This window comes from Mycobacterium sp. E2327 (assembly GCF_001672675.1).
In the GTDB taxonomy this organism is placed as follows: Bacteria; Actinomycetota; Actinomycetes; order Mycobacteriales; family Mycobacteriaceae; genus Mycobacterium.
Genome location: NZ_LZKE01000140.1, coordinates 1 through 43,767, shown reverse-complemented (window position 1 = coordinate 43,767; position 43,767 = coordinate 1). Strand labels below are relative to the sequence as shown.

Here is a 43,767-nt window from a genome sequence, read left to right as displayed (position 1 = left end):
GGCGGCGAGGTTCCGCTCGGCCCCCGGGTGTTGACCGTGCTGTCGGGGCGGGGCGAGATCGTGCGCGGGCCGAACGACGGCGCCTGGACCACGTCGCGGCCGCGTTGGGCCACCACCGCGCACTGGCTCGGCGAGCTGGGCGAGCCGCCACCGGACCGCGAGGCCCGGGCGGAGCTGACCCGGCGCTGGCTGGCAACCTTCGGGCCGGCGACCGTCGCCGACGTCAAGTGGTGGTTCGGCACCACGCTGACGGCGGCGCGCCAGGCCCTGGCCGACGTCGGCGCCGTGGAGGTCGAGCTGCACGGCAGCGGCGCCGGCTGGGCCCTGCCCGACGACCTCGACCCCGAACCCCCTGCGCCGCCGTGGTGCGCGCTGCTGCCGGGCCTGGACGTCACGACAATGGGCTGGTTTCAGCGCGATTGGTACCTCGGCGAGCACCGCGCCCAGGTTTTCGACGCCAACGGCAACGCCGGCCCGACGGCCTGGTGGAACGGGCGCGTGGTGGGCGGCTGGTATCAGGACGAGGGCGCCCGCGTCCGGCTGCAGCTCCTCGAGGACCCCGGCCGCGACGGGCGGCGTGCCCTGCAGCGCCGCGCCGACGAACTGACCTCGTGGCTGGACGGCGTGCGGATCAACCCGCGTTTCCCGTCGCCGCTGTCCAAGGCGGGTGCCCGGGCGCACTGATCGGGCCGCGAAATGGCATGCGGCGCAACGAAGCCCGGCTGGCTCAGGCGGTGACCTTGCGGCGCCCGTTCGACCGCCGCGCGGGCGCTGGGTTGCCGACGACGTCGGCCAGGAACTTGCCCGTGTAGCTTTCCGGCACCGCGGCGATGTCCTCCGGGGTCCCTTCGGCGACAACGGTTCCGCCCTCGGCGCCACCCTCGGGCCCCATGTCGACGATCCAGTCCGACGTCTTGATGACGTCCAGGTTGTGTTCGATGACGATGACCGTATTGCCCTTGTCCACAAGGCCGTTGATCACGCTCAACAGTTTGCGGATGTCGTCGAAATGCAGCCCGGTGGTGGGCTCGTCGAGGATGTAGATGGTCCGACCGGTCGAACGCTTCTGCAATTCCGCGGCCAGCTTTACGCGCTGCGCCTCACCGCCGGACAGCGTCGGCGCGGGCTGGCCCAGCCGGACGTAGCCGAGCCCGACGTCGACAAGCGTGCGCAGATACCGGTGGATGCCGCTGATCGGCTCGAAGAACTCCGCCGCCTCCTCGATCGACATGTCGAGCACCTCGGAGATGGTCTTGCCCTTGTAGTGCACTTCCAGGGTTTCCCGGTTGTACCGGGCGCCGTGGCAGACCTCGCACGGCACGTACACGTCGGGCAGGAAGTTCATCTCGATCTTGATGGTGCCGTCGCCGGTGCACGCCTCGCAGCGACCGCCCTTGACGTTGAACGAGAATCGGCCGGGCTGATAACCGCGGACCTTCGCCTCGGTGGTGGCCGCGAACAGGGTGCGGATCTTGTCGAACACCCCGGTGTAGGTCGCCGGGTTGGACCGCGGCGTGCGGCCGATCGGCGACTGGTCGACGCGCACCAGCTTGTCCAGGTGGTCTAGCCCGGTCACCCGGGTGTGACGGCCCGGGACTTGCCGGGCGCCGTTGAGCCGGTTGGCCAGCACCGCGGCCAGGATGTCGTTGACCAGCGTCGACTTGCCCGAGCCCGACACCCCCGTCACCGCGGTCAACACGCCAAGCGGGAAGGACACGTCGATGCCGCGCAGGTTGTGCTCCCGCGCCCCGACGACGGTGAGCTTGCGCTTGTGGTTGACGGGCCGCCGGATGGCGGGGATCTCGATCCTCTCCTTGCCGGACAGGTAGGCGCCGGTGATCGATTCCTTGTTCGCCAGCAGCTCGGCGTAGGTTCCGCTGTGCACGATCTGGCCGCCATGCTCGCCGGCCCTCGGGCCGATGTCGACGATCCAGTCGGCGTGCGCGATGGTGTCCTCGTCGTGTTCGACGACGATCAGCGTGTTGCCCAAATCCCTTAGGCGGGTGAGGGTTTCGATGAGCCGGCGGTTGTCGCGCTGGTGCAGCCCGATGGATGGCTCGTCGAGCACGTACAGCACGCCCACCAGACCGGACCCGATCTGGGTCGCCAGCCGGATGCGTTGCGCCTCACCGCCGGACAGCGTGGCCGCGGCGCGCGACAGCGACAGATAGTCCAGCCCGACGTCGAGCAAAAACCCCAGCCGCGACTGGATCTCCTTGAGCACCTGCCCGGCGATCGCCTGTTCGCGCGCCCCGAGGGTGAGCGCGTTCAGGAAGTCCGAGCAATCCGAGATCGACAGCTCGGACACTTCGGCGATGGACTTCTTAGCCGGCCGGCCCTTGAAATCCCCAGCGAGCGTGACGGCCAGGATCTCCGGCTTGAGCCGGGTGCCCTCGCACACCGGGCAGGGCACGTCGCGCATGAAGCCCTCGTAGCGCTCCTTCATCTGCTCGGATTCCGTCTGCGCCATCTTGCGCTGCAGGAACGCCAGCACGCCCTCGAAATCGGCGTAGTAGGACCGGGTGCGCCCGTACCGGTTGCGGTACCGCACGTGCACCTGGTGGTCGGACCCCTCGAGGATGGCCTTGCGGGCCTTGGCCGGAAGCCTGCGCCATGGCGTGTCGACGTCGAATCCCAGCTCCTCGCCGAGCCCGGCCATCATCCGGGTGAAGTACTCCGCGGTGTGGCCCGTCGACCAGGGCGCCACCGCGCCCTCGGCCAGGGTGCGTTCGGGGTCGGGCACCACCAGGTCGGGGTCGACCTCCTTGCGGATGCCCAGGCCGGTGCATTCGGGGCAGGCGCCGTAGGGCGAGTTGAACGAGAACGACCGCGGTTCCAGGTCGTCGACCGCCAGTGCGTGCCCGTTGGGGCAGGCCAGCTTCTCGGAGAACCGCTGCTCGCGGTTGTGCGCGTCGTGCTCGTGATCGACGAATTCGAGCACCACGATGCCGTCGGCCAGGTTCAGCGCGGTTTCCACCGAGTCGGTGAGCCGCTGCTTGGCGCTGGCCTTCACGGTCAGGCGGTCGACCACCACCTCGATGTCGTGCTTTTCCTGCTTCTTCAGCTTCGGCGGATCCGTCAGCGAATGCACCACGCCGTCGACCCGCACCCGGCTGTAGCCCTGCGCGTTGAGCTTCTCGAACAGGTCGGCGAACTCGCCCTTGCGGGTGCGCACCACGGGCGCGAGCACCTGGAACCGGGTGCCCTCCGGCATCACCAGCACCTGGTCGACGATTTGCTGGGGCGTCTGCCGGGCGATGCGCTCGCCGCAGACCGGGCAGTGCGGTGTGCCAGCTCGCGCGTAGAGCAGCCGCAGGTAGTCGTAGACCTCGGTGATGGTGCCGACCGTCGACCGCGGGTTGCGGTTGGTCGACTTCTGGTCGATCGACACCGCCGGGGACAGGCCCTCGATGAAGTCGACGTCCGGCTTGTCCATCTGGCCCAGGAACTGGCGGGCGTAGGCCGACAGCGACTCCACGTAGCGGCGTTGGCCCTCGGCGAAGATGGTGTCGAACGCCAGCGACGACTTGCCCGATCCGGACAGCCCGGTGAACACGATCAACGAGTCGCGCGGCAGGTCGAGGTCGACGCCGCGCAGGTTGTGCTCGCGGGCGCCTTTGACGATCAGGCGGTCAGCCACGCTGCCTTCTTTCAGGAACTGTCAACGAATCTTTGATGCTGTAGCCGTTGATGCGCACGGCGCATTCCATGCTATGTGCCCATACCGACAAGCGATCGATGACCAGTAACGTGGCCGCTATGACCGTCTCGGTTGAGCCAAGCGACAACTACACCGGACACGTCGACCCTGGTACCGCGGCCCGCCGGACCCTACCCGGCGCCACGATTCTAAAGGCGTCGGTGGGCCCGATGGACAACAACGCGTATCTGGTGACGTGTTCCGCGACCGGGGAAACCCTGCTGATCGACGCGGCCAACGACGCCGACGTGCTGATCGACCTGATCCGCCGGTACGCGCCGAAGTTGTCGCTGATCGTGACCAGCCACCAGCACTTCGATCACTGGCAGGCGCTCGAGGCCGTCGCGAAGGCCACCGGCGCCCCGACCGCCGCGAACGAGATCGACGCCGAGCCGCTGCCGGTCAAGCCCGACCGTTTGCTGGCCGGCGGCGACACCGTCCGGATCGGCGACCTCAGCTTCGACGTCATCCACCTGCGCGGGCACACCCCCGGCTCTGTCGCGCTGGCGCTCGACGGGCCCGCGACCGGCGGGGTCACGCAATTGTTCACCGGGGACTGCCTTTTCCCCGGCGGTGTCGGCAAGACCTGGCAGCCGGGGGATTTCGCCCAGCTGCTCGACGACGTCACGACGAGGGTGTTCGACGTCTACGACGACTCCACCGTCATCTACCCCGGCCACGGGGACGACACCGTGTTGGGCGCCGAGCGCCCGCACCTGGCCGAATGGAAAGAGCGCGGCTGGTAGGCGTTCCGGCGGCGAGTGTGTGCTGACGGCTTTCCGTGTGCGCTGACGGCGAAATTTCGGCCGCGTGGCCGCCCTAGGCGCCCACGCAAAGCCCTGGATGCACAGGCGCCGCCGGTGAACTACGTGGTGTGCACGATCAGCACGTCGACCTTGGCCCGGCGCGAGACGTTGGCCGGCACCGATCCCAGCAGGCGTCCCGCGATCGTGCTCAGGCCGACGTTGCCGACGACCAGCAGGTCGGCTTTTTCGTCCTCGGCGAGCTTGACCAACGCGTCGACCGGGGCGCCGACGATCGACCGGTCTTCCACGTTCTTGGCGCCCGCGTTGTGCGCCCGCTCCTTGGCGTCCTGCAGGATCGCGTAAATCGGCGCGGTCCCCGACACCTTGTAGCTCTCGTCCCGCAGTGCGTCGGCGGCTCGGGTGTCCTCGTGTTGGGGCAGGTACGCCGACGCGATGATCAGCTTCGCGTCGTCCCCCGCGATCTGCGCCGCTCGGTCCACCGCGCGAAACGACGAATCCGAGCCGTCGGTCCCGACCACCACGGTTCGATAGGCACTCATTTACCCTCCCAGTTTCGGTTGGTCAGCCAACCCAAGACAGTATCGCGTTTGCCGGACGGAAAGGAGAAAGAATCCCGACCGAGCGCGGCGTGGCGCTACGGGCGTTTACCGTGGCCGCGCGGCACCGGCGGCCTATTTGCCCCGCGGTTAGCGGGCCGGTTGAGCAGGGCTAACGCCGAAAGCCTTGCACGGCCCGGCTTTTGGTGAACCGCAGGCGCCCGTCGTAAATGTGAACAAGCACCCTACCCTCCCCCACCAGGCTCGCGGCGAGCCAGTTCACTTCCTGCCCCTTACAGTGACAAGCATCATGGCCATGTCCACCGCTGAGCAGTGCGCCTCCGACGCCCCGGACGTCGCTGACGAGGCGGTGCCGGCGCGCCCGCGCGGCAGGTTGCTCGATCCGTGGGCGATCGCCGTGTTCGCCGCGGTCGTCAGCGCCGCCTGGGCCTGCCGGCCGTCGTTGTGGTTCGACGAGGGAGCCACCATCTCGGCCTCGGCCAGCAGGACGTTGCCCGAGCTGTGGAAGCTGCTGGGCCACATCGACGCCGTTCACGGGCTGTATTACCTGCTCATGCACGGTTGGTTCGCGATATTTCCGCCGACGGAGTTCTGGTCGCGGGCGCCGAGCGCGCTTGCGGTCGGGGCCGCAGCCGCGGGCGTCACGGTGTTCACCAGGCGGTTCGTCCCCGGGCGTGCCACGGCGCTGTGCGCGGGTGCGGTCTTCGCCATTTTGCCGCGCACCACCTGGGCGGGAATGGAGGCGCGCTCGTATGCCTTCGCGGCCGCCGCGGCCATCTGGCTGACCGTGTTGCTCGTCGCCGCCGTAAGGCGCAACCGGCCGAGGTTGTGGGTGGGCTACGCGCTGGCGCTGATGCTGTCGATCCTGCTCAGCCTCAACCTGGTCCTGTTGGTGCTGGTGTACGCGGTTTTGGTGCCGCTGCTGGCGCCGAAGGAATCCCCCAGGTCGCGGGTCATCCGGTGGGGGGCCAGCTCGGCCGTCGCCGTCGGCGCCATGACGCCGTTCCTCGTCTTCGCCCATGGCCAGGTGTACCAGGTCAACTGGATCTTTCCCGTCAGCTGGCACTACGCCTTCGACATCAGCCTGCGGCAGTACTTCGATCACAGCGTCCCGTTCGCGATCCTCACGGCGGTGCTCCTGGTCGCGGCGATCGTGGCGTGGCGGAGGGGCGCGCGCGGTCCGGGCGGCGACCTGCGCGTGCTTCTCGTCATCTGCGCGGTGTGGATCGTGCTGCCCACCGCGCTCGTCGTCAGCTACTCGGCCGTCATCGAACCGATCTACTTTCCCCGCTACCTGATCCTCACCACGCCCGCGGTGGCCGTCGTCATGGCCGTCTGCATCGTCACGCTGGCCCGCAAACCGTTGCCCGTCGCGGCGGTGGTCCTGGCGTTTGCCGCCGCCGCGGTGCCGAATTACCTGTTCATCCAGCGCTGGCCGTACGCCAAGGAGGGCTGGGATTACAGCCAGGTGGCCGACCTGATCAGCTCCCACGCGGCGCCCGGGGATTGCCTGATGGTGGACAACACCGTCCCCTGGCGGCCCGGGCCGATCCGGGCGCTGCTGGCCACCCGGCCGGCGGCCTTCCACTCGCTGATCGACGTGGAACGCGGCGCGTACGGGCCCAAGGTCGGCTGGCTGTGGGACGGTCACGTCGCCGTGTGGCTGACGACGGCCAAGATCAACAAGTGCCCGGCCATCTGGACCATCACCAACCACGACGGCTCGCTGCCGGATCACCAAGCCGGACAGTCGCTGCCGCCCGGAACCGCCTTCGGCCGCTCCCCGGCGTTCCGCTTCCCGAGCTACCTCGGGTTCCGCATCGTCGAGCGTTGGCAGTTCCATTACTCGCAGGTCGTGAAGTCGACGCGGTGACGGGGGCGTAGAAGCGCAATCCGTGGGTAGTTGACGGACATGCAGATTCTGCTGGCCAACCCGCTGCTCGGCGGTGACGTGCAGGGCGCGCGCCACGTGATCGAGCTGTTGGCCGCCTTCGGCCTGACGGCGCTCATCGGCCTGGAGCGCACGGTTCAGGGCAAGAGCGCGGGCCTGCGGACCCAGACAATCGTCGGCACGTCGTCGGCGTTGATCATGCTGGTCAGCAAATTCGGCTTCTTCGACATCGTGCACGAAGGGACCGTCACGCTCGACCCGTCCCGCGTCGCGGCCCAAATCGTCTCGGGCGTGGGCTTTTTGGGCGCCGGAATCATCATCACGCGACGCGGCGCGGTGCACGGGCTCACGACGGCGGCGGCGGTGTGGGAGTCGGCCGCGATCGGCATGGCGGTGGGCGCCGGGCTGTTGCTGCTGGCCATCGCGGTCGTGGCGCTGCACTTCGTCAGCGCGCTCGCGTTCAGCGCCGTCGAGCGCCAGCTCACCGCCCGGCTGCGCGGGACCCGCCGGCTGACCATCATCTACGAAAACGGCCGGGGCGTGCTGCGGGAGCTGCTGCGGATCTGCGGGCAGCGCGAGTGGCAGCTCACCGAGCTCGACGCCGACGCCCACGACATCGATGACGGCGAGGTCAGGGTGACGATGACCCTGTCGGGCGCCAAGATGGGCAGCGCCTCCGAGGTTTTCGCCGGGGTCGACGGGGTGGTTGCCATCCTCCGCGGCGGCGAAGAACCCGACTGAGCTCAGCGACCGCCGCGGACCGCGCGGTACGACGCCACGACCCCGGCCCCCGTCAACGCGGTGAACACGGCGAACAGCCAGCGGGCCGCCATCGCGTCGCCGCCGGCCTGGGTCGCGTTGACGACGACGCCGGCCACCCCGGCCCCGAATGCCCCCGAAATGAGCTGCACGGTGTTGATCGCCGCGGCCGCCGCGACGCCTTCGGCCGGGTCGTCGACGGAATCCATTGCGCGCACGGACAAGTGGGGCCAGGCCATGCCGATCCCGATCCCCGCGACCAGCAACCCGAGCGTCCAGGCCGCGACGGTCCCGGCCGACGCGTTGTCGCGCTGGGTGAGCGCACCCAGCGCCAGGCCCGACGCCACCACCACCGGCGCCGCCACGATCACCCGCCCGATCGCCCGCGGGCTCTCCAGCGACGCGCTGACGATCTCGGAGACCGTCCAGCCGACCGCCAGCGCCGCGCCCAGGAATCCGGCCGCCAGCGGCGACAGGTGGGCCAACCGCTGACCGAACAGCGGCACGTAGGTGTCCACCATGGCCCCGACCATCAGCAGGCCCATCGCCAGGTAGATCCACTTCAGGGGCCCGGGCCCAAACACGCTGGGCGGCAACACCGCCGCGTGCATCCGCCAGTCGACGACCGCGAACAGCCCGACCAGCACGACGGCCGCGGCGAGCAGCCCGGCGGTCGCGGCGAGGTTGTGCGGGATCTGGGCGACGCTGACCGCCAGGGCCGCCGCACCGATCAGCACCAGCGACCACACCGGCACCCGCAGCCGCGGTGTCTCGGCGCTGTGCCCGGCGCGGCCGGCCGGCAGCGCGATCGGCACCAGCGTGGCCATCAGCGCGGTCAGACCGGCCATCGCGACGAATGCCCACCGCCACAACCCGAATTGGGCGAACAGGCCGCCCGTCGCGGGACCGACCACCGTCGCGACCCCCCACATCGCCGACACCAGCGCCGAGGCCCGGGTCCACAGCGAGCGGGGCAGCGCCGCGTTGATGACCGCGTAGCCCAGCCCGGCCAGCAGGCCGCCGGCCACGCCCTGCAGGGCGCGCGCCGCGATCAGGACCTCCATGTTGGGGGCCGCCCCGCACGCCAGGCTGGAGACGCCAAACACGGCCAGCCCCAACAGGAACGACGAGCGCGCACCGATGCGCACCAGCATCGGGTTGACCATGGTCGCGGCCACCACCGACCCGACCAGGTACAGGGTGGTCACCCACGCGTAGAGGCGGCTGCCGCCGATCTCGGCGACCGTGTTCGGCAGCAGGCTGATCGTCAGGAACTCGTTGGTGGCGTACAGGGCGACGCCACCGGCCAGCACGACCGAGGTGCCTAGGTACTTGGCGCCCAGCAGCTCGCGCCAGCTGCCGGTGACGGCGTCGGTGTGCGTCACTTCAGGCCGGCGGCGTCCATTCCGCGCAGTTCCTTTTTGAGGTCGGCGATTTCGTCGCGGAACCGGGCCGCCAGCTCGAACTGCAAATCGCGGGCGGCGGCCATCATCTGCGCGGTGAGGTCCTTAATCAGGTCGGCCAGTTCGGCGCGCGGCATGTTCGACGTGTCGCGGCCCTCGAAGACACCGGCGCTGACCGCGCGCCCCGGCTCCCCCTGGGCGCGCCGACCGCGTGACATGCTGCGACCGGAGCCGATTTCGACGGTTTCGCTGTCGTCGGCTTCGGCGTAGACCCGGTCGAGGATGTCGGCGATCTTCTTGCGCAGCGGCTGCGGGTCGATGCCGTGGGCCTCGTTGTAGGCGGTCTGCTTGGCGCGTCGCCGTTCGGTCTCGTCGATGGCCTCTTTCATCGAGTCGGTCATGGTGTCGGCGTACAGATGCACCTCGCCGGACACGTTGCGGGCAGCGCGGCCGATGGTCTGGATCAGGCTGCGCGTCGAGCGCAGGAAGCCTTCCTTGTCGGCGTCGAGGATCGCCACCAGCGACACCTCCGGCAGGTCGAGGCCCTCGCGCAGCAGGTTGATGCCGACCAGCACGTCGTAGTCGCCGAGGCGGAGCTGGCGCAGCAGCTCCACGCGGCGCAGCGTGTCGACCTCGGAGTGCAGGTAGCGCACCCGGATGCCCATTTCGAGCAGGTAGTCGGTGAGGTCCTCGGCCATCTTCTTGGTCAGCGTCGTGACCAGCACCCGCTCGTCGGCGGCGGCGCGCTTGCGGATCTCCCCGATCAGGTCGTCGATCTGCCCCTTGGTCGGCTTGACCAGCACCTTGGGGTCCACCAGGCCGGTGGGGCGGATCACCTGCTCGACGAACTCGCCCCCGGTCTGGCTGAGCTCGTAGGGCCCCGGCGTGGCCGACAGGTACACCGTCTGCCCGATGCGGTCGGCGAACTCCTCCCAGGTCAGCGGCCGGTTGTCGCACGCCGACGGCAGCCGGAACCCGTACTCCACCAGGTTGCGCTTGCGGGACATGTCGCCCTCGTACATCCCGCCGATCTGCGGCACGGTGACGTGCGACTCGTCGATGACCAGCAGGAAGTCCTCCGGGAAGTAGTCGAGCAGCGTGGCCGGCGGCGAGCCCGGTCCCCGGCCGTCGATGTGCCGCGAGTAGTTCTCGATGCCCGAGCAGAACCCGACCTGGCGCATCATCTCGATGTCGTAGTTGGTGCGCATCCGCAGCCGCTGGGCCTCCAGCAGCTTGCCCTGCCGCTCGAATTCGGCGAGCCGCTCGGCGAGCTCCTCCTCGATGGTGGAGATCGCGTGGGCCATCCGCTCCGGCCCGGCCACGTAGTGGGTGGCGGGGAAGATCCGCAGCGAGTCGACCTGGCGAACCACCTCGCCGGTCAGCGGGTGCAGGTAGTACAGCGCCTCGATCTCGTCGCCGAAGAACTCGATGCGGACCGCCAGCTCCTCGTAGGACGGGATGATCTCCACGGTGTCGCCGCGGACCCGGAATGAGCCGCGGGTGAAGGACAGGTCGTTGCGGGTGTACTGGACGTCGACGAGCAGCCGCAGCAGGCCGTCGCGGGGCACCTCGGTGCCGACCTGCAGTTCGACGGAGCGGTCCAGGTAGGACTGCGGCGTGCCCAGGCCGTAGATGCACGACACCGACGCGACCACCACCACGTCGCGCCGCGACAGCAGCGCCGACGTCGCGGAGTGCCGCAGCCGCTCCACGTCGTCGTTGATGGAGCTGTCCTTCTCGATGTAGGTGTCGGTCTGCGCGATGTACGCTTCCGGCTGGTAGTAGTCGTAGTACGACACGAAGTACTCGACGGCGTTGTGCGGCAACATCTCTCGCAGCTCGTTGGCCAGCTGGGCGGCCAGCGTCTTGTTGGGCGCCATCACCAGCGTGGGGCGCTGCAGCCGTTCGATGAGCCAGGCGGTGGTGGCCGATTTTCCGGTGCCGGTGGCGCCGAGCAGGACGACGTCGCGCTCCCCCGCCCGGATCCGGCGCTCCAGCTCGTCGATGGCCGCGGGCTGGTCGCCGGCCGGTGCGTGCGGGCTGACCACCTCGAAGCGGCCACCGGCGCGCACCAGCCCTTCGATGTCCTCCGCGGCCGGCCGGTATTCCGAGTGCGCGACGATTGGGTGTTCAGTGGCAAAGGCCATGGCACCAGGGTAGAGGCGGGTACCGACAAGTGTCCCGCCGCTGCAGGGAACCACCACTCGATCCAACACTTGATAGCGCATCCGCTAGCGCATTCGAAAGTCGCCTATCGTTGCGCTGACCAGATCACCGCGCGAGCGCGCGCAAAATGCCACGCAGCGCGGCGTGTCGGCGTACAGACACGGACGCTCGCGGCCGAGATCTCTAGGCCCCCGGGCGGGTCCAGGTGCGGGTGACCGGGTCGCACTCCAGCAGGTAACCGTCGCTGGACGTGGACATCGCGAACACCGAGGTGTTCGGGCGGTTGCAGGAGCTGCCGGTGGTGTGCACGCCCATCGTGATCGGCGCCTTGGCCCACGTGTTGCCCTCGCAGACGACCTGCTCGCTGTTGGTCGGGTCGTAGGCGAGCTTGTCGGCGTCGCCGCACGCCCCGCCCAGGACCGGCGCCCCCGGGTGCGGCGGCGTGGTCGAGGCGCTGATCACCTGGGCGGGATCGGCCACCGGCACGGACGGCGGGGCGTCGCCGACGCGGGTGGCCACCACCGGCACCCGCACCACCGCTCCCTGCGCGCCGCACTCGTCGGACAGGGCGGTTTGCGTGACCGTGCCCCGCAGCGTGCCGTCGGATTGCGGCGCCAACGACCCGGCGACGCTTTCCTGTTGGGTCGCGCTGACCTGTCCGTTCGGCTCGGTGCAGCCGGCCCGCTCCTGCTGGAACCCGCCCTGCCAATAGCCACCGATGAACCGCAGCGAGTAGGTGTGACCGCCGTCGACGGTGCTGGCCACCTGGTGGTTGGTGTCGTCGAGCTGGGTTCCGGTCGCCGCGCACCCGTTGGCGGTGCACACCGAGCGGAACGCCCACCAGCTGGCGGCCGGGCCGTCGTGGCGGATCGGGATGCCGTTGGTGGTCTGCTTGCTGCGGTCGTAGGTCAGCTTGTAGGTGCCGTTGAGCACCGGCCCCCCGGGCCGCGCGGGCGCCGCGCTCGGCGCCGGCACGGAGGGTCGGGACGCGAGCGCCGGCACGTTGGGCGTCGGGCTCTCCGGCTGGAAGGAGTACAGCGTCGACCAGGTCGCCGCGATGGCGATCAGCACCGCGCACAGCAACGCGGTCGCCCACCGGGCCCGGGACGAGAACCGGTGATGCAACCGCCGCCGCGGCGACGCGTCACCCGCCTGGTCGCCGGCCTGCTCGTCGGAAACCAGCTCGTCGACGGCGGCGGCGAACGCGCGGCAGCGGTCGAAGCGGTCCTCAGGGCGCTTGGCGAGGGCGGTGAGGAACACGTCGTCCAGGTAGGCCAAGTCCGGGCGGTAGTCGCTGAGCCGCGGCGGATCCTCGTGCAGGTGCTGGCTGATCACCGCGATCGGGTTGGAGTGCTGGAACGGCGGCGCACCGGTGAGCAGATGAAATGCCGTGGCCGCCAACGCGTACTGGTCCGCGCGGCCGTCGATGTTGGACCCGGTCAGCTGTTCCGGAGCGGCGTAAGCCACCGTGCCCACCGCGACGTTGGTCTCGGTGATGCCGCTGATGTTGGCCAGGTGGCGCGCTACACCGAAGTCCGCCAACAGGATTCGGCGTTCCCCGTCGTCGGGATGGGTGAGCAGGATGTTGGCGGGCTTGACGTCTCGGTGCAGCAGGCCGCGATCGTGCGCGTAGTCCAGCGCCCCGGCGACCGCCTGCAGGATCGCGCATACCTCGTCGATAGGCATCCCGTCGGGGTAGCGCTCCTTGACCAGCCGGGCCGCGTCGGTGCCTTCGACGTAGTCCATGGAAATCCAGAGCTGACCGTCGAATTCGCCGCGGTCGTGGACGCCGACGATGTGCGGGTGCCAGAGCGTCGCCGCCAGGTCGGCCTCGCGGTTGAACCGCTCACGGAACTCGGGATCGGCGGTGACCGCCTCGGCGAGCACCTTGATCACGTCGCGCCGCGGCAGCCGGGGATGCAGCGCCAGGTAGACCTCGGCCATGCCGCCGGCGCCGAGCTGCCGCAGGATCGTGTAGCCGGCGAACGCCGCACCGCTGCTCAGCGCGAGGCGCGATGCGCTGGGCTCGGGGCGGGACACAACGGCCACCTCCAAGGCCGGCGGCTCTGCGTTCGGGGTCGAGGTGACGGGCGGAATGCGGCGAAACAGGTGCGCGACGGTTGCCGAGGGACCCGAATTGAAGCCCGCGCGCAGGGCCTCACGCGCCAGGCGCGGGTTGCTCAGCAGCCGTCTCCCGGCGTCGATCCGCCGGGTCGTGCCCTTGTGATCGTCCGTCAATCGCTGCCCCCTCGTTGCTCGGCTGTCACTCCCCTCACGTCCGAATGATGCCGGATCTCGGTGGGCGATTGGTCTCAGGAAGCTATGAGCACGCTATGAGTGGCCGAATCGAAATAAAGCCAAATCACAGGCGAGTCCCATGGAGAGCACTCAAACCACGGACCGATACTTGAGTAGTGAATCGACCCGCCCCGCCTGTCCTGACAATCCGGCACGACGGGTCCCAACGCTCGTTCGCGGCCGGCCACGAGGTCGTCGTCGGGCGTGACGCGAACGCGGACTTGCGGATTCCGGACCCCCGGATCTCCCGCGCGCACCTGATCGTGCGGTTCGACCAGGGCCGCTGGCTGGCGATCGACAACGGCTCGCTGAACGGCACCTACGTCAACGGCTACCGGATGCCGGTCATCGACATCCACGACGGCCAGAGCATCAACGTCGGCAACCCGCAGGGTCCGCGGCTCACGTTCGCGGTCGGGCCGCAGCAGGGCCACGCCAGCGGACCGCCCCCACGCAGGCCGACGCGGGACTCCGGGCCGCCCACCGTGGCCTGGGCCGCGCTGCCGGAGCGGACGAACCCCACCGCGCCGCCCGTCCCCCGTCGGGGCCAGACCGGCAGCCAGCCCAGGCAGCCCGCGCCGCGTCCGATGCCGCCCCAGGGCCCGCCCCGGCAGCCACCCAGGCCGCCGGGGCCAGCGAGGCCACCGCAGCCGCGACAGGCGCCGCCGCCCAGGCCACCCGACCGGACGCCACCCGACCAGGTGACCACCGTCAACGCCGAGCCGGCGCTCCAGCCAGACGCGCCACCGCCCGCCGAGTCCACCGTGATCGACGCCAGGACGGCCGACGTCTCCAACCTGGCCACCAGGTTCGTGAAGTTGCTCTCGCCGCGCCTGTCGGCGGCCGCGGGCACGGCCGGCGCCAAGACGATCGGCCGCGCGGCCGAGAGCGACATCGTCGTCTACGACGTCCTCGCCTCGCGTCATCACGCCACGCTGCTGCACACCCCGCTCGGGACCGAGATCCGCGACAACAGCATCAACGGCACCTTCGTCAACGGCACCCGAGTCGGGTCGGCGATCCTGACCGACGGCGACGTCGTCACCATCGGCAACGTCGACCTGGTGTTCCGGGGCGGCACCCTGGTCGAGGGCGGCGCCGCCGCGGCGCGCACCGGCGGCCTCGAGGTGCGCAACGTCCGCTACGTCGTCGACAGCGGCAAGCAACTGCTCGACGACATCTCGCTGACCGCCCGCCCGGGGACGCTGACCGCCGTGATCGGGGGGTCGGGCGCCGGCAAGAGCACGCTGGCCCGGCTGATCGCCGGCTACACCAGCCCCACCTCGGGCTCGGTGAGCTTCGAGGGCCACGACATCCACGCCGAGTACGCGTCGTTGCGCAGCAGGATCGGCATGGTTCCCCAGGACGACGTGGTGCACCGCCAGCTGACGGTCAACCAGGCGCTGGGCTACGCCGCCGAACTGCGGCTGCCTCCCGACACCAGCAAGGCCGACCGCGCCAAGGTGGTCGCCCAGGTGCTCGAGGAGCTCGACCTCACCAAGCACGCCGACACCCGCGTCGACAAGCTGTCGGGCGGCCAGCGCAAACGCGCCTCGGTCGCGCTCGAGCTGCTGACCGGGCCGTCGCTGCTGATCCTCGACGAGCCGACGTCGGGCCTCGACCCGGCGCTGGACCACCAGGTCATGACGATGCTGCGCCAGCTGGCCGACGCCGGTCGCGTCGTGATCGTGGTGACGCACATGCTGTCCTACCTCGACATCTGCGACCAGCTGCTGCTGGTGGCCCCGGGCGGCAAGACGGCCTACTTCGGCCCGCCCGACCAGATCGGCGAGGCGATGGGCACCACCAACTGGGCCAAGATCTTCACCAAGGTCGGCGCCGACCCCGAGGAGGCCAACCGGCGCTTCCAGGAGCGGGCCGAGGCCCAGCGGCGGCCCCAAAAACTGCTGCCCGCCCGGACCGACGAGCCCGGCGACCTGGGCGAGCCGGTGCACACCAGCGTGCGGCGCCAGATTTCCACGGTCGCGCGCCGGCAGGTGCGGCTGGTCGTCGCCGACCGCGCCTATTTCGTCTTCCTGGCGCTGTTGCCGTTCATCCTGGGTTCGCTGTCGCTGACCGTGCCGGGCAACCACGGGTTCCAGGTGCCGGGCCCGAATGCCGGGACGCCCGACGAAGCCGCGCAGATCCTGGCCCTGCTGCTGCCGGCCGCGGCGTTCATGGGCACCGCGCTGACGATCCGCGACCTGGTCGGCGAGCGCGCCATCTTCCAGCGCGAGCAGGCGGTCGGGCTGTCGACCACGGCCTATCTGCTCGCGAAGACGGCGGTGTTCTGCGGGTTCGCCATCCTGCAGTCGGCGATCGTCACCGCGATCGTGGTGATCGGCAAGAGCGCCCCGACTCGCGGCGCCGTTCTGCTCGGCCACTCGACCGCCGGGGCGACCGTCGAGCTGTTCCTGACCGTGGCGGGCACGTGCGTCGCCTCGGCCATCCTCGGGCTGGCCATCTCGTCGCTGGTGCGCTCCAGCGAGCAGATCATGCCGCTGTTCGTGGTCACGGTGATGGCCCAGCTCGTGCTGTGCGGCGGCATGGTCCCGGTGACGGGCCGGCTCGGCCTCGACCAGCTCTCGTTCGCGATGCCCGCGCGCTGGGGCTACGCCGCGGCGGCGTCGACGGTCGATCTGCGGCACCTGGTGCCCGACACGCTGCTCTCCCAGGACCGGTTCTGGGAGCACACCTCGAGGGTCTGGCTGATCGACATGGGCATGCTGGCCGCGCTGTCGGTGTTCTACGGCGGCTTCGTGCGGTGGAAACTTCGGTTGCGCCGATAGAGTGGGTCAATCCATCCCCCGAAGCACGAGACGTTCGACCTGGTCGCCCGCACCAACACCGATCCGAAGGGCATCGTGCGGGCCGTCGACGAGTACGTCGTGCACCCGTGGGGGCTCTACGTCGCCCGCCCCACCCCGGGCCGCCCGCAGTTCCACTACCTCGAATCCTGGCTGCTGCCGTCGTTGGGCTTGCGCGCCACCGTCTTTCACTTCAACCCGGGGCACGAACGCGACCAGGACTACTACCTCGACGTGGGCGAATACACGCCGGGCGGTGATGTGTGGCATTCGGAAGACCACTACCTGGACATCGTCGTCCGCACCGGCGCCGACGCCGAGCTGGCCGACGTCGACGAGCTGCTGGACGCCGTGCGCCACGGCCTGCTGACGCCGGAGGTGGCCGAAAGGGCCGTGCGGCGCGCGGTGGTCGCCATCGACGGCCTGGCCCGCAACGGCTACGACCTTTCCCGGTGGCTGGCCACCCGTGGCATGGAGCTGACCTGGCGTGAGGCTTAACTCGTTTCCTCACGTGACCCACGGGTATCACTTGGGGATGCGTTTGATCGACCACCGACGCAAACGCCGGCCCAGCGGGGACCCGCGTTTCGTCGCCGAGCGGCACCGGCCGGCCAGCGACCACTACTACCTTCGCCTCGACATCGATGGCGTGCTGGTCTCCTGGGCGATCCCCGACCACAGCCGGATAGCCCGCCGCACCGAGGACCTCCCGCTCGAAGCCGCCGAGCGCGACGTCGACGGCGACGCCGGCACCTATGTCAACGCGACGCCCTACGACATGGGTGAATGCCTTGAGCGCGGCCATCTTTCGTTCTTTCTGTGCGGCGAGTGGCTGCGCGGCTGGTACACGCTGACCCGCATCCGGGACGGCGATCACGAGACGTGGTTGCTGATCAGGCGCAAAGACGACGAGGACGCCGACACGCTGCGCCAGCCGGCGCTGACCGGCCGCTCCCTGGACGACCTGTCATGACCGACTTCGCCGCCCTGCCCGCACCGGTGCGTGCGGCGCTGCACGACGAACCGGTGCCCGACTGGCGGCCTCCCACGCTGGCCACGCTGACCGACCGGCGGTTCTCCGATCCACAGTGGATATTCGAGCGCAAATTCGACGGGATGCGCTGCCTGGGCTTCCGCGACGGTGACCGGGTGCGGCTGCTGTCGCGAAATCGGCAGCCGCTCAACGGGACCTATCCCGAGCTTGTCGACGCGCTCGGCGCCCAGCGCACCACGCGGTTCGTCGTGGACGGAGAGGTGGTGGCGTTCGCGGGCCGGCGCACCAGCTTCGAACGGCTGCAGGGCCGACTGGGCATCACCGACCCCGAGGTGGCCCGGGCGTCCCCGGTCCGCATCTTCTACTACGTGTTCGACCTGCTGCATGTCGACGGCACGTCGACCACCGATGTTCCGCAGCTGTGGCGAAAGAAACTGTTGCGCAAGGCGATTGACTTCGGCGATCCGCTGAGGTTCGCGGTGCACCGGGTCGAGGACGGGATCGGCGCCTACGAGGCGGCATGCAAACGCGGCGACGAGGGCGTGATCGCCAAGCGGACCGACGCCACGTACGAAGGCGGCCGGTCGAAGAACTGGCTGAAGTTCAAATGCGTTCGCGACCAGGAATTCGTCGTCGGCGGCTACACCAGCCCGAAGGGCAGCCGCATCGAGTTGGGGGCGCTGCTGCTCGGCTACCACGACGGTCGCGACCTGGTCTACGCCGGCAAAGTGGGAACCGGGTTCGACGAACCGACGCTGCGGAGCCTGCACGAGCGGCTGTCCCCCCTCGAGCAGGACGAGCCACCCTTCACCCGGGGTCTGGTGCGCGAGAACGGCGCCCACTGGGTGCGCCCCGAGCTGGTGGCCCAGATCGGATTTGCCGAGTGGACCCGCGACGGCAAGCTGCGCCACCCGCGATACCAGGGGCTGCGCACCGACAAGGACGCGTCCGACGTGGTGCGGGAGACGCGGTGACGCCGCGCGTCGAGGTCACCCACCCGGACCGGGTGATGTTCCCCAACGACGGGATCACCAAAGGCGAGCTGGTCGACTACTACGGCGAGGTGGCCGACGCGATGCTGCCGCACCTGCGGGACCGAGCGCTCACCGTGCAGCGGTTCCCACGCGGCATCGGCGAACAAGGTTGGGTGCAACAGGATTTCGCGGATTCGCTGCCCGACTGGATGGGCCGGGTGGAGGTCGGCAAAGAGGGCGGCACGGTCGTGCACCCCGTGGCGGAACGCCCCGAGGCGCTGCGCTGGTTGGCCAACCAGAACTGCGTCACGCTGCACGTGTGGCAGTCGCGGCGGGAGCGGCTGCACAAGCCCGACCGGCTGGTGTTCGACCTCGACCCCTCCGACAGCGACTTCGCGGTGGTGCGGGCGACGGCCCACGCGGCGGCCGCGGTCCTGGACGACCTCGGGCTGGCGCGCTACGTGCAGACCACCGGGTCGCGCGGGTTGCACGTGGTGGTGCCGCTGCGTCCTGAAACCGATTTCGACACCGTGCGCCAATTCGCCCGCGAGGTCGCCGAGGTGGTGGTGGCCGATGACCCCGCGCATCGCACCCTGGAAGCCCGCAAGGACAACCGCGGCGACCGCGTGTACCTCGACATCATGCGAAACGCCTACGCGCAGACGGCGGTTGCACCGTATTCGGTGCGGGCCCGGGCGGGCGCGCCGGTTGCCACCCCGCTGGAGTGGGACGAGCTGGACATGCGGGGCCTGCGGGCGGACCGATTCACCATCCGCGATCTCCCCAAACGGCTTGCCGGGCAGGGCGATCCGTGGGCCGGCATGTACCGGCACGCCCGCTCCCTGAAGGGTCCCGCGCAGCGGGTGGCCAAGCTTCGTGCCTGAACTGCCCGACGTGGAGGGCTTTCGGCGCGAGTTGGCCGACGCGCTACCCGGCCGGCGGATACGGGGCGTGCAGGTCCACGATCCGGGCATCCTGCGAAACACCACCTCCGCGGCGCTCGGCCGGCGGCTCGTCGGCCGCCGCTTCGATCGCCCACGCCGGCACGGCAAGTGGCTGATGCTGCCGACGGACGGCCCGACGCTGCTGGTGCACAGCGGGATGACCGGGCACCCGTACTACGCCGCCAACGGCGCCGAGCACGAGCCGTACGAGCGGCTGGTGATCGCGCTGGATCGCGGCGAACTGCGCTATGCCGACCTGCGCAAGCTGCGCGGGGTGTGGCTGGCCGACGACGACGAGGACGTCGCGCACGTGACGGGCCCGCAGGGCCCCGACGCGCTGGGCCTCGGACTGCCGGCGTTCCGCGAGGCGCTGCGCGGCCGGTCCGGGCGGCTGAAGCCGGCGCTGATGGACCAGGCGGTGATCGCGGGGCTCGGCAACCTACTCACCGACGAGATCTGCTGGCGGGCCCGGATCGCGCCGGCCCGCCCGATCCCGCAACTCGACGCCGACGACGTCAAGCGCCTGCACGCCGCGATGACGCAGGTGCTGCGCACGGCGGTGCCGCACGGTCGGGTGCCCGGCCTGCCGCGGTGGCTCACCCGGGTGCGCGACGACCCCGACCCGTCCTGTCCGCGCTGCGGCACCCGCCTCGCGCGTGCCCGTGTCGCCGGGCGGACGTCGTTGTGGTGCCCGCGCTGTCAAGCCGGGTAATCTCGGCTGCTATGCGCCCCAGCAACCACCGATGGATGGCAATCACTGCCTTGACCGTCATCGCGGCCGGGTCCCAGCTAAGCCCGGCAACCGCGCGGGCGGACCTGCACAACATCACCTACCGCGCCCGGATCGACGCGCTGACCACCGGCAGCCAGGCCATTTTCGTGATCAACGGCAACCGGGCGAACAGCACCAACCTCCCGTCGATGCCGGGCAACGTGTTCGAGGCCAACACGGTGTTGCCCGATCCGCAGCAGGCCGGGATGCAGATCGTGCTGCATTTCCCCTACTCGGCGAATGTGCACTGCGAGATCGACGTGGACGACAACGTTTTCACGCAGCTCGATCAGTTCGTCAGACCAACGCCCGGCAATCCCGATCCCAAGAACGGCATGCTGCAGTGCGGTGCGCCCATACCCGCCTAACCGCGGGAATCACATCCGCCACACAAGCCTCTCCGCCGAACCATTGCCCGTTGTGTCCACCTCGTAGCGACAAGCGGATTAGTCGCTATGAGGTGGACGTGACGCGTACCACCTCCCCCGGAGGCGCGTGGGGCTGTTGTGAAAGTTGGCGCTAGGGCTGCCATCCGGTTGAGTCGGCCCACTTCCAAGCGCGCCGGTAGGCGTCGGCAAACCATGGTTCCTTGGCGTCGACATAGCGCGAGATGTCACCGCCGGCGGCCTGTTCGGCCTTGAGCTTGACGGCCAGGTAGTCGGCGCGCGCGCCGACGTCGGCCCGCAGCCAGGCGACGAACAGCAGGGCGAACTGCTGGTTGGGCCAGCCTTCAACCCTGACGTGCACATTGGTTGGCCGGCCCGGGTCGGCGGAGGCGTGAATCCGCTTGTGCCACAGGCCGGGATCGTCGCTGTGGTCGTAGCGCTCTACGGTGCTGCGGGCGTCGGTCCGGGCAGTGTCCTCGGTGATGTGCTCCAAGCGCGGGTAGCCGGCCGCCAACAAGGGTTCGGCGAGCTCGTCGGCGACCGCGAGCGATTCGACGGTGATCTGCATGTCGATGACATCCTTGGCGTCCAAGGCGGGCAGTGCGGTGGAGCCGATGTGGTCGACGCGAATTGCCCGGTGGCCGCACGCGGTCTGCAGCCGGCCCGCGATCCGCCGCGCCTGGTCCGGCCAGCTCGGGTCGGCCGGCACCAGACGCACGGGCGCCCTGGCGATCTGGCGCGCGCTCAGGTTGTGGGCGAACGGCAGGATGCGGTCGTTCCAGACGTCGCGGGCCCGCTGCGCCAGCTCCTCCGGGGTGCCCGAGTTGTCCAGCCAGACGTCGGCGACTGCGCGGCGCTGCTCGTCGTCGGCCTGCGCGGCGATCCGGGCGCGGGCGTCGTCCTCGGGCATGCCGCGTAGGTCGACCAGCCGTCGCACCCGCACCTCGACGTCGGCGTGCACGACCACGACGAGCGGGAACAGCGGCGCCATCCCCGACTCCACCAGCAGCGGAATGTCCTCGACGACAACCGAATCCGCGGGCACCGACGCGATGATCTCGGAGCGCCGCTTGCCCACCAGCGGATGCACGATCCCGTTGAGCTTCTGGCGCGCCTCGTCGTCACGAAAAGCCTTGGCGGCCAACGCGGGACGATCGAGCGACCCGTCGGGCGACAGGATGTCGTCGCCGAACGCCTCGACGAGCGCCTTCAGGCCCTCGGTGCCCGGCTCGACCACCTCGCGCGCGATGACGTCCCCGTCGACGATGACGGCACCGCACTTCGCGAAGGTCGACGAGACCGCCGACTTGCCGGCGCCGATGCCACCGGTCAACCCGATGCGCAGCATCCCTGAACGCCGCTAGGCGTTGCCGGCGAGCTTTTCCCGCAGGGCCGCCAACTGGGCGTCGCTGGCGAGCGATCCACCCGCCGCCTTCTCCGACGACGCGCCGTTGCCCGGCGCCGAGTCGCCGGCGGTGTGGGCGGCCGACTCGGCCGCGGCGAACTTCTCCATCTGCGCGGTGTGCATCTTGTGCCGGCGCTCCGCCTCGGCGTAGCGCGCCTCCCATTCGTTGCGCTGGGCGTCGAATCCCTCGAGCCATTCGTTGGTCTCGGAGTCGAAGCCCTCGGGGAAGATGTAGTTGCCCTGCTCGTCGTAGCTATCGGCCATGCCGTACTTCGCCGGGTCGAATTCCTCGGTGTAGTCCTCGTTGGCCTGCTTGAGCGACAACGAGATTCGGCGGCGCTCCAGGTCGATGTCGATGACCTTGACCATCGCGTCGTCGCCGACGGCGACCACCTGGTCGGGCACCTCGACGTGCCGCTCGGCCAGCTCGGAGATGTGCACCAAGCCCTCGATGCCCTCCTCGACGCGGACGAACGCGCCGAACGGAACCAGCTTGGTGACCTTGCCGGGCACGATCTGACCGATGGCGTGCGTGCGGGCGAAGTGGCGCCACGGGTCTTCCTGGGTCGCCTTGAGCGACAACGAAACCCGCTCGCGGTCCATGTCGACGTCGAGCACCTCGACGGTGACCTCGTCGCCGACCTGCACCACCTCGGACGGGTGGTCGATGTGCTTCCAGGACAGCTCGGAGACGTGCACCAGCCCGTCCACCCCGCCGAGGTCGACGAACGCGCCGAAGTTGACGATGGACGAGACCACACCCTTGCGGATGCTGCCCTTCTGCAGCTGGTTGAGGAACTCGCTGCGCACCTCGGACTGGGTCTGCTCGAGCCAGGCCCGGCGGGACAGCACCACGTTGTTGCGGTTCTTGTCCAGCTCGATGATCTTGGCCTCGATCTCCTTGCCGATGTACGGCTGCAGGTCGCGGACGCGGCGCATCTCGACGAGCGAGGCGGGCAGGAAGCCGCGCAACCCGATGTCGAGGATCAGGCCGCCCTTGACGACCTCGATGACGGTGCCCTTGACGGCCTCGTCCTTCTCCTTGAGCGCCTCGATGGTGCCCCAGGCGCGCTCGTACTGTGCGCGCTTCTTGGACAGGATCAGCCGGCCCTCTTTGTCCTCCTTGGTGAGAACCAGGGCCTCGACCTCATCGCCGACGGAAACGACCTCGTTGGGGTCGACGTCGTGCTTGATGGAGAGCTCGCGGGCGGGGATGACCCCTTCGGTCTTGTAGCCGATGTCGAGGAGCACCTCGTCCCGGTCCACTTTGACGATCGTGCCCTCCACGATGTCGCCATCGTTGAAGTACTTGATCGTTTTGTCTATTGCGGCGAGAAAATCCTCGCTCGAGCCAATGTCGTTGACGGCTACTTGCGGCGAGGTGACGGCGGGACTCGGCATGTTGTTGGGTTGCTCCGGACAGGTTGGGTCGTAGGGACAAAATGGATTTACCTGTTGAGGCTACTCGACAGGGCACTAGCTGGACAAACTCGGCCGCTACGGACCCGACGCGAATGTAACGCGGCGGCGAATTTCCGGCCTATTTTCGCCTTCATATTACAGCCGGGGCGTTTCAGTGCGCGGCCGCATCCCAGCTGCGGCCGTAACCGACCGAGACCTCGAGGGGGACGTCGAGCGGGTAGGCGCCGCCCATCTTCTCGCGCGCCAGCGCCTCAAGGACCTCCCGCTCGCCCGGCGCGACTTCGAACAACAGTTCGTCGTGCACCTGCAGCAGCATCCGCGACGCCAGCCCGGCCTCCTTGATGGCCTTGTCGACCTCGATCATCGCCACCTTGATGATGTCGGCCGCGCTGCCCTGGATGGGCGCGTTGAGCGCGGCCCGCTCGGCGGCCTCCCGAACCTGGCGGTTGCTGCTGTCCAGCTCGGGCAGGTAGCGGCGGCGGCCCAGCACCGTGGAGGTGTAGCCGTCCTTGCGGGCCTGCTCCACGACGTCCATCAGGTAGTCGCGGACGCCGCCGAACCGGGCGAAGTACGCGTCCATCTGGTCCTTGGCTTCCTCGGTGGAGATCTTCAATTGCTGCGACAGCCCGTAGGCGCTCAACCCGTAGGCCAGCCCGTACGACATCGCCTTGACGCGGCGGCGTAGCTCGGCGGTGACCTCCTCGATCGGCACGCCGAACGCCCGGGAAGCGACGAACGAGTGCAGGTCCTCCCCGGTGTTGAAGGCTTCAATGAGCCCTTCGTCCCGCGACAGGTGCGCCATGATCCGCATCTCGATCTGGCTGTAGTCCGCCGTCATCAGCTCTTCGTAGGACTTGCCGACGACGAACCCGTCCCGGATCTGCCGGCCTTCCTCGGTGCGGATCGGGATGTTCTGCAGGTTGGGCTCCGTCGACGACAGCCGGCCGGTCGCCGCGATGGTCTGGTTGAACGTGGTGTGGATGCGGCCGTCGGCGGCGACCGAGTTCAGCAGCCCGTCGACGGTGACCTTCAGCCGGGTGACGTCGCGGTGGGCCAGCAGGTGCTGCAGGAACGGATGGCCGGTCTTGTCGAACAGCGACTGCAGGGCGTCGGCGTCGGTGGTGTATCCGGTCTTGGTGCGCTTGGTCTTCGGCATCCCGAGCTCGTCGAACAGCACCACCTGCAGCTGCTTGGGCGAGCCCAGGTTGATCTGCTTGCCGATCACGGCGTAGGCGGCCTCGGCCGCGTCGCGGATCTGGTCGGCGAACTGGCTTTGCAGCTCGCCAAGCAGCCGCAGGTCGACGGCGATGCCGGCACTTTCCATCTCGGCCAGCACGTGCTGCACCGGCAGCTCCATCTCACCCAGCAGCGCGGTCGAGTCGATGCGATCCAGCTCGGCGTCCAGCGCGTCGGCCAGGTCGACGACGGCCCGGGCCCGCAGGATCAGGGTCGCGACGGCCTGCTCGTCCACGCCCTCCATGTCGTCGAGCAGCGAAAGCTGTTGCTGCTCAGGACTTTCCGCGCGCAGCTCGCGACGCAGGTAACGCAGCGACAGGTCGTCGAGGGTGAAGCTGCGCTGCCCCGGGCGCACCAGGTAGGCGGCCAGCGCGGTGTCGGAGGTGACGCCGCCCAGCGTCCAGCCGCGGCCGGCCAGGTCGTGGATGGCGAGCTTGGCCTCGTGCAGCGCTTTGGGTTTCGCCGGGTCGGCCAGCCAGGCCGCCAGCGCGGCGTCGTCGTCGGGGGTCAGCGTCGCGGTGTCGATGTAGGCGCCGTCGCCGTCGGCCGCGGCGATGCCCAGCCCGGTGGCGTCCCCGCCGTGCGGCAGGTGGGTGCCCGCCACGGCGAGGCCCGCCCTACGCCCGTCGCCGGCGTGCGCGGCCAGCCATTGCCCGACGGTGCCGGGCTCGAGCGCGTCGCCGCGCACGTCGAAGCCCTCGTCGACCTCGGGCTCGACGGCGACCAGGGTCTCGAACAGCCGGTCGCGCAACACCCGGAACTCCAGATCGTCGAACAGGCGGTGGATCTGGTCGCGGTCCCAGGGCTGCAGCCGCAACGTGTCCGGGGTTTGAGCCAGCGGCACGTCTTTGACGAGATCGGTGAGCTCGCGGTTGCGGATGACGCTGGCCAAGTTGGCGCGCAGCGCGTCGCCCACCTTGCCGCGGACCGAGTCGACGTTGTCGACCAGCGCCTGCAGGGAGCCGTATTCGGCGATCCACTTCGACGCGGTCTTCTCCCCCACCCCGGGAATGCCGGGCAGGTTGTCGCTGGGATCGCCGCGCAGCGCCGCGAAGTCGGGGTACTGCTGCGGGGTCAGCCCGTACTTTTCCACGACGGCCTCGGGGGTGAAGCGGGTCAATTCGCTGACGCCCTTGCGCGGGTACAGCACCGTGACGTCGTCGCTGACCAGTTGCAGGGAGTCGCGATCACCGCTGACCACCAGCACGCGGTAGCCCTCGTTCTCGGCCTGGGTGGCCAGCGTCGCGATGAGGTCGTCGGCCTCGAACCCCTGCTCCGAGAGCACCGTGATGCCCAGCGCGTTGAGCACCTCCTTGGTGATGTCGATCTGGCCGTGGAATTCGTCCGGCGTCGACGACCGGTTGGCCTTGTACTCGGGGTATCGCTCGGAGCGGAAGGTCTGCCGCGACACGTCGAACGCCGCGGCGATGTGCGTCGGCGCCTCGTCGCGCAGCAGGTTGATCAGCATGGCGGTGAAGCCGTAGACCGCGTTGGTGGTCAGCCCGCCGCGGGTCTTGAAGTTCTCGGCGGGCAGCGCGTAGAACGCCCGGAACGCCAGCGAATTGCCGTCCAAGAGCATGAGTGTCGGTTTGGTTTGTTCCTCGGTTTTCTGAGGGGTGGCGGCGGGCACGGCATTCACTCTAGGCACCCGGTGTGACGAAGCCTGGCATCCCCAAACAAGCGCTTGGTAGTGTTGGCGGGTGCCCGAGGTCACCAGCCAACAACCCGCGATCGACGGTTGGTTCGCCACCGATGACGCCGGTAACGCCCATCTGATCGGCAGCAAGTGCCCCGAGTGCGGCACCTACGTCTTCCCGCCGCGCGAGAACAACTGCCCCAACCCGGCCTGCGCCAGCGACACGCTGGAGCCGGTCGCGTTGTCGACCCGGGGGACGCTGTGGAGCTACACCGAGAACCGGTATCCGCCGCCGGCGCCCTACCCTGCCCCGGACCCCTTCGAGCCGTTCGCCATCGCGGCGGTGGAGCTGGCCGAAGAGGGGCTGATCGTGCTGGGCAAGGTCGTCGAGGGCACGCTGGCCGAGGATTTGAAGGTCGGCATGGAGATGGAGCTGACCACCATGCCGCTATACATCGACGACGACGGCGTGCAACGCCTCGTGCACGCGTGGAGGATCCCGTCATGAGCCCTGAACCGCTGTACATCCTCGGCGCCGGCATGCACCCGTGGGGAAAGTGGGGCCGCGACTTCACCGAATACGGCGTCGTCGCAGCGCGGGCCGCGCTGGCCGAGGCCGGGTTGGACTGGCGGCAGATCCAGCTGGTCGCCGGGGCCGACACGATCCGCAACGGCTATCCGGGTTTCATCGCCGGGTCGACGTTCGCGCAGAAGCTGGGCTGGAACGGGGTCCCGGTCAGCTCCAGCTACGCCGCGTGCGCCAGCGGTTCGCAGGCGCTGCAGAGCGCCCGGGCGCAGATCCTGGCCGGCTTCTGCGACGTCGCGCTGGTGATCGGCGCCGACACCACCCCGAAGGGCGCGTTCGCCCCCGTCGGCGGGGAGCGCAAGAACGACCCGGACTGGCAGCGGTTCCACCTGATCGGGGCGATGAACCCGGTGTACTTCGCGTTGCTGGCGCGGCGCCGGATGGACCTCTACGGTGCCACGCCCGAGGACTTCGCACAGGTCAAGGTGAAGAACTCGCGGCACGGCCTGCAGAACCCAAATGCCCGCTACCGCAAGGAATCATCGGTTGACGACGTGTTCGCCAGCCCCGTGGTGGCCGACCCGCTGCGCCAGCTCGACATCTGCGCCACGTCCGACGGCGCCGCCGCGCTGATCGTCGCCAGCGCCGACTTTGCCCGCAAGCACCTCGGATCGCTCGACGGCGTCCCGTCGGTGCGCGCGGTCAGCACCGTGACACCGCGCTACCCGCAGCACCTGCCCGAATTGCCCGATATCGCAACGGATTCCACCGCCATCGTGGCCGCGCCGGAGCGGGTGTTCAAGGACCAGATCCTCGACGCCGCGTACGCCGAGGCGGGCATCGGGCCCGAGGACGTCAGCCTGGCCGAGGTTTATGACCTGTCCACTGCGCTCGAGCTCGACTGGTACGAACACCTGGGCCTGTGCGCCAAGGGCGAGGCCGAGGCGCTGCTGCGCAGCGGCGCCACCACCATCGGCGGCCGCGTCCCGGTCAACCCGTCAGGCGGCCTGGCGTGCTTCGGCGAGGCCATTCCCGCCCAGGCGATCGCGCAGGTCTGCGAGTTGACGTGGCAGCTGCGCGGCCAGGCCACCGGCCGGCAGGTGGAGGGCGCGACCGTCGGCGTCACCGCCAATCAGGGCCTGTTCGGCCACGGCTCGTCGGTGATCGTCGCGCGCTAGTTCGCGTTTCGCCGAGACTGCAACCAGAGCGTCGAATCGCCCAAATTCGCGATCTGAGCGCAGTCTCGGCGCGGTTGGCCGTCGCGTGCCAACGCGGTCTTCCCGCCCTGGATACACACGCAAAGCCGTCACCGCACACTTAAAGTCGCGGCACTATTCGGAAGCCTCTTTGGGCGTGTCCCCCAGGGTTTCCAAGACCACCTCGGCCACCCGCTTCATGGTGGTCCGCCGGTCCATGGCCGCGCGCTGGATCCACTTGAACGCCTCGGGCTCGGTCATGCCCTGCTTGGTCTGCAGCAGGCCCTTGGCGCGCTCGACGAGCTTGCGGGTCTCCAGCCGCTCGGACAGCGTCGCCACTTCGCGTTCCAGCTCACTGATCTCGGCGAACCGGCTGACCGCCAATTCGATCGCCGGGATCAGGTCGCTGATCGTGAACGGCTTCACCAGGTAGGCCATCGCGCCGGCGTCGCGGGCGCGCTCGACCAGGTCGCGCTGGCTAAACGCGGTCAGCACCACGATCGGCGCGATGCGCTTGCTGGCTATTTCCGAGGCCGCGTCGATGCCGTCGCGGCGTGGCATCTTCACGTCCATGATCACCAGGTCCGGCTTGTGGCGCTCGGCGAGTTCGACGGCCTCCTGGCCGTCGCCCGCCTCGCCGACGATCTCGTAGCCCTCCTCTCGGAGCATCTCGGCCAGGTCCAGCCGGATGAGCGCTTCGTCTTCCGCGATCAGGACCCGGCGCGGCACAGCGGCGTCGGTGTCGGTCTTGGGGCCTGTCATGACGGACATTGTGTCGTGCATGCCCGCCACCAGCGAACTCGGGGGCGGTGAGAACCGATCGGCGCACCAATCCTCTATGGTGGGAGGCTGCCCAGCCCTCGTATCCCAACTGGCAGAGGAAACGGACTCAAAACCCGTCCAGTGTGGGTTCGAATCCCACCGAGGGCACTCAATGTGATGAGGCTCAGCAAGCCGCCTTCTTGGCCGGCATTTGGTATGGGCCGCGGACGCCCGGCTTCCAGCCGGATTCCGCACGCCAAATATTCCGCCGAACATGTTTACCCGGCGTTGCACCCCGACCCGCTTGTTCACAACGGCGCTTGTGACAATTCCGGCATGGTCACCGGCCGGCACCGCGAAATACGGGCCGCTGACGGCGATTTCGCAATCGACCCCCCTCCTTGGTTCGTCTTGTTGCCTCCCGCGCCGACTACAAAAGGAATTCGACCAAAACCGCCGACATTCATGCCGAAGGCCCCTAACATCCATATGTCGCTGAATGCGGTGGCGACACCTTGATTGCCTTTGAGTAGCGGAGGTATCAGATGTCGTTTGTGATCGCGGCACCGGAGATCATGGCATCGGCGGCAACGAATCTGGCCGGCATCGGCTCGATGGTTACGTCCGCCAGCGCGGCGGCAGCCGCGCCCACGACGGGGGTGCTGGCCGCCGCCGCCGACGAGGTTTCGGCGGCCATCGCGTCGCTGTTCTCGCAGCAGGGCGCCGAATTTCAGGCGCTGAGCGAGACGGCCGCAGCGTTTCACAACCAATTTGTGCAAACCCTCAACGCGGCTGCGTTCGCCTATGTCAGTACCGAGGTCGCGAGCATCCAGCAGGGCCTGAACGGTGCGCTCAGCCCGGGCTCCGCGGCGGCCGAGGGTCCGATCCGGATGCTCACCGGGCGCCCGTTGATCGGCAACGGCGCCAACGCGGCGCCTGGCAGTGGGGCAAACGGCGGCGACGGCGGATGGCTGTTCGGCAACGGTGGTGCCGGCGGGTCCGGCGCGAACTCGACGACCGGCGCCGGCCAAAACGGCGGTAACGGCGGGGCGGCCGGGCTCATCGGCACGGGTGGCGCCGGCGGGGCCGGCGGCCGAGGGATCACCAGCGGCGGCAACGGCGGTGCCGGCGGGGCCGGCGGGCTGTTCGGAGCGGGCGGCGTCGGCGGCGCCGGCGGGTTGGGCACCACCAGCGGCGGAAACGGCGGCATCGGCGGCGCCGGTGGGCTGTTCGGTGCCGGGGGTGTCGGCGGCATCGGGGGTCACAGCGCCGCTACCGGTGGTGCCGGCGGTGGCGGCGGTGCGGGGTTATTCAGCGCCGGCGGGGCCGGCGGTGCCGGGGGATCTGGCGCCACGGGCGGCGTGGGCGGGGCCGGCGGGGCCGCCCTGTTCCACGGTGCGGGCGGGGCCGGCGGCAACGGCGGTGCCGGCAACGTCACCGGCGGGGACGGCGGGGCCGGCGGCAACGGTGGGCTGTTTGGCGGTGTCGGCGGGGCCGGCGGCTCCGGCGCTTACGGCACAACCAACGGTGGGAACGGCGGCACCGGCGGGGCCGCGATGCTCTTCGGCGCCGGCGGGGCGGGCGGCACCGGCGGCCAGGGCAACAGCGGCATCGGCGGGGCCGGCGGGGCGGGCGGCAACGCCGGAATCATCTCCGGGAGCGGCGGGGCCGGCGGCGCCGGCTTGAACGGCTTCACCAATGGCGGACACGGCGGGCCGGGCGGCAAGAGTGGCCTGATCGGCAACGGCGGTGAGGGCGGCGCCGGCGGGTTCTCCGGCGGCGGCATTGGTGGTGATGGTGGGGCCGGCGGCGCCGCGACAATCGGCGTCGGTGGCAACGGCGGCAACCCCGGACTGGGGGTGACGCAGTTTTCGGCGGGCACCGGCGGCGCGGCCGGCACCGGGCTGATCCCCGGCTCGTATGCGGGCGGGCTGCACCCAGGGCCGGCACTGCCGCCCGGCCCGATCGAGATGCTGACGGGCCGCCCGCTGGTAGGCAACGGAGTCCCCGGGGCACCGGGCACTGGAGCCGACGGCGGGAACGCCGGGTGGCTGTTCGGCAGCGGCGGAGCCGGCGGATCGGGGCTGTCCTCGACCACCGTCGCCGGCCAGCCCGGCGGCAACGGCGGGGCCGCCGGGCTGATCGGCAGCGGCGGCGGAGGCGGCGCCGGCGGAAAGGGGCTCCTCGTCGGTGGAGTCGGCGGCGGCAACGGCGGGAACGGCGGCCCAGGCGGGCTGTTCGGTTCCGGCGGTGGCGGCGGACCCGGCGGAGTCGGCATCGTCGGCAGCACCGGCGGGAACGGGGGCAACGGCGGCGCCGCGCTGGTTAACGCCGGCGGAGCCGGCGGCGTCGGTGGCTTCAGCGGCACCACCGGCGGGAACGGTGGGAATGGCGGCGCTGTGCTGTTCGGTGCCGGCGGTGGCGGCGGCGCCGGCGGGTTGGGCAACGTCCTCGCCGGCGGTGCCGGCGGCGCCGGCGGGTCCGCAACGTACCTGGGCGCCGGGGGCGTCGGCGGCACCGGCGGCTTCGGCGCCGTCACCGGCGGGAACGGTGGCGGCGGAGGCGCCGGCGGCCTGTTCGGCGGTCCCGGCGGGGACGGCGGCGCGGGCGGATGGGGCGGCACCACCGGCGGGGACGGCGGTGCCGGCGCGGCCGCGATGCTTTTCGGCGCCGGTGGAACCGGCGGAGCCGGCGGCAGCGGCGGCGCCGGCGGTGCCGGCGGGGCGGGCGGCAATGCCGGAGCGATCGCCGGTTCCGGCGGGGCCGGCGGCGCCGGCGGCCAAGGCAGCCTCACCCTCGGCGGCAACGGAGCCGGCGGCGGCAAGGGTGGGCTGATCGGCGATGGCGGTGACGGCGGCGCGGGCGCCGACGGCGCGACCACCGGCGGGAACGGCGGTAACGGTGGCACCGGGCTGCTCGGCGACGGAGGTAATGGCGGCAACGCGGGACTTGGTACGGCGATCGGGCCGGGTACGCCGGGGACCGGTGGCACCGGACTGGTCCGCGGGAATGATGGGTTGACTTAGCAAACAGCGAGCCGCGGGTTAACGCGGCTGGTGGCCGGGGCATCCCCCACGCGATGCTGTACACCATCGGACACGGCGCGAAAACCGCCGACGAACTGACCGCCGCGCTTCTCAGGCACGGCATCACGCTGCTGGTCGACGTCCGCAGTTTCCCCGGCTCGCGCCGCAACCCCGACGTGTCCAAGGAGGCGATGCCGGGCTGGCTGACCGCCGCCGGGATCGCGTATCGCCACGAGCCGGATCTCGGTGGGCGACGCAAGCCGCCGGCCACCCGGCTACCGCGCGACCAGTGGTGGGAGAACCCCGCATTCGCCAATTACGCGGCGCACACCCGCACGCCGGAGTTCCGGGCGGCATACGAGCGGCTGCTGCACGACGCCGAGGCCTGCGACGTGGCCATCATGTGCGGCGAGCCGACCTGGTGGCGCTGCCACCGGCGCATGATCGCCGACCTGGCCACCCGCGACGGGCACCCGGTGCGGCACATCATGCCCAACGGCACGCTGGCCGAGCACCCGCCGTCGGAGTGGCTTACCCGCGATGTTGACCGGGCCCCCGACAATTGACGAGGTCAACGGTTACGCTTTGAACGTGGGCGCGAAGAAATGCGGAGCCCCACCCCCGTCAGAAGGCTCGTCAAACAGCCCGGACTGCGTCGCCGCAGTGCGGGCGCAGACGCGCGACCGCAATCAGCACTACGCCGCCAGCGCAGCGCGCCGCGGCCGGATCCTCACCATCACCGCGTGGCTAGCCGTGATGGTCAGCGTGACCTTCGTGCTCGTGCAGATCCTCACCGATTCATGGACCTGGCAGGTCAGCTCGATCAACGTCGTCGGCGCCATGATCTTCGCGATGGTGCCGTGGCTGCAGCGGTTCGGGGATTTGGTTGCGCCGCTTACCTTTTTGGGTGCGGCCTACGTCTCCGTCTTTGCCAGCTGCCTGGACGTGGGCACCGGTTCCGGGTCGCAGTTCTTCTTTTTGGTCGGCGCCTGCATCGTGGTGCTGCTGCTGGGGATCGAGCACATCGTGTTGGCGTCGGCGCTGGCGGCCATCGCCGCCGGCCTGATCATCGCGGTGGAGTTTCTGGTCCCGCGCAACACCGGGCTGCAGCCGGCCTGGGCGACGTCAACGGGCTTCGTCGTCACCGCCGTCTCCAGCGTCGTGATGGTGGTCGTGACGGTGTGGTTCGCGCTGCGCGAGACCGCCCGCGCCGAGGCGGTCATGGAGGCCCAGTACGAGCGCTCGGAGACGCTGCTGGAGAACATGTTGCCCGCCAGCATCGCCGAGCGCCTCAAGGAGCCCGACCGCAGCGTCATCGCCGACAAGTACGACGACGCCTCGGTGCTGTTCGCCGACATCGTCGGCTTCACCGAGCGCGCCAGCAGCACACCGCCCGCCGACCTGGTGCGTTTCCTCGACCGCCTGTACGGCGCGTTCGACGCCCTCGTCGACAAGCACGGCTTGGAGAAGATCAAAGTCAGCGGCGACTCGTACATGGTGGTCAGCGGCGTGCCGCGCCCGCGGCCGGACCATTCCCGCGCGCTGGCGGATTTCGCGCTCGACATGGCCAATGTCGCAGCGGCACTGAGGGATCCGCACGGTGAGCCGATTCCGCTGCGGGTGGGCATGGCCTGCGGGCCGGTGGTCGCCGGTGTCGTCGGCTCGCGCCGGTTCTTCTACGACGTGTGGGGCGACGCGGTCAACGTCGCCTCCCGGATGGAATCCACCGACTCGGTGGGCCGGATCCAGGTGCCCGAGGCGATGTACGAGCGCCTCAAAGACGAGTTCGTCCTGCAGGAGCGGGGCAGCATCGAGGTCAAGGGCAAGGGCCCGATGCGAACCTGGTATCTGATCGGCCGCAAGGCAACCGAGGAGCCCACCGACCTGCCCGCCGAGGAACCGCGCACCGCGCGCGTCTGAGCCGAAAGTCCCTATCCCCCGGTCCGCGGTATGTGCCAGACTTCGGCCATGCAAACCACGCCTGGAACCGTCCCTGTCCCAAGCTTGTTGCCGCACTTGTGGAAATCCACGCTGGCCTCCGGAATCCTGTCGCTCATCGTCGGCGCCGTGATCCTGGCCTGGCCCGGAATCTCCATTCTCGCTGCCGCCGTCGCGTTCGGCATCTATCTGTTGATCACCGGCGCCGCGCAGGTCGTTTTCGCGTTCAGCCTGCACGTCTCGGCGGGAAGCCGGATCTTGTTGTTCATCAGCGGCGCGGCGTCACTCATCCTGGCGGTCTTGGCATTTCGGCATTTCGGCCAGGGCTACGCAGTCCTGTTGCTGGCCATCTGGATTGGCGTCGGGTTCATCTTCCGCGGGGTGGCCACGACGGTCTCGGCGATCAGCGATCCCGTGCTACCGGGGCGGGCCTGGTCGATCTTCATCGGCGTGATCAGCCTGCTCGCCGGAATCGTCGTCCTGGCGTCGCCATTCGACTCCATCGTCACCCTGGCGATCGTGGTCGGCGTCTGGTTCGTGGTAATCGGCGTTTTCGAGATCGTGTCGTCGTTCGGCATCCGCAAGGCTTCCAAAGAACTGGGGCGTGGCGCCAGCGCTACCTAACTACTACACTGCGTCGTAGATACCCGCAGTAGGGAGATGACAGATGAATGTCGTCGATATTTCGCGGTGGCAGTTCGGTATCACCACCGTCTACCACTTCATCTTCGTGCCGCTCACCATCGGCCTGGCTCCACTGCTGGCCGTCATGCAGACGGTCTGGGTGGCAACCGGCAACACCGCCTGGTACCGGCTGACCAAGTTCTTCGGCAAGCTGTTCCTGATCAACTTCGCCATCGGCGTAGCCACCGGCATCGTCCAGGAATTTCAGTTCGGGATGAACTGGAGCGAGTACTCGCGGTTCGTCGGCGACATCTTCGGCGCCCCGCTTGCGATGGAGGGCCTGTTCGCCTTCTTCTTCGAGTCCACCTTCATCGGGTTGTGGATCTTCGGCTGGAGCCGGCTGCCGCGGCTGCTACACCTGGCCTGCATCTGGATCGTCGCGATCAGTGTCAACGTGTCCGCGTTCTTCATCATCGTGGCGAACTCGTTCATGCAGCACCCGGTCGGCGCGCACTACAACCCGGCGACGCACCGCGCCGAGCTGAACAGCATCTTCGCGCTGCTGTCCAATAACACCGCGCTGGCGGCGTTTTCGCACACGGTGACGGGGGCGCTACTAACCGCCGGAACTTTCGTCGCCGCCGTCAGCGCGTGGTGGCTGATCCGTTCGCGCAATCCGGCATCCGCCCTGTCCGAAGCCGACGCCCGCAATGTGTTTCGTCCCGCGGCCATCCTGGGCTGCTGGGTAGTGCTGCTCGCCGCGATCGGGCTGTTCTTCACCGGGGACCGCCAGGGCAAGCTGATGTTCGTCCAGCAGCCGATGAAGATGGCTTCTGCGGAATCGTTGTGTAGCACCGAATCCGATCCGAACTTCTCGATCCTGACCGTCGGCACGCACAACAACTGCGACAGCATCACCCGCGTGATCGAGGTGCCGTACGTGCTGCCGTTCCTGGCCGAGGGCAAGACCAGCGGTGTCACGTTGCAAGGTGTGCGCAACATCCAGCAGGACTTCGAGCACCGATTCGGGCCGAACGACTACCGGCCGAATCTTTTCGTGACCTACTGGTCATTCCGCGCGATGATCGGATTCCTCGCCATTCCGGTGCTGTTCGCGCTCGCGACGTTGTGGTTCACCCGCGGCGACCGGGCGCCCAACCAGCGCTGGTTCTCATGGTTTGCGCTGCTGACCATTCCAACGCCGTTCCTGGCCAACATCTCCGGGTGGGTGTTCACCGAAATGGGCCGCCAGCCCTGGATCGTCGTCCCGAACCCGACCGGCGATCAACAGGTGCGGTTTACCGTTCACGAAGCCGTCTCCAGCCACGCTCCGGGAATGGTGGTCACATCCCTGGTGACCTTCACCCTCGTCTACGCGGTGCTCGCGGTCATCTGGTTCTACCTGCTCAGGCGTTACGTCGCTGCGGGCCCACAGGAACACGACGCCGAACCGGCACCGCCCCAAGCGCCCAGCGAGGACGACGTGGCGCCACTTTCGTTCGCGTATTAAGGAGCTGACCGGTGGCATTGCAACAGTTGTGGTTCGGCATCATTGCGATGCTGTTCCTCGGTTTCTTCATCCTCGAAGGCTTCGACTTCGGCGTGGGCATGCTGATGGAACCGTTCGCCCGCTTCGGCGTGGGCGACCCGGAGCTGCATCGCCGCACGGCGCTCAACACCATCGGGCCGGTGTGGGACGGCAACGAGGTCTGGCTGATCACGGCTGGCGCGGCGATGTTCGCCGCCTTTCCCGGCTGGTATGCCACCGTGTTCTCCACGCTGTACCTGCCGCTGCTGGCGATCCTGTTCGGCATGATCGTGCGCTCCGTGTCGATCGAATGGCGCGGCAAGATCGACGACACGAAATGGCGCCGCTGGGCCGATTTCGGGATCGCCGCCGGGTCGTGGCTGCCCGCCATCCTGTGGGGCGTCGCCTTCGCCATCCTGGTCCGCGGGCTGCCGGTGGACGCGGCCGGCCACGTCAACCTGTCGATCACCGATGTGCTCAACCCCTACACGCTGCTGGGCGGCCTGGCCACCGCCGGGCTGTTCCTGCAGTACGGCGCGGTGTTCGTCGGTTTGAAGACCTCGGGCAGCATCCGGGACGAAGCGCACCGCTTCGCGGTGTGGTTGTCGTTGCCGGCCACGGGACTGGTTGCGGCCTTTGGGCTTTGGACGCAGCTGGCGCACGGCAAGGGCTGGACCTGGATCGTGCTGGGGGTCGCGGTCGTCGCCCAGCTGGCGGCCGTGCTGCTGGTGTGGCGGCGCGCGTCGGAGGGCTGGGCCTTCGCCAGTACCGCCCTGGCGGTGGCGGCCGTGGTGATTCTGTTGTTCGGCTCGTTGTACCCGAACCTGGTGCCCTCGACGCTGAACAGCCAGTGGAGCGTGACGATCTACAACGCCTCGTCGACCCCCTATACCCTGAAGATCATGACCTGGGTGACGGCGATCATGGCTCCGCTGACGGTCATATACCAGGCATGGACGTATTGGGTGTTCCGGCAACGGATCTCGTCCGAGCGGATACCGGCTCCCATCGGGCTGGCGAGGCGCGCGTCCTGACCGCAACCGCATCACGAGCGCCGCTTGACCCGCGGCTGTGGCGGGCGTCGACCGCGTTGCGGCGCTACCTGGTCGCCGCGGTGGGTTGCGGGGTGGTGATCTCCGGCTGCGCGATCGCCTCGGCGATCGTCCTGGCCGGCGTCGTGGCCCGCGTCATCGGCGATCACCCGGCGCGTGGCTTGCGCGCCTGGCTGGGTCCCCTGTCAATCCTGTTGGCGCTGTGGTTCGTTCGCACGGTGACGCACTGGTTGCAGGCCCGCCTGGGGCAGCGCGGGGCCGGCGCCGTCATCGCCGACCTCAACGGGCAGGTGCTGGCCGCAGTGACCGCCCGGCAACCGGCAGAACTCGCCGCGCAGCGCGATGCCGCCGCCGTCGTGGTGACGCGTGGCCTGGACGGGTTGCGGCCCTACTTCGCCGGATACCTGCCCACCTTGCTCCTCGCCGCGATCTTGACCCCGGCCACCGTCGCCGTGATCGCGCTCTACGACCCGAAATCGATGGTGATCGTGGTGATCACCCTGCCGCTGATACCGGTCTTCATGGTGCTGATCGGGCTCGCGACCGCCGACCGATCGGCCGCGGCGCTGGAGGCCATGACGACCCTGCAGGCCCGGCTGCTGGACCTGATCGCCGGCATCCCGACGCTGCGCGCGCTGGGCCGGGGCCGCGGCCCGGAACACCGGATCGCCGAACTGGCTGCCGCCCACCGACGTTCGGCCATGGCGACACTGCGGATCGCCTTCCTGTCGGCGCTGGTGCTCGAATTGCTGGCCACGCTCGGTGTGGCCCTGATCGCGGTCGGCATCGGCCTTCGCCTGCTGTTCGGTGAGATGACGCTGACCACCGGCCTGACCGTGCTGCTGCTGGCGCCCGACGTCTACTGGCCACTGCGGCGCATCGGCGTGGAATTCCATGCCGCACAGGAGGGTAGGACCGCCGCGGACAAGGCGTTCGCCCTCATCGGCGAGCCCGCGGACACGACTGCGCGAAGCCAGACCGTGGACGCCCGCGGAAAGCAGATCCACATCGAAAACCTCAGCGTGCTGGGCCGCGACGGCCACGCGCCCCGCGACCTGACCGCGGTGCTCGAGCCCGGTCGGGTCACGGTGCTGACCGGGCACAACGGCGCCGGCAAGAGCACCACGCTGCAGGTGATCGCCGGCCTCACCGCACCGTCCTCCGGCCGGATCACCGTGGCCGGGGTCGACGTCGCCGACCTGGACCGCGCCGCGTGGTGGCGACAGCTGTCCTGGCTGCCGCAGCGGCCGGTCCTCGTCCCGGGCACCGTGCGCGACAACCTGAACCTGCTGGGAACGCTCGACGACCTCGACGACGCCTGCGCCGCATCGGGTTTCGATGCGGTGCTGGCCGACCTGCCCGACGGGATGGAAACCGCGCTCGGCCGCGGCGGCGTCGGGCTGTCGCTGGGCCAGCGCCAACGGCTGGGCCTGGCCCGGGCGCTCGGCTCGGGGGCCCCGGTGCTGCTGCTCGACGAGCCGACCGCGCACCTGGACGCGCGCACCGAACAGCTTGTGCTGCGCGCCATCGTCGAGCGCGCGCGCTCCGGTGCGACGGTGGTGGTCGTCGGGCACCGCGACCCCGTCGTCGCAATCGGTGACCGGGTCGTCGAGGTGGCCGCCGATGCGGAGGTGCGCCATGCCGCGGTCTGATCTCCTCCTGGCCAGCGCGAGCCTGCTGCGCCCGCGGGTGCCGCGAATGCTCGCGGCCGTCGGGCTGGGCGTGCTGTCGCTGGGCAGCGCCCTGGCGCTGGCCGGGGTTTCGGCCTGGCTGATCACGCGGGCCTGGCAGATGCCGCCCGTGGTGGACCTGTCCGTCGCCGTCGTGGCCGTGCGCACGTTCGCGATTTCGCGGGGCGTGCTGCACTACTGCGAGCGGCTGGCCACCCACGACACCGCGCTGCGGGCGGCCGGGACGGCGCGGGCGCAGATCTATCACCGGCTCGCCCGTGGCCCCGCGGCAGCCGCCGTCCGCCTGCACAGCGGTGAGCTGGTGGCCAGGGTGGGCACCGACGTCGACGAGCTGGCCAACGTGCTGGTGCGCGCGGTGGTGCCGATCGCCGTCGCCGCGGTGCTCGCGCTGGCGGCGACGGCGGTCGTCGCGGCCATCTCGCTGCCGGCCGCGGCGGTGCTGGCGGCGTGCCTGGTGATCGCCGGCTATGTTGCCCCACGGCTTGCGGGCAAGGCCGCGGCGACGCAGGAAGAGGTTGCCCGCCAACACCATTCCGATCGCGATACGTCGGCGATGGTCGCCCTCGAACACGCCCCGGAGCTGCGCGTCGCGGGCGCCCTGCCCGGCGTGATCGCCGATGCGCAACGCCGCCACCGCGCCTGGGCCGACGCCCTCGACGCCGCGGCGCGACCGGCGGCCATCGCCGAGGCGATGCCCACGGCGGCGATCGGGGCCAGCGTGCTGGGCGCGGTGGTGGCCGGGATCGGGTTGGCGCACACGGTCGCGCCCACCACGTTGGCCGTCCTGATGTTGTTGCCGCTGTCCGCGTTCGAGGCGACGACGGCGCTGCCGGCCGCCGCCGTCCAGCTGACGCGGTCACGGATCGCGGCGCGTCGCCTCCTCGACCTGGCTCCCCCGGACCAACCCAAGGACGGCGGCGCGCCGGTGCCCGCCCGCACCGGCGCCCTGGAGGTCGATGTCTGTTATGGCCACCCGAACGCGGTCCGGCTCACCCGGGTGGAGCTCGTGCTGCCGCCGGGGGCCCGGCTGGCGGTCACGGGCGCCAGCGGTTCGGGGAAGACGACGCTGCTGATGACGCTCGCCGGGCTGCTGCCCCCGCTGGACGGGCGGGTGCTGCTGGACGGCACCGATGTCGCGCGCTTCGACGAAGACGAATTGCACAGGGCGGTGGGCTTTTTCGCCGAGGACGCGCACGTCTTCGCCACCACCGTGCGCGACAACCTGCTGGTCGCCCGCGGGGACTGCGGCGATGCGGAACTGACCGCGGCGCTGGAGGCGGTCGGCCTCGGCGGCTGGCTTGCCGGCCTGCCCGACGGCCTGTCCACGGTGTTGACCGGTGGGGCGCAGGCGGTTTCGGCGGGTCAGCGCCGACGGCTGTTGTTGGCCCGCGCCGTGATCTCACCCGCCCGGATCGTGTTGCTCGACGAGCCCACCGAGCACCTCGACGCGAACGACGCCGAACCGATCCTTCGCGATCTGTTGGGCCCGAATGGCCTCATGTCCGCCGACCGGACTGTCGTGGTGGCTACTCACCACTTGCCCAACGGGATTGGCTGTCGCGAGCTGTCACTTACAGCGATGCGGTGAGCCTCCAGAGGGCCTCCCGGTCGACGGATTCGGAGTCGTCCAACGAACTAAGGACCAAGTCCGTCGCCCCGGCATCCAGGTAGCGGCGCAACTGCTTGACCACCGCATCCTCAGACCCGATCGCGGCGAGCTCGGTCACGCTGTCGACGCCCTCTCGGGCGATGACTTTCTGATACGACGGGATGGTCTGGTAGAAACCCAGCTGCTCGGCGGCGTAGGTGCGCGCGGCGTCGGCGTCGTCCGACAACACCACGGGCACCGCGGCGATGACGCGCGGCGCAGGCCGGCCCGCCTCGGCGGCGGCCCTGGTGATCGCCGGTGCGATGAATTCGCCGATGGTGCGGGGGCCGGCCAGGTACGGCAGCGTGCCGTCGGCGAGCTCGCCGGTGACGCGTAACGCCTTGGGCCCCATCGCGGCCACGTACAGCGGCACGGGCGTGCCGCCGGCGACCTGCACCGGCCAGGCGGGGCTTGCGCCCAGCTCCTCGCCCCGGAAGTCGACGCTGCCGTTGTCGAAAACGGAGCGCAGGATCGTCAGATGGTCGCGTAATCGTTCGATGCTGTTCGACCAGTCGACGCCGAAAGTCTGCCGTTCGATCTGACGGGCGCCCAATCCGAGGCCGAGGCTGAAGTTGCCGTGCGCGGCGGCCTGAGCGGTCTGCGCCAACGACGCGACGATCAACGGGTGCCGTGGGTTGATCGGCACCACGGAGGTGCCGACGCCGAGCCCGGGCACGGCGGCTCCGATCAAACCCGCCAACGAAATCGCGTCGTAGTTGACGCGCTGGGCTAGCCAGACCTGACCAACGCCGAGTTCATGTGCGCGCCTGGCCTGTTCGATCACGTCGTCGACGAGGTTGGCGGCATTCGAGTTTGGACTGATGATGATTCCTGTGGCCATGCCGCCATCAACGCAGCCAGCCCGGTGACCATTCCGCGCCGATCAGGCGACGGCCTGACCGCAGAGACGGCCCAACACGTCCTCCAGCCTCTCGGCGTTGGCGTTCGGATCACGCAGCCGTGCCGGACAGCGTCCCCAAAGGAGAAGGGGCAGCTCGTGGGGCCGCAGCTCAATCACGACGCCGTTGCCGTTGCCGTTGCCCAGAGCCGACGGCGCCTCCCCCGGCGTCACGAAAATGTCTGGACCGGCACCGGTGCGCAGAATCACCTGGCGCGACGAGACATCCGCGTCGCGCCATCGCCGGGCTTCGGCCAGGGCGGGCAGCGCGCGAAACGGCGGCTCGCGCACCTCCCACGAGCGCGTCGCACGGCTGGGCTTGCCCGCGAGGTGGTCCTCGATGAGGTTGGCGCGCTCCTCGGCGGCGGCCGCGACATGGGCGGTAAGCTCGTGCGCGCTCCAGCCCGCACACCACGTCGGCGCGGTCGCCTGCAGCGTGGACAAGCTCGAAATCAGCTCGCACATGGCTTCATCGCGCAGATTCGCCGCTTGTGCCATGAGCCCAGTCAACAGGCCGCCGCCGCCGAGGGCTAGCGGTTTTCCGACATCACGGCGCCGAAACTCAGAGGTGTCGCCGGCGCGGGGTGAACTCCAGCGTCAACAACACGAACACCAACTGGACCAGCTGGGTCATCGAGATCACCGCGTACCGCCGCGCGTCCATCGCGTGGAACTTGCGCACGTAGCGGTACAGCGATTCGAGCGCGATCAGCGGGTCGAGCACGTGGATCAACCGGTAGAAGACGCGCTGCACCTTGCCGCGGTCCTTATCCTCGAAGATCTCCGGGAATGCCGCGAACGACAGCGATACTCGTTGCGCGCCAGCTTCTTTCGCGGCCATGATCATGTCGACGCTGAGCCGTTCGTCGATGCCGTTGGGGGCCCCGCGGCGACGCCACGGCACATCGAGGCTGATGTCGCTGCCGCCGCCGGCCGTCGCGTACCGATGGAAGCCCTGCACCCGCCCCGATGCGTCGCGGGCGATGATCACCTGTATCCCGGGGAACCGGCCCTCGAGCACGCCGTCGAGGTTCATGTAGAAGCCGCGGTCGGCGTGGGCCCCACTGGGCGACGCCCGCACCACGTCGGTCAGCTCGGCGAGCAGCTTGTCGTCGAGCTCCTGCTCGGCGACGATCTCGGTGGTGATGCCGCAGTTGTGGGTGCGCTTCACGGCCTGCCGCAGGTTGCGGGACTTGCGTCCGACCATCTCGAAACTCGCCACGTCGACGACGACGTCGCGGCCGATCGGGATGGCGCGCAGCTTTCGCCCAATGACCACGGGGTCGCGCCACAGGTTGAGTCGCCGCTCGCTGCAACCCACCACCGCGATCCGCCAGCCGTGGGCGTGGCACATGGCGGCGAAGTCGGCGACCAACTCGGGGAACTTCTCTTCGTTCCCGACGGGGTCCCCGCCGACCGCGGCGTATCCCAGCCGGGTCCGGTACGCCAGCGCGGCGGTGCCGTCCGCGGTGAAGTGGTAGCACTTGCCCGTTTGCATGGCGAACGGGGCCAGGGGGTCGTCGGCGCTGGCATTGATCAGCCGCCAAATGCGGGGCAGGTCCTCGGGTCGCGGGTGCGCCGTCGTCGGCCACATCAGCGCCACCCCGGAGCCGACGATCAGCAGGTCTCCGAGTAGGTCGAAGGACAGCACGTGTGCGCCCAACCCCGCCACCACGAAAAGCGCTGCCGCGACGGCATGCACGGCCGTCACCGGACGACCCAAGAAGATGCCGCGTGCGATGAACGCCACCGCGCCCAGGACCGTCAGCGACCAACCCAGCCGGTCGGCGTAGTGCCAGTACGGCTGTTCGTGGTGGCGGGCCAATATGACGATCAGCCAGCCCGCGGCGCAGACCAGGGCCAACGCCCCGATCCAGCGGGCCGCCAGTGAATCGACATGGACGACAACGCGTTCCCGCGCGCGCGGCTTGGCCGCGACGTCGACCGGTCCGTCCACTGTCACCTCCCGATGCGAAAGTCCAGCTCGGGCGGCTTGTTTCCACCCCTCGCACCGAATACCCGGCTGATTGGAACTTACGCCCGATCGCGGCCCTGGTGGGCGTAAATCAGGCCGTTTTCCTGCGGGTATGCCGTACTGTGACCTGTCTATCGGCCGGAGGCCGGGAAATATAACAGCACGCCTTCTTGGACCACCGTGGCGACGACCTGCCCGGAGCGGTCGAAGAAATGGCCGGTGCCGAGCCCGCGGGAATCCGCGGCCACCGGCGAGGACGTCGAGTACAACACCCAGTTGTTGAAGTCGACCTGTCGGTGGAACCACACCGAATGGTTGGCCGACGCGGCGAAGATGCGGTCAAAGCCCCAGGACAGCCCGTGCGTGGTGATGGCCGAGTCCAGCACGGTGGTGTCCGAGGAGAACAACATGGTCGCGGTGTGCAGCACCGGGTCGTCGGGCAACGCACCCAGCGCCTTCATCCAGACCCTGTTGTGCGGCAGCCGCTCGCCCTTGTCGCGCATGATCCACGAGGGATCGTTGGTGAAGCGCCATTCGATCGGCTGCAGGGCATTGACGAAGTGCGGCACGATCTTTTCGTAGCCGCGCAGCAGCTCGGCGAGGGACGGCTGCGCGTGCGGCGAGGCGACCTCCGGCGGGTCGACGCCGTGCAGGACGGGATCCTGCTGTCCACGGCGCTGATCTCGTACATGTCGGGCGGCCCCGGCCTCGAGCACGGCGTCGACCCGCCGGAGGTCGCCTCGCCGCACGCGCAGCCGCTCGGCGAGCGGCTGCGCGGCTACGAAA

General features: G+C 69.6%; 32 protein-coding genes, 1 tRNA gene and 4 pseudogenes. 24 read left to right on the top strand and 13 right to left on the bottom strand.

Annotated features, from left to right (window positions below; genetic code table 11):
- Positions 1-684, top strand: a 684-nt coding sequence (locus tag A5712_RS16615; RefSeq protein ID WP_197519414.1) for a DNA glycosylase AlkZ-like family protein, incomplete at its 5' end; no start/stop codon positions are given.
- A gap of 43 nt (positions 685-727) precedes the next feature.
- Here the strand turns inward: A5712_RS16615 and uvrA are convergent.
- Complete coding sequence (gene uvrA, locus A5712_RS16610; protein WP_068107195.1) at positions 728-3,640, bottom strand: excinuclease ABC subunit UvrA; 2,913 nt, start codon at positions 3,638-3,640, stop codon at positions 728-730.
- A gap of 119 nt (positions 3,641-3,759) precedes the next feature.
- Between uvrA and A5712_RS16605 the strand changes: the two genes are divergently transcribed.
- The gene (locus A5712_RS16605) at positions 3,760-4,446 is read left to right on the top strand and encodes an MBL fold metallo-hydrolase (protein ID WP_068107193.1); all 687 of its coding nucleotides are present in this window, start codon (positions 3,760-3,762) and stop codon (positions 4,444-4,446) included.
- Positions 4,447-4,565: 119 nt separating this feature from the next.
- Here A5712_RS16605 and A5712_RS16600 read toward each other — a convergent pair whose 3' ends face one another.
- Positions 4,566-5,006, bottom strand: coding sequence for a universal stress protein (locus A5712_RS16600; protein WP_068107190.1), 441 nt, complete (start codon positions 5,004-5,006; stop codon positions 4,566-4,568).
- 307 nt (positions 5,007-5,313) lie between these two features.
- On the opposite strand from A5712_RS16600, the gene A5712_RS16595 reads away from it, so the two are divergent.
- Both A5712_RS16595 and A5712_RS16590 read left to right on the top strand, forming a co-directional pair.
- Positions 5,314-6,897 carry a hypothetical protein gene (locus A5712_RS16595; protein WP_082973486.1) on the top strand — a complete coding sequence of 528 codons (1,584 nt, stop codon included), beginning with the start codon at positions 5,314-5,316 and terminating at the stop codon, positions 6,895-6,897.
- A 39-nt stretch (positions 6,898-6,936) separates the two neighbouring features.
- Positions 6,937-7,656 (top strand): MgtC/SapB family protein, encoded by a 720-nt coding sequence (locus tag A5712_RS16590; protein WP_068107182.1) that lies wholly within the window; start codon positions 6,937-6,939, stop codon positions 7,654-7,656.
- A gap of 2 nt (positions 7,657-7,658) precedes the next feature.
- Here the strand turns inward: A5712_RS16590 and A5712_RS16585 are convergent, their stop codons facing one another.
- The 3 genes from A5712_RS16585 to A5712_RS16575 form a co-directional block, all read right to left on the bottom strand.
- Positions 7,659-9,059 (bottom strand): MFS transporter, encoded by a 1,401-nt coding sequence (locus A5712_RS16585; RefSeq protein ID WP_068107181.1) that lies wholly within the window; start codon positions 9,057-9,059, stop codon positions 7,659-7,661.
- On the bottom strand, positions 9,056-11,224 hold the full coding sequence (uvrB, locus tag A5712_RS16580) for an excinuclease ABC subunit UvrB (protein WP_068107179.1): 2,169 nt from the start codon (positions 11,222-11,224) through the stop codon (positions 9,056-9,058). The genes A5712_RS16585 and uvrB overlap by 4 nt, the downstream gene beginning before the upstream one ends.
- 202 nt (positions 11,225-11,426) lie before the next feature.
- Entirely contained in the window at positions 11,427-13,481 is a 2,055-nt protein-coding gene (locus tag A5712_RS16575; RefSeq protein WP_068107177.1) for a serine/threonine-protein kinase, read from the bottom strand.
- A gap of 176 nt (positions 13,482-13,657) precedes the next feature.
- Here A5712_RS16575 and A5712_RS32705 point away from each other — a divergent pair.
- From A5712_RS32705 to A5712_RS16540, 9 genes and pseudogenes are all read left to right on the top strand, one after another.
- Positions 13,658-14,602 (top strand): annotated as a pseudogene (locus A5712_RS32705) (FHA domain-containing protein); the annotation flags it as partial.
- Positions 14,603-14,731: 129 nt separating this feature from the next.
- A pseudogene (locus tag A5712_RS32700) lies at positions 14,732-15,229 on the top strand (ABC transporter ATP-binding protein); the annotation flags it as partial.
- A gap of 12 nt (positions 15,230-15,241) precedes the next feature.
- Positions 15,242-16,330, top strand: coding sequence for an ABC transporter permease (locus A5712_RS32695; protein WP_369830400.1), 1,089 nt, complete (start codon positions 15,242-15,244; stop codon positions 16,328-16,330).
- 75 nt (positions 16,331-16,405) lie between these two features.
- The gene (locus tag A5712_RS16565; RefSeq protein ID WP_068107174.1) at positions 16,406-16,846 is read left to right on the top strand and encodes a DUF402 domain-containing protein; all 441 of its coding nucleotides are present in this window, start codon (positions 16,406-16,408) and stop codon (positions 16,844-16,846) included.
- Between the two features lie 37 nt (positions 16,847-16,883).
- Complete coding sequence (locus tag A5712_RS16560) at positions 16,884-17,321, top strand: DNA polymerase ligase N-terminal domain-containing protein (RefSeq protein ID WP_068107172.1); 438 nt, start codon at positions 16,884-16,886, stop codon at positions 17,319-17,321.
- On the top strand, positions 17,318-18,316 hold the full coding sequence (gene ligD / locus A5712_RS16555) for a non-homologous end-joining DNA ligase (protein WP_068107170.1): 999 nt from the start codon (positions 17,318-17,320) through the stop codon (positions 18,314-18,316). Before A5712_RS16560 ends, ligD (A5712_RS16555) begins: the two co-directional genes overlap by 4 nt.
- Positions 18,313-19,200 carry a non-homologous end-joining DNA ligase gene (ligD, locus tag A5712_RS16550; RefSeq protein WP_082973484.1) on the top strand — a complete coding sequence of 296 codons (888 nt, stop codon included), beginning with the start codon at positions 18,313-18,315 and terminating at the stop codon, positions 19,198-19,200. Before ligD (A5712_RS16555) ends, ligD (A5712_RS16550) begins: the two co-directional genes overlap by 4 nt.
- A complete protein-coding gene (locus A5712_RS16545) occupies positions 19,193-19,972 on the top strand; it encodes an Fpg/Nei family DNA glycosylase (protein ID WP_068107168.1) in 780 nt (259 codons plus the stop codon). The genes ligD (A5712_RS16550) and A5712_RS16545 overlap by 8 nt, the downstream gene beginning before the upstream one ends.
- 11 nt (positions 19,973-19,983) lie before the next feature.
- Positions 19,984-20,400 carry a hypothetical protein gene (locus tag A5712_RS16540; protein ID WP_068107165.1) on the top strand — a complete coding sequence of 139 codons (417 nt, stop codon included), beginning with the start codon at positions 19,984-19,986 and terminating at the stop codon, positions 20,398-20,400.
- 151 nt (positions 20,401-20,551) lie between these two features.
- Here A5712_RS16540 and coaE read toward each other — a convergent pair whose 3' ends face one another.
- The 3 genes from coaE to polA all read right to left on the bottom strand — a co-directional run bounded on the left by coaE (position 20,552) and on the right by polA (position 26,060).
- The gene (gene coaE, locus A5712_RS16535; protein WP_068107163.1) at positions 20,552-21,766 is read right to left on the bottom strand and encodes a dephospho-CoA kinase; all 1,215 of its coding nucleotides are present in this window, start codon (positions 21,764-21,766) and stop codon (positions 20,552-20,554) included.
- Positions 21,767-21,778: 12 nt separating this feature from the next.
- The gene (rpsA, locus tag A5712_RS16530; protein ID WP_068107161.1) at positions 21,779-23,224 is read right to left on the bottom strand and encodes a 30S ribosomal protein S1; all 1,446 of its coding nucleotides are present in this window, start codon (positions 23,222-23,224) and stop codon (positions 21,779-21,781) included.
- 172 nt (positions 23,225-23,396) lie between these two features.
- Positions 23,397-26,060 carry a DNA polymerase I gene (gene polA, locus A5712_RS16525; protein ID WP_068107200.1) on the bottom strand — a complete coding sequence of 888 codons (2,664 nt, stop codon included), beginning with the start codon at positions 26,058-26,060 and terminating at the stop codon, positions 23,397-23,399.
- Positions 26,061-26,181: 121 nt separating this feature from the next.
- Here polA and A5712_RS16520 point away from each other — a divergent pair, with 121 nt between their 5' ends.
- The gene (locus tag A5712_RS16520) at positions 26,182-26,625 is read left to right on the top strand and encodes a Zn-ribbon domain-containing OB-fold protein (RefSeq protein ID WP_068107159.1); all 444 of its coding nucleotides are present in this window, start codon (positions 26,182-26,184) and stop codon (positions 26,623-26,625) included.
- Entirely contained in the window at positions 26,622-27,821 is a 1,200-nt protein-coding gene (locus tag A5712_RS16515; RefSeq protein WP_068107199.1) for a lipid-transfer protein, read from the top strand. The genes A5712_RS16520 and A5712_RS16515 overlap by 4 nt, the downstream gene beginning before the upstream one ends.
- A 153-nt stretch (positions 27,822-27,974) precedes the next feature.
- Here A5712_RS16515 and A5712_RS16510 read toward each other — a convergent pair whose 3' ends face one another.
- Positions 27,975-28,601: an ANTAR domain-containing response regulator gene (locus A5712_RS16510; RefSeq protein WP_197519413.1), complete on the bottom strand. Its 627-nt coding sequence runs from the start codon at positions 28,599-28,601 to the stop codon at positions 27,975-27,977.
- Between the two features lie 94 nt (positions 28,602-28,695).
- Here A5712_RS16510 and A5712_RS16505 point away from each other — a divergent pair.
- The 9 genes and pseudogenes from A5712_RS16505 to cydC all read left to right on the top strand — a co-directional run bounded on the left by A5712_RS16505 (position 28,696) and on the right by cydC (position 40,131).
- Positions 28,696-28,769, top strand: a tRNA-Leu gene (locus A5712_RS16505).
- 377 nt (positions 28,770-29,146) lie between these two features.
- Positions 29,147-31,627, top strand: a complete 2,481-nt coding sequence (locus tag A5712_RS16500) for a PE family protein (RefSeq protein WP_082973482.1) — start codon at positions 29,147-29,149, stop codon at positions 31,625-31,627.
- Between the two features lie 53 nt (positions 31,628-31,680).
- Positions 31,681-32,193 carry a DUF488 family protein gene (locus tag A5712_RS16495; protein WP_068107156.1) on the top strand — a complete coding sequence of 171 codons (513 nt, stop codon included), beginning with the start codon at positions 31,681-31,683 and terminating at the stop codon, positions 32,191-32,193.
- A 25-nt stretch (positions 32,194-32,218) separates the two neighbouring features.
- On the top strand, positions 32,219-33,547 hold the full coding sequence (locus A5712_RS16490; RefSeq protein ID WP_068107196.1) for an adenylate/guanylate cyclase domain-containing protein: 1,329 nt from the start codon (positions 32,219-32,221) through the stop codon (positions 33,545-33,547).
- A gap of 30 nt (positions 33,548-33,577) precedes the next feature.
- Complete coding sequence (locus A5712_RS16485) at positions 33,578-34,189, top strand: HdeD family acid-resistance protein (RefSeq protein ID WP_156766597.1); 612 nt, start codon at positions 33,578-33,580, stop codon at positions 34,187-34,189.
- 43 nt (positions 34,190-34,232) lie between these two features.
- Entirely contained in the window at positions 34,233-35,699 is a 1,467-nt protein-coding gene (locus A5712_RS16480; RefSeq protein ID WP_068107151.1) for a cytochrome ubiquinol oxidase subunit I, read from the top strand.
- Positions 35,700-35,710: 11 nt separating this feature from the next.
- Positions 35,711-36,751 (top strand): cytochrome d ubiquinol oxidase subunit II, encoded by a 1,041-nt coding sequence (cydB, locus tag A5712_RS16475; RefSeq protein WP_068107148.1) that lies wholly within the window; start codon positions 35,711-35,713, stop codon positions 36,749-36,751.
- A gap of 80 nt (positions 36,752-36,831) precedes the next feature.
- Positions 36,832-38,421 carry a thiol reductant ABC exporter subunit CydD gene (gene cydD / locus A5712_RS16470; RefSeq protein WP_231982146.1) on the top strand — a complete coding sequence of 530 codons (1,590 nt, stop codon included), beginning with the start codon at positions 36,832-36,834 and terminating at the stop codon, positions 38,419-38,421.
- A pseudogene (cydC, locus tag A5712_RS16465) lies at positions 38,393-40,131 on the top strand (thiol reductant ABC exporter subunit CydC). The gene cydD and the pseudogene cydC overlap by 29 nt, the downstream one beginning before the upstream one ends.
- On the opposite strand, the pseudogene A5712_RS16460 reads toward cydC, so the two are convergent.
- From A5712_RS16460 to A5712_RS16445, 4 genes and pseudogenes are all read right to left on the bottom strand, one after another.
- Positions 40,113-40,949: pseudogene (locus A5712_RS16460) on the bottom strand (LLM class F420-dependent oxidoreductase); the annotation flags it as partial. The pseudogenes cydC and A5712_RS16460 overlap by 19 nt on opposite strands.
- Before the next feature lie 42 nt (positions 40,950-40,991).
- Complete coding sequence (locus tag A5712_RS16455; RefSeq protein ID WP_068107140.1) at positions 40,992-41,504, bottom strand: maleylpyruvate isomerase N-terminal domain-containing protein; 513 nt, start codon at positions 41,502-41,504, stop codon at positions 40,992-40,994.
- A 64-nt stretch (positions 41,505-41,568) separates the two neighbouring features.
- Positions 41,569-42,963 carry a bifunctional lysylphosphatidylglycerol flippase/synthetase MprF gene (locus tag A5712_RS16450; RefSeq protein ID WP_068107138.1) on the bottom strand — a complete coding sequence of 465 codons (1,395 nt, stop codon included), beginning with the start codon at positions 42,961-42,963 and terminating at the stop codon, positions 41,569-41,571.
- A 149-nt stretch (positions 42,964-43,112) separates the two neighbouring features.
- A partial coding sequence (locus A5712_RS16445; protein WP_156766595.1) for an acyl-CoA thioesterase domain-containing protein occupies positions 43,113-43,767 on the bottom strand: 655 nt, incomplete at its 5' end.

What these genes read in the sequence shown, in the direction of transcription:
- A5712_RS16500 (WP_082973482.1), top strand. Translation starts at nt 29,147, where the DNA reads ATGTCGTTTGTGATCGCGGCACCGGAGATCATGGCATCGGCGGCAACG.
- uvrB (WP_068107179.1), bottom strand. Translation starts at nt 11,224, where the DNA reads ATGGCCTTTGCCACTGAACACCCAATCGTCGCGCACTCGGAATACCGG.
- A5712_RS16455 (WP_068107140.1), bottom strand. Translation starts at nt 41,504, where the DNA reads ATGGCACAAGCGGCGAATCTGCGCGATGAAGCCATGTGCGAGCTGATT.
- polA (WP_068107200.1), bottom strand. Translation starts at nt 26,060, where the DNA reads ATGCTCTTGGACGGCAATTCGCTGGCGTTCCGGGCGTTCTACGCGCTG.
- A5712_RS16510 (WP_197519413.1), bottom strand. Translation starts at nt 28,601, where the DNA reads ATGACAGGCCCCAAGACCGACACCGACGCCGCTGTGCCGCGCCGGGTC.
- A5712_RS16540 (WP_068107165.1), top strand. Translation starts at nt 19,984, where the DNA reads ATGCGCCCCAGCAACCACCGATGGATGGCAATCACTGCCTTGACCGTC.
- A5712_RS32695 (WP_369830400.1), top strand. Translation starts at nt 15,242, where the DNA reads ATGCTGTCCTACCTCGACATCTGCGACCAGCTGCTGCTGGTGGCCCCG.
- A5712_RS16515 (WP_068107199.1), top strand. Translation starts at nt 26,622, where the DNA reads ATGAGCCCTGAACCGCTGTACATCCTCGGCGCCGGCATGCACCCGTGG.
- rpsA (WP_068107161.1), bottom strand. Translation starts at nt 23,224, where the DNA reads ATGCCGAGTCCCGCCGTCACCTCGCCGCAAGTAGCCGTCAACGACATT.
- coaE (WP_068107163.1), bottom strand. Translation starts at nt 21,766, where the DNA reads ATGCTGCGCATCGGGTTGACCGGTGGCATCGGCGCCGGCAAGTCGGCG.
- A5712_RS16590 (WP_068107182.1), top strand. Translation starts at nt 6,937, where the DNA reads ATGCAGATTCTGCTGGCCAACCCGCTGCTCGGCGGTGACGTGCAGGGC.
- A5712_RS16485 (WP_156766597.1), top strand. Translation starts at nt 33,578, where the DNA reads ATGTGCCAGACTTCGGCCATGCAAACCACGCCTGGAACCGTCCCTGTC.
- A5712_RS16495 (WP_068107156.1), top strand. Translation starts at nt 31,681, where the DNA reads ATGCTGTACACCATCGGACACGGCGCGAAAACCGCCGACGAACTGACC.
- A5712_RS16600 (WP_068107190.1), bottom strand. Translation starts at nt 5,006, where the DNA reads ATGAGTGCCTATCGAACCGTGGTGGTCGGGACCGACGGCTCGGATTCG.
- A5712_RS16595 (WP_082973486.1), top strand. Translation starts at nt 5,314, where the DNA reads ATGGCCATGTCCACCGCTGAGCAGTGCGCCTCCGACGCCCCGGACGTC.
- ligD (WP_068107170.1), top strand. Translation starts at nt 17,318, where the DNA reads ATGACCGACTTCGCCGCCCTGCCCGCACCGGTGCGTGCGGCGCTGCAC.
- A5712_RS16480 (WP_068107151.1), top strand. Translation starts at nt 34,233, where the DNA reads ATGAATGTCGTCGATATTTCGCGGTGGCAGTTCGGTATCACCACCGTC.
- A5712_RS16605 (WP_068107193.1), top strand. Translation starts at nt 3,760, where the DNA reads ATGACCGTCTCGGTTGAGCCAAGCGACAACTACACCGGACACGTCGAC.
- A5712_RS16560 (WP_068107172.1), top strand. Translation starts at nt 16,884, where the DNA reads ATGCGTTTGATCGACCACCGACGCAAACGCCGGCCCAGCGGGGACCCG.